Origin of the sequence: Burkholderia sp. MSMB1498 (assembly GCF_001526245.1) — a bacterium.
In the GTDB taxonomy this organism is placed as follows: Bacteria; Pseudomonadota; Gammaproteobacteria; order Burkholderiales; family Burkholderiaceae; genus Burkholderia; species Burkholderia savannae.
In genome coordinates this window covers 226,417-283,800 of the sequence record NZ_LOYJ01000067.1, presented here as the reverse complement: position 1 = coordinate 283,800, position 57,384 = coordinate 226,417, and the positions used below count along the sequence as shown (strand labels likewise).

The window sequence follows — 57,384 nt, the reverse complement described above, 5'->3', positions numbered from 1 at the left end:
TCGCCTCCGCGCGCGAGGTCACGTTCGAGACGCAGCTTGCCGACTACGGCGGCGACGGCGCGTACGTCGTCCTGTACGTCACCGATCGCGCGGGCCGCTACCAGGGCGCGCTGTGGATGGCCGGCCGCCAGACGAAGTACTACCGGCATCTACGCGACTGGTATCGCGCGACGGGCGGCTCGCAGCGGCTCGACGGCATCACGGGCGCGAGCGTCGGCGCGGGCAAGACGCTGCGCGCGACGCTCGACGTGGCCGACGCGCTGCTCGACGCCGGCTGCGAAATCCACATCGACACCGCGGTCGAGGACATGAACGAGAACCCGTCGGAAGTCGTCGTGCCGCTGACCGCGGCGAGCGCCGGCAAGGCGGTCAAGGGCCGCGGCTACGTGAAGTCGTTCCGCTATTCGCTTTAACACGAGGACAAGAGGCGTTCCATGCTGCGCAAGCTTCATTCGATTCCCGGACTGATCGCCGCCGTGCTGGTGATCGTCGTCACGCTGACGGGCGCGGCGCTGTCGATCCAGCCCGCGCTCGAGCGCGCGACAGTCGCCGGCACGCCGCACGCGCCGCTCGACGTCGCGACGCTCGCCGGCCGCGTGCGCGCGCAAGTGCCCGGCGTCGAAAAGCTCGTGCGGCGGCCGTCGGGCCAGATCGTCGCCTACTACGCGGCCGCCGACGAGCCGCGCGCGTCGATCGTCGATCCCTCGACGGGCCGGCCGGTCGCCGACTTTCGGCCGTCGCCCGCAGTGCGCTGGCTGACGAATTTGCACCGCAAGCTCTTTCTCGGCGACGCGGGCCGGATCGCGACGGGCGCGACCGCCGCCGCGATGCTGTTCGTCGCGCTGTCCGGGCTCGCGCTGCTCGCGCGCCGGATGGGCGGCTGGCGGCGACTGTTCGGCCGGATCGGCGGCGACGGGCTGCAGCGGCTGCACAACGAGACTGCGCGCGTCGCGCTCGCCGGACTCACGCTGTCGGCGCTCACGGGGCTCGCGCTGTCGCTGACGACGTTCGGCGTGATTCCCGAGCGCGGCGCGTCGGCCTCGGCGTTCGATGCGCAAGCGAGCGTGGCGGCGCCGATGCCCGTCGAGCAAATGCCCGCGCTGCGCGCGATCGACACGTCGACGCTGCGCCAACTGACGTTCCCCGCGCCGGACGAGCCGGGCGGCGGCGTGATCGAGCTGAAGACGACGAACGGCGCCGGCGTCGTCGATCCGTCGACGGGCGCTTCGCTCGCCTACCGCGCCGCCGACCGCTGGCAGCGCCTGCATGCCGCCGTGAAAATGCTGCACACGGGCGAAGGATTGTGGTGGCTCGGCCTGGCGCTGGGCGCGGCGTCGCTGTCGGCGCCGCTCCTCGCGGTGACGGGCGTCATGCTGTGGGCGCGCCGGCGACGCGCGCGGCCGAGGCTCGCGGGCAACGCGTCGGCGCGCGACGCGGACACCGTGCTGCTCGTCGGCAGCGAAGGCAACAGCACGTGGGGCAACGCATCCGCGCTGCACGCGGCGCTCACGCAAGCAGGCCTGCGCGTGCATGTCGCGCCGATGAACGACGTCGCCCGCGACTATCGCCGGGCCCGGCGCTTCATCGTGCTGACCGCGACCTACGGCGACGGCGACGCGCCGGACGGCGCGCGACAGTTCCTGTCGAAGCTCGCGCGGCTGCCGCTGACGCAAGACGTGTCGTTCGCGGTGCTCGGCTTCGGCAACCGCCAGTTTCCGCGGTTTTGCGGCTACGCGCGAAGCGTCCACGACGCGCTCGTCGCGAAAGGCCTGATGCCGTTGCTCGATCTCGGAACCGTCGATCGGCAGTCCGAGCACGAATTCCGCGCGTGGTGCGCGCGGCTCGGCGAAGAGGCGCTCGGGCTTGCGCTCGACATCCGCTACACGCCGACGCCGCCGCGCACGATGCCGCTCACGCTCGTCGCGCGCGACGACTACGGCTCGGACCCGCAGGCCGTGACGTCAGTGTTGCGCTTCGCCCCCGCCGAACGCACCGCGCGCACGACCGCGCCATGGGCCGCGTTCGCAACACGGCGGCTGCCGCCGTTCGAGACCGGCGATCTCCTCGGCGTCGTGCCGCCGGGCGGCGCGTCGCCGCGCTACTACTCGCTCGCGAGCGCATCGTCGGACGGCGTCGTCGAGATCTGCGTGCGCCGCCATCCGAACGGCGCGTGCTCGACCTACCTGACCGCCCTGCGCCCGGGCGACACGATCGACGCGTTCATCCGCGCACACGCGCGCTTCCGGCCGGCCACGGGAGACGCGCCCGTGATCCTGATCGGCGCGGGCACCGGCATCGGCCCGCTGATCGGCTTCATTCGGCACAATGCGGCGCGCCGCCCAATGCATCTGTATTTCGGCGCGCGCAACGCGGGCGACGGCTTTCTCTATCGCGACGAACTCGCCAGCCTCGTGCGCGACCGCCGGCTGCACGCGCTGACGACCGCGTTCTCGCGCGCGGAGCGCCGGGCCTACGTGCAGGACCGGCTTGTCGCCGACGCGCGCACGTTGCGCGATCTCGTCGCGCACGGCGCGCAAATCATGGTGTGCGGCGGCCGCTCGATGGCCGACGGCGTCGCGCACGCGTGGGAACGCATCCTGTCGGGCTCGGGCTTGTCCGTCGCGCAATTGAGAATGCAGGGGCGCTATGTCGAAGACGTCTATTGAATGGTCGCCCGGCGCGCGGCTGAATCGCTGCCGCGCGAGCGGCGCGACGATGGGCACGCGCTACGACGCGCAGTTCTATGCGCCGCCGCCGGCCGACGCGAAGGCGATCGCCGCCGAACTCGACGCGGCGGTGCGCGCGGTCGACGAACAGATGTCGAACTGGAAAGCCGACTCCGATCTGTCGCGGCTCAATCGCGCGGCGCCCGGATGCTGGATGCCGGTTTCCGCGAACCTCGCCGCGGTGCTCGCGCGCGCGCAGGAAATCGGTCGCGAGACGGGCGACGCGTTCAATATCGGCGTCGGCTCGCTCGTCGACGCGTGGGGATTCGGGCCGGGAGCGCCGGCGGGCGAGCGGTGTGCGGATTTGGCCGATGCGACGCGTGGGCCTGATGGGCCTGATGGGCCTGATGGGCTTGACGGGCCTAATAGCCCTAACCGGCCTAACGTGCCTAATGTGCCTAACGCGCTCGATGCTCTCGATACGCTCAACGCGCTCGACGCGCCCGATACGCGACGCGCATCGAGCGCGCGCCGCGCGTCGCCGTGCCGCCCGATCGACGAACTGCTCGAAGTCGACGTCGCACGCCGCCGCGCACGCAGGCTCGCGAACGCCGCATTCGACCTGTGCGGGATCGCGAAGGGCTTCGGCGTCGACGAACTCGCGCGAGTGCTCGACCGCCACGGCATCGGCGCGTGGCTCGTCGGCATCGACGGCGAGTTGCGCGCGCGCGGACGCAAGCCGGACGGCTCGCCGTGGTCGATCGCGCTCGAAGCGCCCGACTACGCGCGACGCGGCGCGATGGGCGTGATCGAGCTCGCCGACGCGGCCGTCGCGACATCGGGCGACTACCGGCATTGGGCCGACGTCGGCGGCGCGCGCATCTCGCATACGATGGACCCGCGCACCGGCGCGCCGCTGCGCAGCGGCATCGCTTCAGTGACGGTGATCGCCGCGACCTGTGCCGACGCGGACGCGTACGCGACCGCGCTGATGGTGCTCGGCGAACGAGCGGGATACGCGCACGCCGAACGCCACGGGCTCGACGCACTCTTCGTCGTGCGCGCCGGCGACGCGCTGCGCACGATCGGCTGCGGCGCTTTCGCGAACGCGCAGCCGGCCAGTTGACCGTGCGCGCGCCGCCAACGGCGCGCCCCGCTTACACGTCGAACTTCACGCCCTGCGCGAGCGGCAATTCGCGGCTGTAGTTGATCGTGTTCGTCGCGCGGCGCATGTAGCTCTTCCACGCGTCGGAGCCCGATTCGCGGCCGCCGCCCGTCTCCTTCTCGCCGCCGAACGCGCCGCCGATCTCCGCGCCGCTCGTGCCGATGTTCACGTTCACGATCCCGCAATCGCTGCCCGCCGCCGACATGAACTGCTCGGCCTCGCGCATGTCGTTCGTGAAGATCGCCGACGACAGCCCTTGCGGCACGCCGTTGTGGATCGCGAGCGCATCGTCGAAATCGTCGTAGACGAGCACGTAGAGAATCGGCGCGAACGTCTCGCGCGCGACGACGGCCGCCTGCCCGGGCATCCGCACGAGCGCCGGGCGCACGTAGTACGCGTCATCACGGCCGAGATCAACTCGCTCGCCGCCCTTCACTTCGCCGCCCTGCTCGCGCGCGTCGGCAAGCGCCTTTTGCATCGCGTCGAACGCCGCGCGGTCGATCAGCGGGCCGACCAGCGTGCCCGTCTCGAGCGGATCGCCGACCCTCACCGACGCGAACGCCTTCTCGAGACGCGGCAGCAGCCGGTCGGCGACGTCGCGATGCACGATCAGCCGGCGCAGCGTCGTGCAGCGCTGGCCCGCGGTGCCGACCGCGGCGAACGTGACCGCGCGCACGACCAGATCGAGATCCGCGCTCGGCGCGACGATCATCCCGTTGTTGCCGCCGAGCTCGAGGATGCTGCGCGCGAGACGCCGGCTCAGCACCTGCGCGACTTCGGTTCCCATCCGCACGCTGCCCGTCGCGGACACGAGCGGCACCATCGGCGAGGCGGCCAGCACCTCGCCGACGTCGCGGCCGCCGAGCACGAGCTGATGCAACCCGTCGGGCACGACGCCCGGATGCGTCTTGCCGAATTCGCGCACCGCCTTCGCGAACAGCGTGTGGCACGCGATCGCGGTGAGCGGCGTCTTCTCGGACGGCTTCCAGACGACCGGATCGCCGCAAACGAACGCGAGCGCCGCGTTCCACGACCACACGGCGACCGGGAAATTGAACGCGGAAATCACGCCGCACACGCCGAGCGGATGCCACGTCTCCATCATCCGGTGGCCGGGACGCTCGGACGCGATCGTCAGGCCGTAGAGCTGCCGCGACAAGCCAACCGCGAAATCGCAGATGTCGATCATCTCCTGCACTTCGCCCAGGCCCTCGGACGCGATCTTGCCCGCCTCGAGCGTGACGAGCCGGCCGAGCGCCGCCTTGTGCTCGCGCAGCACGTTGCCGAACACGCGCACGAGCTCGCCGCGCACGGGCGCGGGCACCGTGCGCCACTTGAGGAACGCTTGATGCGCGGCGTCGATCTTGCGCTCGGTTTCGGCCGGGCTGTCGGCGGCGAGCGTCGCGAGCGTCGCGCCGTCCACGGGCGACCGGGCGGTCAGCGCATTGCCCTGCCAGCGGGCCAGATCGACGTCGAGCGCGGCGAGAATGTCGTTGAATTGCATCGCTTCCTCTTTAGAACAGAATCAGGTTGATCGGTGCGGCGTCGCCGCCGTGAATGAATCGATTGGACCGCGTTCGCGCGCCGCATGCAAGCGGGCCGGCCGTTCGGTCGAGGGCCTGTTCACGCTAACACCGGCCCGCCGCGAGCGCCGCGCGCAGCCGGCGCACACCCTCGAAGATCTCCGCCTCGCCCGGCGCGGCGAACGACAGCCGCAGGCTGCTCGCATCCGCGTCGCGCGCGTAGAACGCCGCGCCCGGCACGTACATCACGTTGTGCTCGAGCGCGCGCTTGAGCAGCTCCGCCGCGTCGCGGCCGCGCGCGAGGCGCGCCCACACGAACATGCCGCCCGACGGCTCGCGCCATTCGATGTCGTCCGGCACGAATTGGGCGAGCGCGCTGACGAGCGCGCGGCAACGGCTGCCGTAAGTCTGCGCGATCGTGCGCAAATGCGCCGCGAGCCGGCCGCTCTCCAGATAGCGCCGGATCGCCTCCTGCGCGATCGGTGCGGTGCACAAGTCGCTCGTCTGCTTCGCGACCGTCATCCGGCGCGCGATCGCGGCGGGCGCGACCGCCCAGCCGATCCGCAGGCCCGGCGCGACGATCTTCGACAGGCTGCCGAGATAGACGGTCCAGTCCTTCGCGCCGTCGTGCACGAGCACCGGCTTCACCGGCTCGCCGGAGAAACGCAGGTCCGCGTACGGATCGTCCTCGACGAGCACGAGCCGCGCGCCGGCCGCGATCTCGGCGAGCCGCGCGCGGCGTGCGGGCGGCAGCGTCGCGCCGGTCGGGTTCGCGAACGTCGGCACCGTATACAGCAGCTTCGGGCGGCGCTCGTTCGCCGGCCACGCGGCGAGTTGCGCGGCGAGCGCGTCGGGATCGACGCCGTCGGCGTCGGTGCGCACCGGCGCGAGCTTCGCGCCCGCGAGCCGCAGCGCCTGCAGCGCGGCCGGATACGCGGGCGCCTCGACGAGCGCGACGTCGCCCGGCTCGATCAGCGTGCGCACGAGCAGATCGAAGCCCTGCTGCGAGCCCGTCGTGACGAGCACCTGCGCGGCATCGCACGGAACGCCGCGCGCGCTCGCCATCCAGTTGGCGAGCGCGCGGCGCAGGCCCGGCTGGCCCGCCGTGTCGCCGTACTGCAGGCATGCGAGCGGATCGTCGCGGGCCGCCTGCGCAAGCGCCGCCGCGATGCCTTCGCGGTCGAACAGATCGGCGGACGGATAGCCGCCCGCGAACGAGATCATCCCCGGCTTGCCGACGTGCTTGAACAGCTCGCGGATCGGCGAGCCCTGCGGGTCGGCGAACGGCGCGGCGAACGGATAGTCGACGGCGGCGTCAGCGAGCGTCATGGCGGCTCCGGTGCGGTGGAAGTCGAGCGAAAGGCAAATCGGGTGCAGAACGCGTCAGGCGGCGGCCGTCATCTTGAAGATGCCGGTCGCGTTGCCCGCGTCGAAGCTCAGGTCGAGCGCGCGGCGGCCGGTCTCGGTGTCGGCGAGCGCGTCGCGCGTGATGAATTCGTAGAACGAGCCCGGCACCTCGCGCTCGACGAGCGCGCCCGACGCGTCGACGAACGCGCGCGTCACCGGGTCCGCGCGGAACGCCGTCTGCCGCACGCGGCCCGAGCGCGACACCTCGACGGCCGGCTTGATCGGCCGCCCGAGCGCGCGTTGCGCGTCGGCGAGCGCATCGACGTCGGGCACGCGGTCGGTCGCGTGGTTGAACGCGTTGCCCTCGGTCGCGATCCACGCCATCTCCGCCGATTCGGCGAGCAGCGTTTCGTAGTCGGCGAGCGCCGGCGTCGCGTGCTGGCGATCGAAGCAGCGCACGAGCACCGGCATGAGCGCCTGCGCGTCGGCGAGCGGCAGCGACGCGTCGCGCTCGAGCTCGCCGAGCGTCGCTGCGGCCTGCGGCGTCAGCGGGTCGGCCGATGTGTCGAGCACGTTCGTCGCGGCCGCCTGGAACGCGGCGCTGAAACGCTCCGGATGCAGCTCGCTCACGAAGAACTGCGCGATCTGGTCGGGCGCGTCGAGATGCGCGTACGAGCGGCCCGTCATCTTCAGGCGCTCGAGCGGATACGTGCCGTTCAGCCGATAGCCGAGCGGCCGCAGGATGCGCGTGAACGCCGCCTCGCCGGGCGGCAGCGCGCCGCACGACGGCCAGCGCACGGTGCGCAGCGCGCCGTGATCGAACGTCACGCGGCCGCCGTCGCGCGCGACGTCGCGCGTGTAAGCGCGGCCCGTCGGCACCCGTTCGAGCAGATCCGCGAAGAGCGCCATGTTGAGCGCCTGCGCGAGCTCGGCGCGCCTGACGACGCCCGGCTCGCAGCGCTCGAGGCAAGCCGGCACATGCATCAGGCGCATCAACTCGCCGATGGTCGGCTGATCGGCAACGGTGGCGAGCAAGGCGGCGAGGTTCGCGTTCATCGGGTTCTTCCGTGGGTTTGCGTCGTGGCGGGGCGGGCGGGCCGCGCATCGGGCGGCCCGCGGTAATGATCGGGGTCGATTTTCGGTGCGCGAAATTCGCTCGGCAATTGATATAAACTCACCAGTTCATTCTCAAAACTCACCAACTCGCGATTTCCCGATCGTTCGACCGTCGATGCGAAAAGGCATTCCGAACCTCGCGGCGCTGCAGGTCTTCGAAGCGGCGGCCCGCCACGAAAGCTTCACCCGCGCGGCCGACGAGCTCGCGCTCACGCAAAGCGCGGTCAGCCGCCAAATCACGTCGCTGGAGGAGCGGCTCGGCGTCGCATTGTTCCTGCGGATCAAGAAACGGGTCGTGCTAACGCCGCACGGCCGGCACTACGCGGGGCTCGTGCGCCGCAACCTCGAGCGGATCGAGCGCGACACGCTCGAGCTGATGGCGCAGCGCGGGATCGGCGCGACGCTCGAGCTCGCGGTCGTGCCGACGTTCGCGAGCCAGTGGCTGATCCCCCGCCTGCCCCAGTTTCGCGCGCTGCGGCCCGACATCACGGTGAACCTGTCGGTGCGCACCGAGCCGTTCCTGTTCAGCGATTCGGCGTTCGACGCGGCGATCTACTTCGGCCACGCGCTGTGGCCCGGCACGCAAGGGCGGCTGCTGTTCCGCGAAGGCGACATGCTGCCCGTCTGCAGTCCGGCGCTGCTGCCGGCGAACGGCTCGATCACCCGCGACGCGCTGCTCGATTTGCCGCTCCTGCACCTGTCGACGCGCGCGGATGCGTGGCGCGACTGGTTTCGCGCGCACGGTCTCGACAATGACCTGCGCGCGGTGCGCGGGCCGCGCTACGAGCTGTTCACGATGCTGACGGCGGCCGCGCACGCGGGAATGGGCGTCGCGCTGATGCCGGCGCTGCTCGTCGCCGACGAGCTCGCATCGGGGCGCCTCTGCGCGCCGCTCGACCTGCGGCTGCCGAGCGACGCCGGCTACTACCTCGTCGCGCCCGATGCCGCCGCGAACAGCGAACCGTTCGTCGCGTTGGCCGAATGGCTGGGTTCCGTCGCGCCGGCGCGGCCGATAAGCTGACGCGACCATCCTGTTCATCCGTTCATCGGCCGGCGGCGGGCCGGCCACGCGAGATCGACCATGACCATACGCATCGGCGACATCGTGCCGCTGTCCATCGCCCGCGCCCGCTTCTCCGAGCTGGCGGACGAGGTGCGGGACGGCGGCGAGAAGATCATCACGAAGAACGGCGCGGCGTACGTCGCGCTGATCGACGCAAGACGGCTCGATCACTATCATCGGCTCGAGCGCGATCGGGCGGAGCGCGACGATGCGAAACGCGTCGAAGCGGGACGCGGTGACGCGGGACGCGGCGATGCGGGACGGATATGCGGCGGAAACGGAAGCGACGCGTGCGATGACGCGTGCGATGACGCGGGCGGCGGCGCGGGCGGCGGCGCGGGCGGCGGCGCGGGCGGCGGAGACGTGAGCGTTGCGGCGGCATGCGCGTCGGCCAATGCGGACGGCCGCACGATCGTCGAGGCGCGGGACGGCCGCGGCGGCGCGTCGTTCGCCGCAAGCCGCACCGACACGTCACGCGATGCGGACGATTCGCGCGCCGACCGCGGCATGCGCCCGATGTGCGCCGCACAACGCCCGCTCGCCGCGGACGACGGCTGAAAACAAGCTCGGAACGGGTTCGCCGCCGGCGGCCGGCGACTGCTCCTCGCAATCGATCGGCGACGCTCGGCTGTCGGGTTTGGACGGACGGTGGACGGCATCGGCATCGGCATCGGCATCGGCATCGGCAGCGGCATCGGCAGCGGCAGCGGCAGCGGCAGCGGCAGCGGCACTGACGATAACGTTGACATGACATGCGCATCGACGTCGGCGATTGGCAATTTGTGACTGGCGAAGGACGGTCGGCGGCCAGCAGCCACGGTCAATGGTCAGCGGTCAGCGATCGGGCAGTAGGCAGTAGGCAGTAGGCAGTAGGCAGTAGGCAAACCTTGAAACAGCCGACCGAGTTCCGACGCGCAATGCGGTACGCCAAGCGCGGAACCCTCCCGGAATGGCGACATCGAATCCGTCGCGCACCGGGGCGTCTGCGGCGCGCGCCGCCGTCCATCCGTGCAGACTCTGCTTCATCGCACGCAACACAACCGATACGATAGTCAGACGATTCGCCCTCGCCCCTCCACCACGCACGATAAACGCATGCAGAACTATTACGAAGCCACCGCGACGCGCACGCCCTACCCCGCGCTCGCCGAACGCATCGACGTCGACGTCTGCATCGTAGGCGGCGGCCTCGCCGGCCTGTCGACGGCGCTCGGGCTCGTCGAGCGCGGCGCGCGCGACATTGCGGTGCTCGATGCGCAGACGGTCGGCTACGGCGCGTCGGGCCGCAACGGCGGCTTCGTGTTCGGCGGCTACAGCCTCGACAACGCGGACCTCCTGCGCACGCTCGGCCCCGCGTCCGCACGCGCGCTCTATCGCTTGACGCTCGACGCGGTCGACCTGATCCGCGCGCGCGCCGCGCGCTACGGCATCGACTGCGAGCTCGTCGACGGCGGCGTGATCCTCGCCAACTGGTTCGACGATCCGGCGCGCCTGTCCGCGCCGCGCAAGCTGATGAAGGAAGCGTTCGGCATCGACTGGGAGCCGCTCGACGCATGCGAGCTGCGCACGCGACTGAAGACCGACCGCTATCACGGCGGCCTCTTCGAGCGCAACGCGTTCCACTTCCATCCGCTCAAGTACGTGCTCGGCGTCGCGGCGGCGGTCGCGCGAAGCGGCGCGCGAATCCACGAACATTCGGCCGCGCGCGCGATCCGCCGCGACGGCGCGGGCTTCGTCGTCGAGACCGACGGCGGCGCGGTGCACGCGCGACGCGTCGTGTTCGCGGGCGGCGGCTACGCGCGCGGCGTGTATCCGCGCATCGAGCGCGCGGTGCTGCCGATCGCGACCTACGTGATCGCGACCGAGCCACTCGGCGCGCGGCTCGCCGGCGCGATCGCGTGCGAATCGGCCGTCTACGACACCCGTTTCGCGTTCGACTACTACCGGCCGCTCGCCGACACCCGCATCCTGTGGGGCGGCCGCATCTCGGTGCTCGAACGCGGGCCGGAAGCGATCGCGCGGCTGCTCAAGCGCGATCTCGCGCGCGTCTATCCGCAATTGCGCGACGTCGCCGTGCAGTTCGCATGGGGCGGCCTCATGAGCTACGCGCGCCACAAGATGCCGCAGATCGGCCGCGACGCGGACGGCGTGTGGCACGCGGTCGGTTTCGGCGGACACGGGATGGCGCCGACGACGGTCGCGGGCGAAGTGCTCGCGGCGGCGCTCGCGCAAGGGCATCCCGTACCGGACGGCTTCGCGCGGTTCGGCCTCGCGCGCACGTTCGGCCTCGCCGGGCTAGCCGCCGCGCAGCTCACGTACAGCGCGTACGAAGCGCGCGACGCGCTCGCCGCGCGACGCGGCTCACGCTCCCGCAAGCCCGTCTTTTAGAGCCGGGAATCGGGCAAAAGCCCATCGGGGTGCGTGCTAGAATGCGCCGACCATGCCGCCGCCCGATCACGCCAAAATGAAACAAGGAAGCAAGGCCGCAGCGCCCGACGCCGATGCACGGAGCGATGAGGCGCGCCGCAAATACGATCCCGAGCAGACGAAGCGCAACATCCTCGACGTCGCCACGCAGGAGTTCTCCGCGATGGGGCTGTCGGGCGCGCGCGTCGACGCGATCGCCGAGCGCACGAACACGACGAAGCGGATGCTCTATTACTACTTCGACAGCAAGGAAGGGCTGTACGAAGCGGTGCTGGAGAAAGTCTACGGCGACATCCGCGCGCTCGAGCTCGAGCTGCATGTCGGCGAACTGGAGCCGCACGAAGGGCTGCGCCGGCTCGTCGAATTCACGTTCGACTATCACGACAAGCACCGCGATTTCGTGCGCCTCGTGACGATCGAGAACATTCATGGCGCGAAGTATCTCGAGCAACTGAAGTCGTTCAAGAACCGCAACGTCAGCATCATCAAGACGCTCGAGGAACTGCTCGCGCGCGGCGTCGAGAGCGGCGTTTTCCGCGGCGACGTCGATCCGTTCGATCTGCACTTGCTGATCAGCTCGTTCTGCTTTCATCGCGTCGCGAACCGCTATACGTTCGGCACCGCGTTCGGCCGCGACCCGTCGTCGCCGCGGCTGCGCGCGCGGCATCGCGCGATGATCGCCGAGACGGTGCTGCGTTACGTCGCGCGCTGATCGCCGCACGTCGCCGAGCCGAGCGGCCGCTGCATCGTCGACCGCGCGGTCGCGGGCCGATCGCGGCCGCATGACAACATGCGTCGCGCGAAGCGCGATCCGCGCCGCGGCCTTCCTGCCGATCCCCCAGCCGGCGACCACCGGCTTTGCGCACCGCGTTGCGACGGCGCTCGCCGCACGAGCCGGCGTCGACGCACGGGCTGACCGCACGTGTCCAGCGCCGCCGGCCCGCCAAGAAAATCCTTGTGCGCCTGCGCGCCAAACCGGCCGGAATGCAATCGCCGTCGCGATAGAACGCGCGCGACGCCGACGCGATCCGTGAAATACAAGCGCAGCGCCCCGCCGCCCGTCAGCGCGCGGTAGCCGGCGACGCCAACGCGATCCGCGCCTTCTCCTCGGGGCTGCCCGCGACGAAATACTTTTTCGCCCACCGCGAATCGGGCTGCAACGCGAGCTTGCCGCGCGCGCCCGCATCCGCCCCCGCACCCGCTCCCGAGCCCGAGCCCGAGCCCGATTCGCCGCGCGAAGCAATCGCCAGCGCGCGCGCACGATAGTGCTCGTACAGTCGCAGAAATTCCGCGAGGTAGATCGCCGCGACGCGCGCATCGCGAATCTCGAGCAGGTTCTCGTCGTTGTAGTGCTCGGAGTTCGCGCTCATGTTCGCCGAGCCGCTGTAGACGATCGGATTGGCCCCCTCCGCATCGATCACGATGAACTTGTGGTGAACGACGACGGGCGGATAGGCGGGCGGCGCCTCGCCCGGAAAGAGCCGCAGCTCCGGCTCGAAGCCGTCCGGCACCGTCGCGGGCGAGAAGTACGCGGCGTCGATCACGTCGCGATTCGACCGGCTGCGGTGATACAGCTCGAGGTTCGCGAGGCGCGCCGCATCGAGTGTCTTGCCGTCGCGCTGGTCCGCGTCCGCCTGCTGCGCGCCGCGCGCGCTGATCGCGTTGACGAGCCCGAACATCATCAGCCCGCGGTCGCCCGCCGCAAAGCACGCGTCGCGCAGCGCGGCGTCGGTCGGCATGAAAAGGCAGAACGCGACCGAATGCTGCGCGCCGCGAATCGCGTCGACGATCGTGTCGATCTGCGTGCGCGCGCCGCGCGGCTCCGGCGAGAACGACACGCGCACGCGCGCCGAGCCGACTGCGACCGGCTCCGACCAGCCGGGCGCGAGCCGGGCCGTCTCGGCAATGCCCGGATTCGACGCGAGCGCATGCGCGCGGGCGTCGTACAGCTCGGCGAGCGCCGCCGATTCGAACGTGTGCAGCACGTTCGCCTGCTCGGTGATGCCTTCCGTCGTGAAGTTCGCCGAACCGGTCAGCACGCGCGCGGGCCCGGATTCGTCGCCCGCGACGATGAATTTGTCGTGCATGATCCGCGTCTTGTCGCGCGGCACGAGCATCGCGAGGCCCGTCAACTGCTCGACGGCCGGCTGGTTCGGCGAAGGCAGCGGCGCCTCGCCGCGGCCGCGCTTCGTCTCGTGCGCGTCGTAGACGATCGCGAGCGCATCCGCGCCGTGCGCGCGGCCGAACGCGTCGAATGCGGGAATCGCCCACAACGGATCGGTCAGGTGATAGACGGCCGACACGGCGCGCCGCGCAGCGCCGCCGAGCATCAGGCCGAAGGTTTCCTGCAGATCGTTCGCGAGCCACGTGCGCAAACGCCGCGCCGCGTCGGGCGACGGTGCGCCGCCGGCCGCGAGATCGAGCGCGCGGACCTGCCTCGCGAACGCCTGCGAGCTCACCACCGCGCGGTTGAACCACGTGCCGACGCCGTCCTCGACGTGCGCGGGCAGCGTGACGCTGCACACGCCCGCTTCGGCTTCGAGCACGCGCAGCGACGCGGGCGTGCCGACGACCGGATAGACGTCGTAGCGAAACGTCAGGCCGCGATCCGGCGGATCGATCCGCGCGTCCCACCACATGAATTTCTGGATCGGCGCCTGGTCGGTCGGCGCGTCGCCTTGCGTGTCGGCCGCGGGGCCGTCGAACGTCAGCCGGTTCGGCAGCCAGCTCGTCGCGGCGCGCGTCTTGCCGTCCGCCGTCCAGAAGCCGGGCGTGCGTTTGATCGCGAAGCCGAGAAAATCGTCGCGACGCCGCGCGTCGGGCCAGTCGAAGGCCAGCAGGACCAACGTCGGGGAAAGATAGCTGCGCACGCTGACGGACATCGCCGCCCTCCTCGGCTCATCGCCTTTCAAAGTCGAAGCGATGAGTGTTCAGCGCGCGCTTGCCGTGCGTGTGACGTTCCGATGAAGTTTCCGTGTCGTTTTGGCTTTGGCTTTGGCTTTGGCTTTGGCTTTGACGCGGCGGACGGCCGCGCGGCGAGCGTGGTAGGCGGCGGGCGGACGAAATCGGGCGATCGAGACGGAGCGACGCGAGGCGCAACGGCGTCCCGCAGCGCGCGATTTACGAAACAAGGTATGCGTCGCATGGTCGAGACGCTCGCCCGACGCACCGGCGCTCGCCCGCGAACGACAAAATCGAACATCCTCTGCACCCGCTCACGCTGCATCGCGTTGCCGCGCTTCGATGGATTGAGAGAAACTCAGCGCACGTCGTGCCGGAACCTCGCACGCTCGCGACACTCCCTCGATACCCCCGCGCTCATCCGCACGCGACGAAAACCGATCGTCCTCGGCACCCGCCCACGCTGCATCGCGTTGCCGCGCTTCGATGGACTGAGAGAAGTTCGGCGCACGTCGCGCCGGAATCTCGCACGCTCGCGACGCTCGCTCGACACCCCGGCGCTCAACCGCAGACGACGAGCTCGATCCCCCGCGACGTCAACGCCCGCCGCGTCGCCTTGTCCGGCGCGCGCTCGGTCACGAGAAAGCGCGCGGCGTCCGAGCCGTTGATCCGCACGGGCGTCACGCGCCCGAACTTCGAGTGATCGGCCACCACGATCGGCGCGGCCGCCGCCGCGAGCATCCGCCCGCGCACCTCGGCCACGACGCGCGAGTAATCGGTGAGCGTGCCGTCGGGCGTGATTCCGCCCGCGCCGACGAACGCGAAGTCGACGTGGTATTGCGCGAGCTGCTGGATCGTGTCGAGGCCGAACGTCGCGTCCTCGTCGTCGGACAGCTCGCCGCCGAGGAGCGTCACGCGGTTGCCGTTGCGGCGGCCGAGCACGCCGACGATTCGCCAGTCGTTCGTGTAGATGGCCAGCCGGTGGCGGTCGACGAGCGCGAGCGCGACCGCGTAGACCGTGCTGCCCGAGTCGAGCAGCACCGACGCGCCGTCGGGCACGAATTCGGCCGCGCGCCGGCCGATCGCACGCTTCGCGTCCGCGTGCGACGCGTCGCGCTCGGACACGCTCGGCTCATGCCGATCGGCCGCGAGCGCGCCGCCGTGCGTCGTGATCACGAGGCCGCGCGCGGCGAGCGCGTTCAGGTCGCGGCGGATCGTCTCGCGCGACACGGCGAGCGCGTTCACGAGCTGCGCGACCGACACCGCGCCCGTGCGGCCGAGTTCGGACAGGATGTAGCGATGACGTTGTTCTGCAAGCATGGCGCGCGGCGCGGCCGGGCCGCGGTCGGATCGAGGATGGCGAATGGCGGGCTATTGTAGTACGGCGCGATGAAGTCGCGCCGATCGCCTGCCGGTCCGGCCCTGCCCGCGCCACGCGTGTCATGTGCCCTCTGCCCTCTGCCCTCTGCCCTCTGCCCTCTGCCCTCTGCCCTCTGCCCTCTGCCGTCTGCCGTCTGCCGTCTGCCGTCTGCCGTCTGCCGCCAGCATGAATCGAATGCCAGCGGACCACGGACCGCGCGCCGCAAACCACAAACCACAAACCACCCTTACAGAATCGGACTTTCGCGCAACACGCGCGCGTCGCACGGACGGTTGCGCAGGAAGAGCGCGGACAGCACCGCGCCGACCAGCGCGATAGCGCCGGCGAGCACGAACGCGGACGCGAACGAGCCGCTGCGCTCGACGATGAACCCGGTGACGGCCGGCCCGACGACGCCCGACAGGCTCCCCATGCAATGCAGGCAGCCGCTGACCGCGCCGACGCGCTCGGGCGCGACGACGTCCTGCACGATCGCCCAGTAGATCGCCCCCGTCACGTAGAGGAAGAAGAGCGACACGGACATCAGCGCGATCGCGCCCTGCGTCGAGCGCACCGCGCCCGCGATCGCGACGCAGATCCCCGCGCCGAGCAGGCAGGTGACGAGCACGATCCGGCGCGACAGCATCGCGTTGCCGGTGAGCTTGTAGATCACATCCGAAACGAAGCCGCCGCACGCAAGGCCGACGGTGCCGACAAGCCACGGCACGACCGTCGCCACGCTCATCTCGCGGATATTCAGGTGATGCGCCTGCACGAGATAGCTCGGAAACCAGCTCAGGAAGAAAAACAGCACGTAGTTGTAGCCGAAGAACGCGACGCCCGTCGCGAGGATGCGCGGCTGCTTCAGATAATGCCGAAGCAACGGCGCATCGACGCCGCCCGCGGCCGCACGCGGCGCGGCCGCGGATACTGCACCGCCGGCGCCGGCAAGCCCCGCCGCGGACGAAGCCGAACCCGCCGCGGGCCGGTCCGACGTGGTCGCGACCCACACGAGCACCCACGCGAGGCCGATCACGCAGACGATCCAGAACGCCGGCCGCCAGCCGAACTGCACGGCGAGCATGCCGACGATCGGCCCGGCGATCGCGCCGCCGAGCGGCGAGCCCGCGCTCAACAGCCCCATCGCGGTGGCCGCCGATTCGCGCGGCAGCCAGTTGTTGACCATCTTGTTCGCGGCGGAGCAGAGCGGCCCCTCCGCCATGCCGAACAGCAGGCGCACGATCAGCAGGCTGACGAAGCCGACCGTGATCGCCGTCATCCCGCAAAAGATCGACCAGAGGCCGACGGCCAGCACGTAGACGAGCTTCGGCCCGAGCCGGTCGGACGCGAGGCCGCCGACGAAATTGAACAGCGCATAGCCGACGAAGAACGTGCTGAAGACGATGCCCATCTGCGCGGCGTCGATCCCGAGATCCTTCTGCACCATCGGCGCGACGATCGACAGCGCGACGCGATCGAGATAGTTGATGCCGTATACGATGAACAGCAGCAATACCGTGATCCACCCCATCGTTCTCTGATTCATGCCTGTCTCCTTCATGCCGACGCTGCCGGCGTTCCTATGATTTGTCGCTGCCGCTGGCGGCGGCGGTCGCGGGTCGAATGCGGACCGAATGCGGACCGAATGCGGACCGATCGCGGACCGGTTCGCGCGGCGCGCCGCCGGACAACCCGGCGCTCGGGCGGCTCGGGCGGCTCGCCACCCGTTGCCCCGCGCCACCGCCCTCTGTTCCTCTGCGTCGTCGTTGCCGCGGCCGGCCTCGCGCGCGGTCCGTCTCGCGCGAAACGCGAAACATGAAACGCAAGAGGCGGCGCACGGCGGACTGACGCGACCGACGGCATCGAGCGCCGCGCTCGCCTCGCCCGCGCTCAAGCGTCGAGCAACGGCCTCAGCAGCGCGTCCGTGCCGCGCTCGCGCAACGTCTCCAGATGCGAGCCGACGCGCGCCGTCAGCACATCGGGCCATCGCGCCGCGCCGCGCGACGCGAGCCGATCCAGCGCCGCGCGCACCGCGTCGGTCGCGCTGCACGCCGCATGCAGGGTTCGCGCGAGCGCGTCGGCGCCCGGATCGTCGAGCGCGAGCGGCTTGCCGGCCTCGTCGTGCGGGGCTTCCACGTAATGCAGCCACGCGGCGAGCGCACGCTCGAGATACGGCCGCTCGACGCCCGCCGCCGCGCTCTGCTCGAGCGCCGGCAGCCAGCGCAGCGGCACCTTCTGCGTGCCGTCCGTCGCGATCTGCGCGGTGCGATGCGCGAGCGCCGGGTTGCGAAAGCGCTCGATCAGCGACGCGCAATACGCGTGCACGTCGTAGCCGGCCGGCACGTCGACGGTCGCGAGCAGGTCGCGCGTCATCACGCCGCGCACGAACGCGTCGATCAGCGGATCGGCCATCGCATCGGACACCGTGCGCCGCGCGCGCAATTGGCCGACGTACGCGATCGCCGAATGCGAGCCGTTCAGCAGGCGCAGCTTCATCTTCTCGTACGGGCGCACGTCGGTCGCGACGAGCGCGCCCGCCTCTTCCCAGCGCGGCCGCGCGCCGGCGAAGCTGTCCTCGAACACCCACTGCGCGAACGGCTCGCAGACGATCGCCGCCTCGTCGCGCACGCCGATCCGCGCTTGGGCCCAGTCGAGCGATTCGGGCGTCGCGGCGGGCACGATCCGGTCGACCATCGTGTTCGGGAACGCGATGTCGTCGCGGATGCGCCGCGCGAGCGCGCCGTCGACCTGCTCCGCGTATTGCGCGAGCAGCGTGCGCAGCGTGTCGCCGTTCGACGGCATGTTGTCGCAGCAAACGACCGACAGCGGCGCGCCCGCCGGACGCCGCCGGATGCCGGCCGCGAGCACGCCGAGCGTCGTCCACGGCGCATCCGGCTGCTGCAGGTCGCGGCGGATCGCGGGATCGTCGGCGTCGAGCTCAGCGCCGCCCGCCTTGCGGTAATAGCCCTTCTCGGTGACGGTCAGGCTGACGATCGGCACGGCCGGATCGGCGATCAGGCCGAGGAGCGGCGCGAGCGCCTGCGGCGCGAACAGCGCGCGATGGACCGCGCCGACGATGCGGGTGCGCGCGGCGTCGCCGTCGCGCTCGGTGACCGAATAGAGATGATCCTGCGCGGCGAGCCGCTCGACGGTGTGCGGTCGCCGCAGCTCGACGCCCGCGATGCCCCAGCGCATGTCGCCGCGCTCGACGAGCGTCTCCGTGTAGCACGCCTGATGCGCGCGATGGAACGCGCCGAGGCCGAGGTGCACGATGCCCGTGCGCAGCGCGCGCCTGTCGTAGCGGGGATAGGACACCTCGGCCGGCAAATTGCGGCATTGATCGGACGAAAGAAGCGGCATGACGATTGAATTGGCGGTTTGTACCATGGTAGATATGTGACTTCCGGCAGAGTATTCCGAGTACACTCTCGGTTTTATTGGTGTATACGCTAAGTCGGCTTCCTTCCTCGCCAGATGTACCATGGTAGAAAGATGAAATGAACTGTGCCTCGCCCTTGATGAAGAACCCGTTGATGAGCGACAAGGAATCCACTGAAGACATCGTCGTCGCGGCGCTGCACGGCTTCGCGCTCGACGCCGACGCGTCGTACACGCAACAGGTGCACGCGCTGCTGCGCAACGCGATCGTGCGCGGCGCGCTGCCGCCGCGCACCGCGCTGTCGGAGGCGGTGATCTCGGCCACGATCGACGTGAGCCGCACGCCCGTGCGCGAGGCGCTCGCGCAACTCGCCGACGAACGGCTCGTGCAGATCTACCGCAAGGTCGGCACGCTCGTCGCGCCGATCTCGGTGTCGATGCTCGAAGAAGGACGCTTTGCGCGCAGCACGCTCGAATGCGCGAACCACGTCGATCTCGCGCAAAAGATCACGCCGGCGCAGCTCGAGGAACTCGCGCGCCTCGTCGGCGCGCAGCGCGACGCGGTGGCCGCGCGCGACGTCGACACCTTCTTCGCGCTCGACGAAACGATGCACGGCCGCATGTTCGAGTTCGCCGGCCGGCCGCACGTGTGGGAGATGCTGCAGCCGATGAAGCGGCAGTTCGACCGCGTGCGCTGGCTGCTGCTCGATCGCGTCGAGGACCACGCGCGCCGCGCGCTGCACGAACACGAGCAGATCCTCGCGCACATCGCGGCGCGCAACATGGCGCTGCTCGGCGCGTCGGTCGCGGTGCACGTCGACCGCGTGAGCTCCCATCTGCCCGAGGTGCGCGACCGCGCGCCGCACTACTTTGTCGACTGAACCACTCATCGGAGAAGCCGCGTGAAAATCGAACGGCTGAACATCATCGTCACCTGCCCCGGCCGGAATTTCGTGACGGTCAAGATCGTCACCAACGAAGGCGTCTACGGCCTCGGCGACGCGACGCTCAACGGGCGCGAGCTCGCCGTGCGCGCGTATCTCGAGGATCACGTGTTTCCGTGCCTCGTCGGGCGCGACCCGCGCAATATCGAGGACATCTGGCAATACCTGTACCGCGGCGCGTACTGGCGGCGCGGGCCCGTCACGATGACGGCGATCGCCGCGATCGACATGGCGCTGTGGGACATCCTGGGCAAGCTCGCCGGCATGCCCGTCTATCGGCTGCTCGGCGGCCGCAGCCGCGACGGGCTGATGGTGTACGGCCACGCGACCGGGCGCGACCACGAGGAAGCGATCGACGCCGTGCATCGGCACATCGAGGCGGGCTACCGCGCGATCCGCGTGCAGTCGGGCGTGCCGGGGCTGTCGAAGGTGTACGGCGTCGGCAAGACCGCGGGCGCGTACGAGCCCGCCGAAAAGGGCCTGCCGCCCGAGGAGCCGTGGGACACCGCGCTCTATCTGCGCCACACGCCGGAGCTCTTCCGCAAGGTGCGCGACGCGGTCGGCGACGCGCCGCATCTGCTGCACGACGCGCATCACCGGCTCACGCCGATCGAGGCCGCGCGCCTCGGCCGCGATCTCGAGCCGTACCGGCTGTTCTGGCTCGAAGACGCGACGCCCGCCGAAAACCAGGACGCGTTCCGATTGATCCGCAGCCACACGACGACGCCGCTCGCGGTGGGCGAGGTCTTCAATTCGATTTGGGACTGCAAGGATCTGATCCGCGACCAGCTGATCGACTACATCCGCGCGACGATCGTCCACGCGGGCGGCATCACGCACGTGCGCCGCATCGCCGACTACGCGGCGATGTACCAGGTCCGCACGGGCTTCCACGGCGCGACCGACCTGTCGCCCGTGTGCATGGCGGCCGCCGTAAACTTCGGCCTGTGGGCGCCGAACTTCGGCATTCAGGAGCTGATGCCGCACAACGCGCTGACCGACGAAGTCTTTCCGCACAGCTATCGCTTCGAGGACGGCCATCTCGTGATGGACGACGTGCCGGGCCTCGGCGTCGACATCGACGAGGCGCTCGCCGCGAAATATCCGTACGAGCGCGCCTACCTGCCCGTCGCCCGCCTGCGCGACGGCTCGATGTGGAACTGGTGAGCGGGTGAGCGCGTGCGCGCACGAACTACACGAAACGAAACACGAAGGAGAATCAGGACATGCTGAGCGTCGTCGTCGACCGGCCCAATAGCATGGGCGTGCGTGAATTGCCGACGCCCGCGCCCGCCGCGGGCGAAGTGCGCGTGCGCGTGCGTTATGCGGGCATTTGCGGTTCCGATCTGCACATCTTCCACGGCAAGAACCCGTTCGTCTCGTATCCGCGGATCATCGGCCACGAGTTCGTCGGGCGCATCGAATCGGTCGGCGCGGGCGTCGACGCGTCGCGCGTCGGCGAGATCGTCGCGGTCGATCCGGTCATCAGCTGCGGGCACTGCCATGCGTGCGCGATCGGGCGGCGCAACGTGTGCCGCAACCTGAGCGTGCTCGGCGTGCATCGCGACGGCGGCTTCAGCGAGTACGCCTGCGTGCCCGCGGCGAACGCGTACCGGATTCCGCCCGAGATCGCCGACACGTGCGCGGCGATCGTCGAGCCGTTCGCGGTCGCGGCGAACGCGACCGCGCGCACCGGCGTGCTGCCGTCCGACGTCGCGCTGATCTACGGCGCGGGCACGGTGGGCCTCACGCTGCTGCAGGTGCTCAAGCACGTCTACGGCATCCGCGCGTTCATCACCGATCGCCTCGACGAGCGCCTGGAACTGGCGCGCCGGTGCGGCGCTTCGGCCGACGAGGTGATCAACGCGGCGGCCGAAGCGCTGCCCGACGCACTGCTGCGGCGCGGCGTCGACGGCGGCCCGACGCTGATCTTCGACGCCGTCTGCCATCCGTCGATCCTCGAGGAAGCGGTGCGGCTCGCGGCGCCCGCCGGGCGGATCGGCGTGCTCGGCTTCTCGTCGGAGCCGTCGTCGATCGTGCAGGCCGAGCTGACGAAGAAAGAACTGACGCTGTGCGCGTCGCGGCTCAATTGCGCGATGTTCGCGCCGGTCATCGAATGGATCGCCAAGGGGCTCGTGCATCCGGAGCACATCGTCACGCACAAGGTCGATTTTCGCGACGTCGCGCATGCGTTCGATCTCGCGGAGCGCAATCCGCGCGAAAGCTGCAAGATCCTGCTGGATTTCGCGGCGGAGCCGGAGTGAAACGCACGAGACCGAGCGGAGCCTGACGCGGCTCGTCGGGCACGGTTGCGGCGGCGCGCAAAGCGTGACGCGGCGCGCGGGCGGCGGCGCACATCCGCACATCCGCACATCCGCACATCCGCGCAAATGCGCAAATACGCATTTGCGCGTTCGCCAACCGGCAAGGCCGCTCGGTCGCGCCGCGCGCGGTCGACAGCCAGCCGTGCGACGCGGGGATTCGTGCGGCGCCACACGCAGTTCGACACGCGCGGCGCACGGCGATTTCGGACGGGACGCACGCGCACGGGACGCACGCGCGATGCGCCGGGAACGCCATGCTCAGGCGCGCGTCGCGCGGCCGCCCGCAGCCCCATGGCTTCGCGATCGATACGGGAACGACGCGCAGCGAACCCGCGCCGAGCTCAAGCGCAATCGCGATCGATCGGGGCGACGCGCCGAATCAAGCGCTACCCGCACTCCACTCCGGCAACCTCCCTTCGCAGCCGACGCGCGCCTTCGAGACGGACGAACAGAACGGACGAACCAAACGAAGCCCCCAAAACGGAGGACCCGAACCGGCGGCCCACACGAACGAGCAATTCAGTATTTCGCGTCGCGCGGCAATCGCCTTCGCCGCACGTTGCTAAACTCGCGGGCTCGACCACCAGCCAACCGACAGGGGTGCACCGATGTACCGCAAAGGCATCGTCCTCGAAATCCAGTTCCCGCCTGAACGGCTCAACGACACCGCCGGCGATCCGTACTGGATCGATCTCACGCTCGACGAAGCGCGCCGGCTGCATCAGCAGTTGAACGCGCGCTTCGCGACCGAAGCGAGCGCGAACCAGCCGCTCGATACGTTCTCGATCGACTGACGCCGGGCCGCGATCGCGCGCAGCCGCCGGCTGTGCAGAATCCGACAAGACGGCCGCGCCCGGGTGCGCGATACTCGGCGGCTTCCACGTCATGCCGGCTTCGTCCGGTCCGCTTCGCATGCCGGTTTCCGCTTCTCTCGCCGCCGCGGCGTTCGTCGCGCTGTGGTCCACGGGCTTCATCGTCGCCCGCGCGATCAAGCCTTACGCCGATCCGAACCTGTATCTGCTCGCGCGCTTCTCGGGCACCGCGCTCCTCTATGCGTGCGTCGCGCTCGCCGTCCGCGCGCCGTGGCCCGCGCGGCGCGATTGGGGACGCCATCTGTTCGCAGGGGCGCTGCTGCAAGGCGTCTATCTGAGCGCGAGCTACTGGGCCGTCGCGCAAGGGCTCAACGCCGGCGTGATGGCGCTCCTCGGCGCGCTGCAACCGCTCGCGACCGCCGCGCTCGCCGCGCCGCTCTTCGGCGAGCGGCTGTCCGCGCGGGGCTGGCTCGGCATGGCGCTCGGCGTGGCGGGCGTCGCGCTCGTGCTCGCGCCGAAGCTCGACGCCGCCCCCGCGACGGCGGGCGGCGCGCCCGCATGGGTCGTCGTCGCGATCGCGGTCGCGGCCGTCGCGTCGATCACGGCCGGCTCGCTCTATCAGAAAACCTCGCTCGCGCAGACCGACTTGCGCACCGCGGTTGCGTTGCAGAACTTCGGCGCCGCGCTCGTCGCCGGCGCCGCCGCCGTCGTGCTCGGCGAAACCCGCTGGCACGGCACGCCCGCGCTGTGGGTTTCGCTCGCATGGGGCGTCGGAATGCTGTCCGGCGTCGCGGTGATGCTGCTGATGGCGATGTTGCGGCGGGGCGAGGCGGCGCGCGCGACATCGCTGCTGTTCCTCGCGCCGCCCCTCGCCGCGCTGCAGGGCTACGCATTCTTCGGCGAAACGCTCGTGCCGCTGCAGATCGCCGGCTTCGCGGCCGCGCTCGCCGGCGTCACGCTCGCGCGCCGCCGTTGACGGCCGGCGTGCGCGCGCGAATCCGCCTATGATCGAACCTTCGATTCCGTCGCCGAGGAGCGCGCCGATGTCCCGCCCCGATCACGCCGCCCGCCAGCAGGCGATCGCAGCCGAGCTGCACGTTTCGCCGTCGTTCGACGCGCACGACGAAGCCGAGCGCCGGATCGCGTTCCTCGCCGACTACCTGCGCGCGGCCGGATTGCGCGCCTACGTGCTAGGCATCAGCGGCGGCGTCGATTCGTCGACGGCGGGCCGGCTCGCGCAACTGGCCGTCGAGCGGCTGCGCGCGTCGGGCTACGACGCGCGCTTCGTGGCGATGCGGCTGCCGTACGGCGCGCAGCATGACGAAGCGGACGCACAGCGCGCGCTCGCGTTCGTGCGCGCGGACGAAACGCTCACGGTCAACGTGAAGCCCGCCGCCGACGCGATGCTCGCCGTGCTCGCCGCGGGCGGCCTCGCGTATCTCGACCACGCGCACCAGGACTTCGTGCTCGGCAACATCAAGGCGCGCGAGCGGATGATCGCGCAATACGCGGCCGCGGGCGCGCGGCGCGGCGTCGTGATCGGCACCGATCACGCGGCGGAATCGGTGATGGGCTTCTTCACGAAATTCGGCGACGGCGGCGCGGACGTGCTGCCGCTCGCGGGCCTGACCAAGCGCCGCGTGCGCGAGGTCGCGCGCACGCTCGGCGCGGACGAGCGGCTCGTGACGAAGACGCCGACCGCCGATCTGGAAACGTTGCGCCCGCAACTGCCCGACGAGCACGCATACGGCGTCACTTACGAGCAGATCGACGACTTCCTCGAAGGCAAGCCGGCCGACGAAGCGGTGAGCGAGACGGTGCTGCGGTTCTACGACGCGACACGCCACAAACGCGCGCTGCCTTATACGATGTTCGATTGGCCGGGCCGCGCGACGTAAGCGCGCAGACGATGTCGATTCGGTATCGTTTTTTCGATGCGCCGTGCGGCCGGCTTTCGCGTCGACGGCGGCTTTCGCATCGCGCGGCGCAATCCGATGCGGTCTCGTCGGCGCGGGCACGCATTCGCGTTCGCGACGACGGTGGCGTGCGGCTCCGGGCTCCCGTTTCTTGGCCTTTCGCTTCCGAATTCCGGCCTCTGGCACTGCGCTTCCGGCTTGTTGCCGCTGACTCCCGATTTGCAGTGCCTGCCTCGCGCCTCGCGCCAGTTGCTGCATTGACGGCTCGCCATTCAGCCATCGCGCTCGCCGCCGCCCGGAGCCGGCGATCCGGAAGCCGGCGATGCGCGCGTGCCGTCCTCGACGCGCGGGCCGCCCGGGCCGCCGGTTTCGTGCGCGCGATCCGCACCGCCCGGCGCAGCGCCGCCGCTCGCCGCGGCCGTGTCGTCCGCGGCACGGGCACCGCCGGCCGGCTCGATCGCCCTCGCCGCATCCGCATCCGCGCCCGCCGCGGGCTCGACGCCGCGCCGCGCACCCGCGCCGTCACCGACCGCGCCGACGCTGCGCGCCGAACCCGCATCGCGCCCCCCGGCCCCCACACCACCCGCCCCGGCGCCGGCGTTCGCGCCTGCATCGCTCGCAGCCTCGGCACGCCCGGCCGGAACGGCGCCGCTCGCGGCCGAATCCGCGCCGCCCGTCTCTGCGAGCGTCGCCCGCACGAGCGCCGCGCTCATCCATTTGACGACGGTCATGAACTGCTGGAAGTCGAGCCCCCAGATGTCCTTCAGCACGACCATCGCCTCGGTGCCGTAGAGCAGCGACAGCGCCTGCGCGAGCCGCGCGGCCGCGGCCGGATCGACGCCCGCCTGCACCATCGGCTCGACCGCGAGCGTCAGCAGCCGGCGGCGATTGCCGCGCCGGTACTTCGGCTCGTCCTGCGCGCGCCGCGCGCGCTCGTTCGCCCATTGATGCAGCGCGACCTGCAGCGCGGCACGCAATGCGCCCTCGTGCTGCTCCATCCGCGGATACGCGAAGTCGAGCAACTCGTTGACGCGCGCCTCGACCGACGTCGACGTCGGCCGCCATTGCAGCACCGGCCCGAGGCTTTCGTCGACGACGGTGCTCACGAGCGCCGCCTGGGAGGGGAAATAACGGTAAGCGGTCGCGCGCGACACGCCGGATGCGTTCGCGAGCTCGGTGATCGACGGAAACCAGCCTTGCTCGAGCATCGACAGCGCGGTTTGCAGCAGCAGCTCGCGGGTCTGCGCGCGAGTCTCGGACAGCGGTTCCGGTGCGGATTCGGTAGTTGGCATGTGTTTTGTGAGGACGACCGCTGAGACGGCCGTCTCATCTGTGTTAAAGTGATCGCGGAATCGAATCGCGGTGACATCGTGCGACAAACGAACGATTGGCGAAGGAGACCAAATGGTACCCCACCGTAAACAGATCTACGTTGCGGCAACCGTTGATACAAAAGGCGCGGAAGCGCATTTCGTCAAGGACCGGATCGTCGAATCGGGGCTTTCGGCGGTCGTCGTCGACCTATCGACCCGCACGCCGGGCCTCGCGGCCGACATCGGCGCGGACATCGTCGCCGCGCACCATCCGGACGGCGCGTCCGCCGTATTCTGCGACGATCGCGGCCGCGCGATCGCCGCGATGGCGGTCGCGTTCGAGCGCTACCTCGCGAGCCGCGACGACGTCGCCGCGCTGATCGGCATCGGCGGCTCGGGCGGCACGGCGCTCGTCACGCCGGCGATGCAGGCGCTGCCCGTCGGCGTGCCGAAGCTGATGATCTCGACGATGGCGTCGGGCAACGTGTCCGCGTACGTCGGCTCGTCGGACATCGCGATGCTCTATTCGGTGACGGACGTCGCCGGCCTGAACCGGATCTCGCGCCAGGTGCTCGCGAACGGCGCGCACATGATCGCGGGCGCGGTGCGCGACATGCAGCCGTTGCCCGGCGACCTGAAGCCCGCGCTCGGCCTGACGATGTTCGGCGTGACGACGCCGTGCATCCAGGCGGTCACGTCGCGGCTCGAAGCGCGCTTCGACTGCATCGTGTTCCACGCGACCGGCAACGGCGGCCATGCGATGGAGAAGCTCGCGGACAGCGGCCTGCTCGACGGCGTGCTCGATCTCACCACCACCGAAGTCTGCGACCTGCTGATGGGCGGCGTGCTCGCGTGCGGCGAGGATCGCTTCGACGCGATCGCGCGCAGCAAGACGCCGTACGTCGGCTCGTGCGGCGCGCTCGACATGGTGAACTTCGGCCACATCGACACGGTGCCGCCCCGCTACGCCGGCCGCCTGCTGTACAAGCACAATCCGCAAGTCACGCTGATGCGCACGACGCCGGCCGAGAACCGCCTGATCGGCGAGTGGATCGGCGCGAAGCTGAACGCGTGCGACGGCCCCGTGCGGTTCCTGATTCCCGAAGGCGGCGTGTCGGCGCTCGACGCGCCGGGCCAGGCGTTCTGGAGCCCGGAAGCCGACGCGGCGCTGTTCGACGCGCTCGAGGCGACGGTCGTCCAGACAGAGCGCCGCCGCCTCGTGCGCGTGCCCGCGCACATCAACGATCCACGGTTCGCCGACGTCGCCGTCGAACACTTCTTATCGCTTCTCGCAGCACACCGGAATTGAAGATGAAGAGACTTTCACGCGCCGAGATCCTCGAGAAACTGCGCGCGGCCATTGCGCGCGGCGAGCCGATCATAGGCGGCGGCGCGGGGACGGGCCTGTCCGCGAAATGCGAGGAAGCGGGCGGCATCGACCTCATCGTGATCTACAACTCGGGCCGCTACCGGATGGCCGGGCGCGGCTCGCTCGCGGGCCTGCTCGCGTACGGCAACGCGAACGAGATCGTCGTCGACATGGCGCGCGAGGTGCTGCCCGTCGTCAAGTCGACGCCCGTGCTCGCCGGCGTGAACGGCACCGATCCGTTCTGCAACTTCGACGCGTTTCTCGACGAGCTGATCCGGCTCGGATTTTCCGGCGTGCAGAACTTCCCGACCGTCGGCCTCATCGACGGCAACTTCCGCGCGAATCTCGAGGAGACCGGGATGGGCTACGCGCTCGAAGTCGACATGATCCGCCTCGCGCACGGCAAGGGCCTGCTGACGACGCCTTACGTGTTCAGCGAAGCCGACGCGATCGCGATGGCCGAAGCCGGCGCGGACATCGTCGTCGCGCATCTCGGCCTCACGACGGGCGGCACGATCGGCGCGAACACCGCGCGCACGCTCGCCGATTGCGTGCCGCTCGTGCGCAACTGGGCCGATGCGGCAAAATCCGTGCGCGACGACGTGATCGTGCTCTGCCACGGCGGCCCGATCGCGTCGCCCGAGGACGCCGCGTACATCCTGCGCGCGTGTCCGCAGTGCCACGGTTTCTACGGCGCGAGCTCGATGGAGCGCCTGCCCGCCGAAACCGCATTGACCGACATGACGCGGCGCTTCAAGGAGATCGACAGGCGCATCGCGTCATGACCCGCGCGCGAAGCGCGCGCCTTGCACGAGAAACCGAACGACGATGAACCACACCTCCTTCGCCAGCAGTGTCATCGACGCGCCGATTGAGCGCGTCTGGGCGTTCTTCCGCGATTTCGACGGCCTCGCCGCGTTCCATCCGGCGATCGTCGAGAGCCGGCTCGAGCCCGGCCCGGACGCTTACACGGTGGGCGCGATCCGCCATCTGACGCTGTCGGACGGCTACGTCCGCGAAAAACTGCTGAAGCTCGACGAGCCGAATCACGCGCTCGAGTATTCGATCATCGAGACGTCGATGCCGGTGCGCGACTATGTCGCAGGCGTGGAGCTCTTCCCCGTCACCGATTCGGGCAAGACGTTCGCGCAATGGTGGGCGAACTTCACGACGCAAGGCGTCGAGTTGCAGCCGGTCGCGGCGTCGATCAGCGAGCACGTGTTCGCGGCCGGGTTCCGCTCGCTCGCGGACAGGTTGCGCGCGCGCTGACTTGCGTGCGCGCTGACGTGTCGCACGCAGCCGTGCCGTTTCGTCGCGCCGCCGCCCATCGCGGGCATCGCGCGCGGCTTGCCGGCGAGCTTCGCCGCCGCCTTGCCGCACCGCCCATGCGCGGCGCGGCGGCACGGCGACGCAGCGCCGCCGGCCGTTTCTCGGGTTCTGGCAATGGCCCTCGGATAAAGCCGGAACCTTTTTGGCCGACCGTGACCGGTCGGCCACTTTCTATCCGCAAGCGCGCCGCGCACGACGGCGCATCCCCACGCAGCAGACGAACGGATCGCGCGTAACGCGCGATCCGTTCGCACACCGCAATACCTGCGACAAGCGGGCGCAGCCGCTTCTCCAGAAATTCATCTGGATTAAGTTATTCGCCGCCCCGCGCCTGCCCACAAAGATGCATTTGCTGCGCATCAATACTCGCCTGCCTCGCGATCGATAGCTTGGAGGAAACGAAGCCAGCGAGGGGCTAATCATGAAAGAAGACCTGCAATCGATCCGTGGCCAACTGCGCGCCACGTTCCTGTCCGTCCTGTTCGGCGCCGTCGTCGCGACGAGCGCGCATGCCGCAACGGCGAGCGCATCCGGCAAGATTCCCGGCGACTTCGGCCCGCCGCAAGGCGAGCCGATCCACGCGACGCTCGTGAGCCCGCCGAACGTGCCGCCGCCCATCGCTCGCCGCTATCCGGCGAAAGTCATCGTCGATCTCGAAGTGATCGAGAAAGTGATGCCGATCGCGGACGGCGTGAACTACACGTTCTGGACCTTCGGCGGCGCGGTGCCCGGCAACTTCATCCGCGTGCGGCAAGGCGACACGGTCGAGTTCCATCTCAAGAACCGTCCGGACAGCAAAATGCCGCACAACATCGATCTGCACGCGGTGACGGGGCCGGGCGGCGGCGCGACGTCGAGCTTCACCGCGCCCGGCCACGAATCGCGCTTCACGTTCAAGGCGCTGAACGAAGGGCTCTTCGTGTATCACTGCGCGACCGCGCCCGTCGGCATGCATGTCGCGAACGGGATGTACGGCCTGATTCTCGTCGAGCCGCCCGAAGGGCTGCCGAAGGTCGACCACGAGTACTACGTGATGCAGGGCGATTTCTACACGAACGGCAAATATCGCGAGAAGGGGCTGCAATCGTTCGACATGGACAAGGCGATCGACGAGCGCCCGACCTACGTCGTCTTCAACGGCGCCGAAGGCGCGCTGACGGGCGACAAGGCGATGCGCGCGCGCACCGACGAGACGGTGCGCCTCTTCATCGGCAACGGCGGGCCGAATCTCGTGTCGAGCTTCCACGTGATCGGCGCGGTGTTCGACAAAGTGCGCGCGGACGGCTCCAGCGTCACGCAGAACGACGTGCAGACGACGCTGATTCCGGCGGGCGGCGCGGCGACGATCGAATTCCATACGCGCGTGCCGGGCAACTATACGTTCGTCGATCACTCGATCTTCCGCGCGTTCAACAAAGGCGCGCTCGCGATCCTGAAAGTCGACGGTCCGGACAACAAAGCAATTTATTCGGGCAAGGAGCTCGATACGCTCTATAGCGGCGACAGCGTCAACGCCGCGGCGGGATCGGGTTCAACGGGATCGCCGGCGGCGGCCGCCGGCACGAAAGACGGCACGAAAGGCGGCGCCTCGCTCGTCAAAACGAGCGGCGCGCCGCTGTCGCTGCCGGCGCAAGTGAAAGCGGGCGGCGCGGTGTTCGCGAGCACTTGCGCCGTGTGCCATCAGAGCAGCGGCACCGGCTTGCCGGGCGTGTTCCCGCCGCTTGCCGGCTCCGATTTCCTGGCGGCGAATCCGCAGCGCGCGATCGGCATCCTGCTGCACGGGCTGAACGGCAAGGTGACGGTCAACGGCCGCGACTACGACTCGGCGATGCCGCCGATGGCGCAGCTGACCGACGACGAGGTCGCGAACGTGCTGACGTACGTGCTCAACAGCTGGAACAATCCGGGCGGCCGGATCGGCGCGGACGAAGTCGCGAAGGCGCGCGCGAAGACGCCCGCCGTCGCCGAGGCGTCGCACTGACCGCCGACATCGGGGAGAACCGCCATGCGCGCCTCGAAACCGTCGTCCATGTGTTGCGCCGCGAGCGCGGCCCGGCTGGCCGGCATCGCGATCGCCGCGGCGCTTGCCCTCGCCGCGGGCGGCGCGCACGCCGCGCGCTTCGTGCGGCTGCCGGGCGGCGACTTCGAAAGCGCGCTGCCGCAGGACGTCCCAGGCCGCTCGGCGCCCGTTCGCATCGACGCGTTCGAACTGCAGGACACGCCCGTGACCGTCCGCGCGTTCTCGGCATTCGTGAGCGCGCATCCCGAATGGCGGCGCGACCGCGTCGCGCGCGTGTTCGCCGGGCCCGCGTATCTCGCCGACTGGGCCGATCCGTTGCATGCGGCGCCGCAAACGCCGCCCGACGCGCCCGTCACGGGCGTCAGCTGGTTCGCCGCGCGTGCGTACTGCGCCAGCGAACGCGCGCGGCTGCCGACGTGGCTCGAATGGGAATACGCGGCGGCGGCCGACGCGACGCGCCCCGACGCGCGCAACGATCCGCTGTGGCGCCGGCAGATTCTGTCGTGGTACGAACAGCCCGCCGCGCGCGTGCTGCCGCCCGTCGGCGGCGTGCCGAACGTCTACGGCGCACGCAACCTGCACGGGCTGATCTGGGAATGGGTCGACGATTTCAATGCGCTCTTCATCAGCGGCGACAGCCGCACGCAAGGCGACCCGGACCAGCAACGATTCTGCGGCGCCGGCGCGATCAGCATCGTGCGCCGCGACAGCTACGCGGTGCTGATGCGCGTCGCGCTGCTGTCTTCCCTCACCGGCGCGGATTCGACCGGAAGCCTCGGCTTTCGCTGCGCCCGTTCGATTTCAGGAGATCAACGATGAAACCAGGACATCGCATCCGGCGCGGCGCGCTCGCGCTGTGCGTCGCAGCATGCGTCGCGACGACCGCTCGAGGCGCGGGCGTCGCCACATCGGCCGCGGCCACCGCGGCCGCCACCTCGGCGGCGACGGATTCGCTCTATCAGACGAGCACGCTGCTGACCGATCAGGATGGCAAAACATTTCGTCTCGCCGATTTGCGCGGAACGCCGACGCTCGTCAGCATGTTCTATACGTCGTGCAAGATGGTGTGCCCGATGCTGTTCGAGACGATCGGCCTCACGCTCGACGCGGGCGGCGAAGCGGCGCGCAAGCGAATCAAGGTCGTCGCGGTGACGATCGATCCCGATCGCGATTCGGTCGCGGTGCTGCGCAAGACGGCGAACGCGCACGGCCTCGACGCGCGCTGGCGGCTCGCGCGCACCGACCGCGACAACACGCGGACGGTCGCCGCGCTGTTCGGCGTTCAGTACCGGAAGCTCGCGAGCGGCGAGTTCAATCATTCGAGCACGATCGTGCTGCTCGACGCCGACGGCCGCATCGTCGCGCGTACGAACACGCTCGGCGAGACGGACCCGGCGTTCGTCGACGCGATGCGCAGGCAGCTCGCCGCGCAATGAGGCGAAGCGCAGTGCGCGGTGCGCGGTGCGCGGTGCGCGGTGTGCGGTGTGCGGTGTGCGGTGCGCGGCGCGGCGCGGCGTAGAGCGTGCGCGCTTCGGCCAGCGCGCACGCGTCGAAATAAAAAAGCGATCGCCAATCACGGCGATCGCGAAAGCCGCCTGTTCCGAGGCAGATCGGAAGGGCTGACAGGCGGTGGCCTAACTCATCGCGCGATCACGGCTTGCCTTCTTTGCGGCCGCTTTCACGCGGATCGATCATCGGATGCCGGACGAATCAGGCGCGCCGACACAGCCGGGCGCGAACAAGCGGCGCGTGGCGTGATGAAAATGGACGAACGCCGTGCGCGCGTGCCCGCATGAAAATGCTTGCGCGCGCAACACGCTGCCCGGGCCGAGCGATCGGCGCTCGTCACGCATGTCACGGCGGCTGCCGCCGATGCGAGCATGCAGCGCCGCCATCGTTGCCGTGAAGCTCGGCCAGCGATCGTGCGCTCTCACGCGCATCCGTCAGTCAAATCCGGAGCAACGTCCGCACATCGGCCTAGGGCCTGTTCCCGCTAATAACGGGCTTGCGCTGGCCGCCAGAAGGGCCGAGCGCAAGGATTGCGACGAAGCGAATACTCGACGTATTCGCGAGGAGCATGACGCAGCGATCGGCCCTTCTGGCGGCCAGCCCCTCGACGGATTTTTTCGATCACGGGAACGTGCCTTTGCGCCCGCATGGCGGCGTCGTTCGTCGTTGCAATAGCGACGGCTATTGCGCCTCCTCTCTCCTTGCCATGCGGGCGCAAAGGCACGTTCGCAAGCCCGTTATTAGCGGGAACAGGCCCTAGCCGGTTTATCTCGTCGTCGCCTTCTTAAGCGAGGCTCACTGAATCCCCGCAGCCTCCGCCACGCCGCCCGGCGGCCACGCATACAGGCAGCACCCCACGAATTGCCCGTTCCTTCCACCCGGCGCGAGCATCGATTCAACTGATCGATTGATCCCCGCCGCATCCCGATCTTGTCCGTCTACCGGGCCGCATCGACCTATCGCATTGCCTCGACCTGAACCCTTTCGGCGCTCCTCCAGCATTTCGACTGACCGATTTCCCTGTCAATGACGATTCCGCTCAGCGATCGGAACCTGGGATTTCATCGACACATCGAATCGCGTCCGCGATCTGAGCATTTTTTCGCTGGCTTCGTCATTCGACAGACGGATTACAAGCACGATCTGCAACTTCTTTTTTTAAGAACCCAGACAGCTACTGCGCCAAGCCTATTTCCATATTGCAAAAACAATAATTATCTTAACGGAGATAATATGGATGAATTGGCAACCCATCGAAACTCGTAGATCTAACAGGTACTCCCTCCGTAACCGACCGAGCGGCACCACACTCGGCACAAGCCATGTGCACGCGCCCACAACCATTCATGTCCAACATGCACAAATGGATAATCGAACATATATTATTTATATCTTTAATTCATTTCCACAAACTTTACGCCCTCCGCCAAAACACAAAACAATCGAAACCATCCCGATCAAAAAAACGAATGAATCGGCCTTCCGGATTGACCGCACAATCTCTCGCAGATCCCGTTTTACCCGCCGATTAACAACGGAACCATCGGGTATCATGCCGAAGCTCGTCGAATGAACAAGGTTCTTCCGTCCACGCGCCTGAACGACCGAATTTGGTTGATCGAGAATCGAAATACCGAAACCAGGAATCCAAAAAACATGAATTCATCGCCGAACCGAGGCGCCATGGAGCTTGGCAAGCAATCCAAGTACGAATCCACGTACAACCCGGAGAAGCTTTTCGCGATTCCGCGCACGATCAAGCGCGAGGAAATCGGCATCACGGGCCCGTTGCCGTTCTTCGGCGTCGACGTGTGGAACCACTACGAGCTCTCGTGGTTGACGCCGCGCGGCGTGCCGCGCGTCGCGATCGCGACGATCGTCGTGCCGTGCGCATCGCCGAACGTGATCGAGTCGAAATCGATGAAGCTGTATTTCAACACCTTCAACAACACGTCGTTCGAGACTCCGGCTGACGTCGAGCGCATCGCCGCGCAAGACCTGTCGCGCTGCGCGGGCGCGCCCGTTTCCGTCACGCTCGAGCCGCTGGAGCGCGCCGCCGCGCGCCACATCGGCACGCCGGCCGGCACGTCGATCGACGAGCAGGACATCGCGATCGACGCATTCGACGTGGACCGGCGGCTCCTCGCGACGCATGACGAACAGGTCCGCGAAACGCTCTATTCGAACCTGCTGAAATCGAACTGCCTCGTGACGGGACAGCCCGACTGGGGTACGGTCTCGATCGCCTACGAAGGCCGGCGCATCGATCGCGAGGCGCTGCTCAGGTACGTCGTGTCGTTTCGCAATCACGAGGAATTCCACGAGCAATGCGTCGAGCGGATTTTCAAGGACATTCAGCAACGATGCGCGCCCGCACGGCTGACCGTCGCGGCCCGCTACACGCGCCGCGGCGGCATCGACATCAACCCGGTTCGCAGCAGCGAGCCGCTGCACGACGTGCCGAATCCGCGCTTGATCCGACAATAGCCCGCCTCGCAGGCCGATCATGGAATACGCTTCTCATGAAATCGCAGACGTCATCGAGCCGTCGCTCGACAACGATGCGTTGCTCGTCCTGGTGCGCGTGTGCGATTCCGGCGCCACCTTCAAGATGTCGCCGCGCGAGCTGAACACGAAATCGTGGCTCGGCAAGTTCTCGCGCGAGGACGTCGCGCACATCGGCTTTCTCAACGCCGCCACTTACACGGACGGGCTCGTCCCGCTGTCGTACTTCCCTACGCGCAAGCATCGACTGACGCCCGCCGTCTTGCTGCTCGCGCTCGTCTATGTCGGCTTCCTGATGCTGTCGAACGTGACGGGCGCGCGCGTCATCGAGCTCAGGATCGATGGGCTGCCGCTTCTCGGCGCCGTCAGCTTCGGCATTCCGGCGGCGCTGATCGCGTTTCCGATGACCTACGCGTTCAGCACGATCATCACCGAGGTCTACGGATATCGCGTCAGCCGCCTGGTGATCTGGGGCGGGCTGGCGGTGAACCTGATGTTCATCATCGGCACCTGGCTGCTGTCGCTACCGCCCGCGTTGCCCAGCTGGGAGGCGCGAAACCCGACGCTCGCCGCCGCATACCCGGCGCTCGCGCTCGAATTCGCCCGAACGTTCGTCGCGTCGACCATCGCGTATTTCTGCGGCGAGTTCATCAACACGACGTTTCTCGCGAAACTCAAGATCGCGACGGCCGGCCGCCATCTGTGGGCGCGCATCGTGTCGAGCACCGGCGTCGCGATCGTGATCGACAGCACGCTGTTCTGCGCGATCCTCTTCTGGGGGCGGCTGCCGCGGGACGTCGTGCTGACGATGATCGGCATCCAGATAGCCTTCAAGCTGATCTACGAGCTCGTGCTGCTGCCCGTCGTCACGACCGTGTCGAAGCGCCTCAAGCGCGTGGATCAGATCGACTACTACGACTATCACACGAGCTTCAATCCATTCTCGTTCAAGGATTGATGAGGCGCGACTCGGTCACGACGCCGAGCACCGCAACGCCCCGGCCGAAAGCGTCGACCGTCTGCGCGTGCGGCGCGCCGACGCTTTTGAGCCGGACGGCCTCGCCGTCCTCGATCACGCGGCGCAGCGCCGGCTCGCCGCCGTCGATCGCGGCGACGACCATCTGAGCGTCGCGAAACGCGAGGCCCGGCTCCACGATCACGACCGACCCTTCGCGAAACCGCGGCGCCATCGACGGTTTCGTACGCGCCGCAAACGCGCCGGGGCCGCGCGGCGTATCGACCGTCACCCATCGCGTGTTGCGGGCGGCGTTGTCATGGCCGCGCGAGAAATCGAGCATCTCGTCCCATTCGAGAATCGGAATCGGGTAGACGCGCTCGCTATGCAGCAGATACCCGACGGTCGAAGCGAGCGCATCGGCGATCGCCAATACGGTGCTGATGCGCGGATCTTCGGTCGACATCGACAGCACGCGGCTCAAGGTCGCCGGCGAGATGCCGGTCTGACGCGCCTGCGGCGCGCGTCGATGCGGCGCAGAGACCCGCCTTCGCCCGGGCTTCGCCATGCCGCGCCCGGCGGATTCATGCGCGACACACGCGCCGTGCTCGCACTTGAGCGAATCCGAATTTCCACGATTCAGGATTCGATCGAACCACGCGTGCACGCTCCGACTGGCAACATCGTTCGCCAGCGCCGAGGAATTCGGATGCGCCGCGCCGCTGACGCGGCTACCAGCCGAATTTCAATTCCGCGCCCAGATAATCCGCGTTTCGACCGCCCGCGGCGCGGATCGCGTCGCCGATCTGAAAATGCACGATTTCGAGCGCCGCCGCCAGATTCGCCGTCACCGCCCAATCGGCGCGCAACTGCGTGTAGAAACCGGTCCACTTGCCGCCGCGCCCCGCCGTGCCCGGCACGGGCGACGCGCCCTGCGCATAGACCGCGTCCGCCGTCGTCGCGCGCCACTGAAGCCCGACCGCCGCGAGCAGCGTGAGCGCGTTGCTCGGCTTCAACGTGACCGACGGCTTCACGTGAATCAAATTCGTATAGCCGGTGTAGCCGGCGAGCGCGAAGTAGTAGCCGTTCGGGAACAGCGGATTGAACGTCTCGATGCGGCCGTCGTGCGGGTGCCGGTCGCCCGACGCGGCGTCGACCTGCAAGCCGACGCGCGGCGTCCAGCGCACGTTGGCGAACGTATAGCCCGCGAGCGAGCCCACCGCCCACGCGTCGATGCGCTGCGCGCCGACGTGCCCCGACTGGAGCATGCCTTCGACGTCCCAATCGACGTTGCGCTGCCTGCCCGCGTACCGGACATCGAACACGTCGCGATGCTCCGCACCCGAGCCGTCCAGAAACCGGGCCTGCGCCCGGTTGTACCGCGAGTAATAAGCGGACAGATCGCCGGGCCCCACGCCCTGACGTTCGATGCGCACGCCGCTGAACGTGAGATTGCGGTTCGACACGTCGTCGAATGCGTGATCGTCGCGATACTGGACGGGCTGCGTCGCATAGCCGATGAAGCGCCACGGGCCCTCTTCCCAGTCGGCCCAGATTCCGTCGAACGCCTGGCGCACGTTCGGGCCGTCGCGCACCGACACGAAGCGCTGCAAGTCGAACGCCATCTCCTGGCGGCCGATTCGCGCCTTGAAGACGCCGGGCCCGATCGCGCCGGCATAGGTCACGAACGCCTGGCGCAGATCCACGCGATTGCGATCGACGGAGCCGACGTCGTCCTTGCCGAACGTGCGCGCGTCCTCGAGCTGCACGAACACCTGCACGTGCCCGGCGATTCGCAGGTCGGCATGCACCTGTGCGCGCTGCAGCACGTAGGTGTCGTCGTGCGCGCGGCCGAGGCCGAACAGCGGCGCGTCGTTCATCTCGAGCCGCTCGCGCAGCACCGCGCCGAGCGACAGATACGTGTCGCTGCGGCCGAGCAGCGGCAGGTATTTCAGCGCATCGAGCGGCCTGCGCGGCACGCACGGGTCCGCGAGCGCCGACCAATCCTCCTGCCAGCGATTGAACAAGATCGCCGGACGCGCCTTCGTGCAGGATGATGCGTCCGGCGATGCGGGTGACGTGGGTGACGTGGGTGACGTGGGCGACGTGGGCGACGTGGGCGACGTGGGCGACGCTGGTGACGTGGGCGACGTCGGCGACGCTGGCGACGCTGGCGACGCGGGTGACATGGGCGACGCATCCGCCGCATGCGCGCGCACCGCCGCGAACAGCGACATCAGCGCCCAGCAACCGAGCGCGGAAACGCGGCGCATCGTCATTGCGCGTCGTGCACTTCCGCGATATAGCCGCCGGGGAACGCGAGCATCGCGGTGCGCCCGGCCTGCGTGCGATAGGGCTGCGCCAGAACCTTGACGCCCGCCGCCTGCGCGTTCTCGAGCGTCGCATCGAGGTCGGCGACCGCGTAGCCGGTCGTTTCGCGGCCGTACGGATACGGCAGCTTGCCGTCGGTCACGAACGCGGCGACGCGTCCGAAAGTCGATTCGATCACGATCTTGCGCACCTCGGCGCCCGGCCGGCCGATTGCGCCGCCGTCTTCGCGACGGTTGTCGGAGACGATCTTGCCGTGCGAAAACCGGACCCAGCTCTTGACGAAGCGATCCGCCTCGTACGGCGACAGATAGACGCGATTGTCCGGAACCGTCGCGAGCGGCGCGTAAGACGGCGCCTTCCGGTGCCAATACAGCTGCATCATCACGCCGCCCGGCCAGCGAACGACGGCGTCGCGGCCGATCGGGTCGTCGAACGAATCGACGACGATGTCCGCGCCGGCGGCCCGCGCGGCCTTCACCGCGTCGTCGAGATCCGTCACGAGATAGCCCGTGCGCTCGGCGCCGAACGGATAGGGAATCGGCGTCTTGAACCCGAATACCGACAGCATTCCCACCGGCGTCTGCACGTATTGCGACAGCGTTTCGCTCGGCGTCGGCGTGACGGTGAGCGTCACGCGCGGCGACGCCTTCCCGCCGAACGTCGCGACGAAGCTGTCGACGAACGCGTCCAGATCGGGAACCGCGACGTAGACATGCGTCGTGTCGTATTGCGGCCCGACGGCGACCGGCGGCGCCGATGCGATCGCGCGCGCGGATTCGGCGGCGGCGCCCGCATCCGCATCCGCGAAAGCGGCGGGCATCTGCGCGAAGCCGAACATCAGGGCGGCCAGCAAGGCCGAACGTATTCCCGAGCGTCGTATTTGCATGCTTGTTTCCCAAAGTGGTGAAGTCATCGACATGCCGCGCCGGCGCCTGCTGCGCGCCCGCGCGGCGTTTGGTCCGGCCAGCCGGCCCCGGGGACGAGTCCGCCGAGAATCGCGAGGCAATCGTCGAGGCGGCGGTGCACGCCTTCCAGGCCGAGCGTCGCCGCGCGCGCGGCCGCCGGTTCGATCGCGAGCGGGATGCCGTCGAGACGGCGGCAGATCTCGCCGGCGAAACGTATTTCGGCGGACTGCGCGCCGGGCGTGCGCGGCCGCTGCCGCGCGTTCGCGCGCGCGAAGAACAGCTGGACGGCCGAATGCGCTGGAATGTCCGCGTCGCTCCCGCCGACGCTTCGTCGCGCGACGCGACCAAGCGCGTCACCGGAATGCGACGAGACAGCGACGCGCGGCACGCGCGCCCGAGCGCGCTCACACCGCCCAGCACGAGCAGCCGAGCGCGCCCCAGAAGCTCTTCAGATCGTCGACCGGCAGCTTGCTGCTCCACGCGCTCGCATGCCGATGCGCATGAATGCCGCAACGGTTCGCGCACGCGCACGCCTGCGCCGCCTGCCGGACCACCTGCTGCAGCGACGCGCCGCCTTCCTTGTCGCCCCACGCCGCATAGCCGCCGAACACGCGGGCGGGCGACCAGTCCGGCATCGCGGGCGGCGGCGCGCCTTCGTCGATGTCGGCGAACGGCCCCGCGCCGTAGACGACCTTGCCGCCGACGACGGTCAAGAGCGACGTCGTATCCGCGATGTCGGATTCCGGGCATGCGAAGAAATCGCGGTCGGGCACGATCAGATCCGCGAGCTGCCCGACCTGAATCCGGCCCTTCTTGCCGACTTCGTTCGAGAACCACGTGACGTTCTCGGTCCACATCCGCAGCGCGGTTTCGCGATCGACGCAATTCGCGCGCGGATAAAGCTGCGCGCCGCCGACCGTCTTGCCGGTGACGAGCCAAGCGAGCGACACCCACGGGTTGTACGACGCGACGCGCGTCGCATCGGTGCCGGCCGACACGTTGACGCCCTTGTCGAGCATCCGCCTGACAGGCGGCGTCGCTTCCGCCGCGGCCTGGCCGTAGCGCTCGACGAAGTATTCGCCCTGGTACGCCATCCGGTGCTGAACCGCGATCCCGCCGCCCAGCGCGGCGATCCGGTCGATCGATTCGTCGGAAATCGTCTCCGCGTGATCGAAGAACCAGTTCAGCCCGTCGAGCGGAATGTCGCGGTTCACGCGCTCGAACACGTCGAGCGCGCGGCTGATCGTTTCGTCGTAGGTCGCATGCAAGCGCCACGGCCAGCGATTCTGCGCGAGCACGCGCACGACCGCTTCGAGCTCGCCTTCCATGTCGGGCGAAAGATCGGGGCGCGGCTCGCGGAAATCCTCGAAGTCCGCCGCCGAGAACACCAGCATCTCGCCCGCGCCGTTGTGGCGAAAATAGTCGGTGCCGTCGTGGTATTTCGATGTCGCGGTCCAGTTCAGGAAGTCCTGCTTCTCTTCCTTCGGCTTCTGCGTGAACAGGTTGTACGCGAGCCGGATCGTCAGTTGATCGTCCTTCGCCAACTGCTCGATCACCGCGTAATCGTCCGGATAGTTCTGGAAGCCGCCGCCGGCGTCGATCGCGCCCGTCACGCCGAGCCGGTTCAGCTCGCGCATGAAGTGCCGCGTCGAATTCAGTTGATATTCGAACGGCAGCTTCGGCCCCTTCGCGAGCGTCGCGTAGAGAATCGCCGCATTCGGCCGCGCGAGCAGCAGCCCGGTCGGATTGCCCGCCGCGTCGCGCGCGATCCGGCCGCCCGGCGGCTCCGGCGTGTCCTTCGTATAGCCGACCGCGCGCAGCGCCGCGCCGTTGAGCAGCGCGCGATCGTACAGATGCAGGATGAAGACCGGCGTATCGGGCGCGACGGCGTTCAGCTCGTCGATCGTCGGCAAACGCTTCTCGGCGAACTGATGCTCGGTGAAGCCGCCGACCACGCGCACCCATTGCGGCGCGGGCGTGACGGCCACCTGGCGGCGCAGCATCGCCATCGCGTCGGCGAGGCTGCGCACGCCGTCCCAGCGCAACTCCATGTTGAAGTTCAGGCCGCCGCGAATGATGTGCAGATGGTTGTCGATCAGGCCCGGCAACACGCCCTTGCCTTGCAGGTCGACGATCCGCGTGTTCGCGCCCGCCGACGCGAGCAGTTCGTCGCCGCCGACGGCGACGAACCGGCCGCTCTTGATCGCGACCGCGCTCGCGGCCGGATTCGAACGGTCGAGCGTCGTGAAGCGACCGCGGTGCAGGATCAGATCGGGGGTGGCGTGTGCGGCGTGGTCAGCCATGGCGTTGCTCTCCGGATGACGAATCGGGGTGACGGGCGGCCGCGACCTGCGCCGGCGCGTCCGGCGCCTTCGGGCAAGTCGGCAATTGGCCGAACATGTGCGGCTTGACCTGGTGCTGATACCAGGAAGTCGACGTCTCGGCGTTGCTCAGCAGCCGCTTGACGAGCGGCGGCACCTGCTCGCCCGCGAGGATGCCGAGCAGGCCGACGAGTGCGATCACGGGCGGCGCCGGCGAGCGCACGTTGGAGACGCCGTAGATGATGCCCACGAGCAGCCCCATGGCGAGCGACAAGACATAAGCTTTCATGATGGGTAGTCCGGATGTAGTGGTCGTGTGCGTCGTCGGAACGTCGAGCTGGCGCGCGAGCGGTGAACCTGCGATCCGTTCGCGGGCGTCTCGATCGGTCGCGGCTGACTATCGCATTTGCGGGCGCTCGCGTATTGAACGTTTGTCGCCAGTTTTGAACGATAGCGACGCGACGCGTTCGCACGCGCACGCGACATCGAATGGCGCGAAGCGGCGATGCGGCGATGCGGCGATGCGGCGATGCGGCGATGCGGCGATGCGGCGGCATCATCGTCGACGGCGAGCAGTTCGCACGCAAGCCGACGCGCAACGTTCACCGGACTCCTCGCCAAGTTTGCGCACTATTGTTCAAGACGGCCGGACATCCACGCTCTAGCATCCATCCCGCAGCAGATCGTTCGAGTCGGCGCGCCCGCGTTTCGACTCGGCCGCCCGGCCTGAACGCGGCGCGCGGCGTCGGCGGCGTGCCGCGTTCGCATTCGATCCAGAAACGATGTGCGCGATCGCAGCGATCACAGCGATCGCCGCGCATCGAATGTCTTTGTTCACTCCCGCCCTGAACGGCGTCACCCCGGAGATTGTCATGTCCGACCCGAAGCTCGAAGTCCTCACTCCGCACAACTGCCAGATGATCTTCATCGATCAGCAGCCGCAAATGGCGTTCGGCGTTCAGTCGATCGATCGCCAGACGTTGAAGAACAACGTCGTCGGCCTCGCGAAGGCCGCGAAGATCTTCAACATCCCGACGACGATCACGACGGTCGAATCGGAATCGTTCTCCGGCTTCACGTACCCGGAGCTGCTCGACGTGTTCCCCGATCACAAGCTGCTCGAGCGCTCGTCGATGAACTCGTGGGACGACCGGAAAGTGCGCGACGCGCTGAAGGCGAACGGCCGCAAGAAAGTCGTCGTGTCCGGACTGTGGACCGAAGTCTGCAACCTGACGTTCGCGCTGTGCGCGATGGCCGAGGGCGGCTACGAGATCTACATGGTCGCCGACGCGTCGGGCGGCACCAGCAAGGAAGCGCACGACTACGCGATGCAGCGGATGATCCAGGCGGGCGTCGTGCCGGTCACGTGGCAGCAGGTGCTGCTCGAATGGCAGCGCGACTGGGCGCACCGCGAGACGTACGACGCCGTGATGACGCTCGTGAAGGAGCATTCGGGCGCTTACGGCATGGGCGTCGATTACGCATACACGATGGTCCACAAGGCTGCGCAGCGCACCGCGAGCGCGCACGAAGTGCTGGCGCCCGTTCCGGCTCGCTGAACCGGATCGGCCGGCGCGCCCGCCATGCGAGCGGACGCGCCGGCCGAATCCGATTGCCGATCGCCGATTGTCGATTGCCGATTGCCGATTGCCGATTGTCGATTGTCGATTGTCGATTGCCGATTGTCGATTGCCGATTTCGCTCGTTTCTCCGCAATCCGGCCGCGAGCAAGCGCGCGGCCGCTTCATGCATGCCGGCGCACGACGCTTCCGATCAACGCGTGCGCGATGGCTCGCGGCCCGATTCGAGCCGCCGCATTTGAGCAGCTCCATTCGAGCGGCCTCATTCAAGCGGCCCAATTCGATCGGCCCCATTCAAGCGACCGGAAAGATCGGCACGCCAGTCGATAGCCGCCACACGCCGGCGATCCGTCGCGCCGCAACCAGCTCGTCCCGGACACGGTCGCCCCGGCCATCGCCGACGCCCGACGCGCAAGCCCGGGCGCGATCCGTCAGCGGTCGAGCGCCTGCGGCATGCGTTCGGCGAGAAACGCGATGAACGTCTGCACCTTTCGCGAATGTCGCCGATTCGGCAGATACGCCCCATAGACTTGCGCGTCGCCGCCCGGCGGCGTCATGCGCCACGCCTCGAACAGCGGCAGCACGCGGCCCGCGACGACGTCGTCGTGCACGCGCCAGGTCGGCGCGAGCGCGACGCCCTGCCCGTCGAGCACGCCTTCACGCAGGATGTCGAGACTGTTCGCGGTCAGCCTGCCGCGAACCTCGACCTTCTCCGCCCCGCCATCGCGGCTGAACGTCCAGCTCTGCCGCCCTTGCCGATACGGAAAACGCAGACACCGGTGCGACGCGAGATCGCCCGGCGCGGCGGGCACGCCCATCTCGTCGAGACAACCGTGGCTCGCGACGACGATGCGCCGATTCTCCGTCAGCTTGCGCGCGACGACCGGCAAGACGCCGCATCAATGGCTGATCGAACGGCGCATCGACACCGCGAAGCATCTGCTCGCGCATGGCGACTGGCCCCTTGCGCGCATCGCGGCGCATTGCGGCTTTTCGAGCCAGAGCCATTTCAAGCAGGCGTTCGCGAAAATCGTCGGCGCGCCGCCCGGCGGATGGCGGCGGCGCGCACGCGCATGATCACGCGCGCGCCGCGCCTGGCCGGCGCGCTTCGACGAAACCCCGCTATTTCCGGTTCACACGACGCCACGCGGCGGGCGGCGTGCCAATCATGCTGGTGAAGACGCGCGTCAGATGCGCCTGATCCGAGAAGCCGCACTGGTGCGCGATGTCGGCGATCGGTTCGGAGTTCGAAAGCAGGCAGTGCTTCACGCGTTCGATCTTGTGCTCGAGCAGCCACCGGTGCGGCGTCGTGCCGACCGTTTGCCGAAACGCCTTGATGAAGTAGCTGCGCGACAAGCCGCACGCCGACGCGACCTGCGAGATCGGCACCTCGCCGGCGGCGTTCTCCTCGAGGATCGCCTTCGCGCGCTCCAGTTGCCAGTTCGCCAGCCCGCCCTTCGCGGGCGCGTTCGGCGCGGCCACGCCATATGTCTGCACGATGTGGATCTGCATCGCGCGCGCCACATGACCGGCGAGCAGCGGGCTGCGCGGCGAAGCGCCGGACGCCGCCGTCAGCAGCGCCCCGACGAGACACTGCAGCACCGCGTCGTGGCTGTCGTCCGGACATGCGAGCTCGCGAACGCCGCCCATTTGCATGTCGGCCGTCAGCTCGGCCAGCGTGCGCCGCGGCGGCACGTGGAACAGCATGTCGAACGGCCTTTGCAGATCGGCGCGAAACGGCTCGCCCTCCTGTCGGATTCGCAAGGCGATGCGCGCATCCCGACCCGGCGCGTCGTCGGCGCCCGGCGTCGCGCATGGCGTGCGCGCCGGCAGCGCCACGCCGATCAAGCAGCAATCGGCGGGCGGCAGGAACTCGACGACGCCGAAACCGCACTCCGCATGCCGCACGCGCGTCAGCACGACGGGCGCGTGTGCGTCGGCGCGCGTCTCGATCGTCTCGATCGCCGCGCCGCGAAACGCCTCGTGCGGCTCCATCGGGGCAAGATCAGTGCTGCTCATCGTCAGGCTCGGCAGTGTGCTCGCTTCGGTATCGGCAGATCGCCCCATGGCGGCTACTCCTTCGATCGGGTTAAGGATAATGGCCGATTGCATCCTTCGATAGAACAAAGGTGTCTTTTTTACAGAAACGTCGACGACGCTCGGTCCTCACCAGTTGTCATTCGCGCGCCATGCGCGCATCATCTTCGCACTTCGCGCCGCCGCCTCGCGCCGGCGGCCGTCGGGAGAAACGTCCCGCGATCTATACTTGAACAATCCGTCAGGACGGCAGGTGTCAGGCCGAGGCAACGCTTGCGCAAGCGCAGATCCGATGCCTCGCGCTCCTGGCGACGCGCACTCTTCGATGAATCACCTCCGAAATCTACTGGGGCATCTGAAGCATACCGACGACTTCGCCGCGTACCGGTTGCCGCACGACCTGGTCGAACGCGCGTCCCGCTACGGCTGCGTCGTCGAAGTCGATGCCGGCGCGACGCTGTGCGCGAGCGGCACGCGCAGCGACTATCTGTACATCGTGCTCGACGGCACGACCCGATGCGCGCCGCCCGCGCATCCGGCCACGCCGTGCGGCGTCGATCACGGCCCCGGCACCTTCACCGGCGAGCTCGACCTGCTGAACGACATCGCCTGCGAAACCACGGTGGTCGCGTCGTCCGCTTGCCGCCTCGTGCGAATCCATCGCGCCACGCTTGGGGTTCTGCTGGAGCGCGAGCCGGATCTGCGCGACTTGCTCGTGCGTCTTTTCCTGCTTCGCCGCATCGGCCTGCTCGCCTCCGGGCCTTCCGCCGCACCTGCCGCACGCGGCGCCCCGCGCGCCGGCCATCGCGATCCCGGGCGCGATCCCGGGCGCGACTTCGATGTGGCGATCGTCGGCAGCGGGCCGAGCGGCATGATCGCCGCCGCGCACGCCGCATCGAGGCGCCTGAACACGATCGTCGTCGAAGGTCGCCTGCCGTTCGGGATCGACGACGAATTCGCACGGGCCGACACGGCCGAGCTTCAGCGATTCGGTCCACGCCTGACGATCGGCAGCCGCACCGTGCGCCTCGACTGCGACGCCTACCCGTTCGGCCTCGTCGCCCGCGACGGCGAACGCATCGGCGCGCACGCGCTCGTCATCGCATCGTCGCTGCGCCCCGAGTACGACCCGCGGCTCGCGCGCGTCACGCTGCGCGCGAACACCGAATGGCTCGGCGGCGCCGTCGACGTGGACGACCGCGGATTCGTCCGCACCGGCCGCGCGGCGTCCGGCACGACCTTCGCCGCCGCATTCGAAACTTCGCAGCCGGGCATGTTCGCGATCGGCGAGGTGCGCGCCGGCCCGCGGCGCTCGGCCGTCGCCAACCTGTCGGAAGGCGCGGTCGCCGTCGAGGCAGTTCGCCGCTTCATCCGCGCGTACCCGGCCTGAGCCCGATCCGCTTCGGGCCTCGCGGCGGCTCGCGCAGCCGCTCACAACGCCTTCTCCATCGCCTTTTCTTCGTCGACGAGCAGCGCCGCCCCGATCAGCACCGGCGGCAACGCAAACGCCCATGCGCCGCCGATCAGATAAAGTCCCGCCGCCGCGCCGCATCCGAGTGCGAACGTCGCGACGGTCCACGCCATGTTCGCGAGCCGCGACGGCCCGCCTGCGCGCGGCACGTCGTCGCCGGCGAGGCGGTTCGACAGATGCAGCATCAGTTGCGTGACGGTGCCCGTCATCAGCGTCGTCGGCAACGCGTCCGGCAGATGCAGCCGATGCACCGCGTTCTGGATCGCCATCGCCATCACGAGGATCATTCCGGTCATGATCGCCGGCCACGCATCGCCGTCCGTGAAAGGACCGAGGCGGATCGCAAGCGCCGCGCCGATCGCGAGCAGCAGCCATTGTGCACCCAGCAGGATCTTCAGCGCCGGCGCGCGCGCACGCATCATCGAGCGCCGCGCGACGCCCGCCGCAAGCACGACGAGACAGAAGACAGGCAGCGCCAACAGCTTTGCGACGGCGCCCGTGCTGCCGGAGACGAGCGTCGCGCCGAGCGTGACGAAGTTGCCCGTCACGTGCGCGGTGAAGAGGCCCTGCAGCGCGAGAAAGCCGGCCGTATCGACGAAGCCGCCGTTGAACGTGAGCAGCGATGGAAGGTTCAGTTTCATTGCATCGGGTTCCTGAAGAAAGCAACGGATGCCGGCCGGCAGGCGATCCGCGCGAAATCGCTGCGCGCTTTAATCGCCGCGAACGGCCCGCGGCCGAACCGCGCGCGCGGGATGGCCCGCGCCGCGGCCGTCCGCGCACGGGCCGCCCCTGCGCGACGTCGTCACGCCCATTCCGCGGTGACTTCGATCGGCCGCAAATCGAACAGCAAGACCTCCGCCTGCCTGCCGTTCTCGATTTGCAGCGCCTGCTCGTCGCGAATCCGCGCGCCGTCGCCCTCTTGCAGCGCGACGCCGTTCACCGTCACCGATCCGCGCGCGACGTGCACGTACGCGAAACGCTGCGGCGGCAGCACGAACCGCTCGCTCGCATCGCCGTCGAACAGGCCCGCGTACACCCGCGCGTCCTGGCGAATTTTCAGCGAGCCGTCCTGCCCTTCCGGCGACACGATGAGGCGCAGCTTCCCGCGCTTGTCGCCGTCGCTCACGCTCGTCTGCTGGTAGCGCGGCTCGACGCCGCGCACCGCCGGCCCGATCCAGATCTGCAGGAAATGCACGGGCTGCGCCGACGAATGGTTGAATTCGCTGTGCGCGATGCCCTTGCCCGCGCTCATCAGCTGCACGTCGCCCGGCACGATCACGGAGCCCGTGCCCATCGTGTCGCGATGTTCGAGCGCGCCTTCGAGCACGTACGACAGGATTTCCATGTCGCGGTGCGGATGCATGCCGAAGCCGCGGCCGGGCGCGACGCGATCGTCGTTGATCACGAGCAGGTCCGAGAACCCGACTTGCGCCGGATCGTAGTATTCGGCGAACGAGAACGTATGGCGCGAGCTGAGCCAGCCGTGCTCGGCGCGGCCGCGTTGATGTGCTGCCCTGACTTCAATCATGATGACCTCCGTTTCATCGCGGGCGCTGCGGGTTGCGCGCCTCGTCGATCGATGCCTGCAGCTTACGTCAACTATTTTGATACATATATAAACAGAGAGATAATTACTGTCTCATATTGGTGGACAATCATGCAATTCGACGACCTCCGGATATTCGTCGCGACAGTCGAAGCGGGAAGCTTCACGGGCGCGGCCGACAAGCTCCTGCTGTCCAAGCAGTTCGTCAGCCGGCGCGTGATGGCGCTCGAGGCGTCGCTCGGCGTCCGGCTGCTCGTGCGCAACACGCGCAAGCTCGCGGTGACGGAGCTCGGCCAGGAGTTCCATGCGCGCGCGACGCGCATCCTCGCCGAGATCGCGGAAACGGAAGAAGCGATGTCCGCGCGCCGCGGCGACCTGCGCGGAACGCTGAAGATCAGCGCGCCGATGTCGTTCGGCATCACGCGCTTGTCGCCGCTGATCGCCGAGTTCCTCGTCCAGCACCCGGCCGTGCGGCTGCACGTCGAGCTGAGCGACCGCCACGTCGACCTGATCGGCGAAGGATTCGATCTCGCGCTGCGCATCGGCGCGCTGCCCGATTCGACGCTGATCGCACGCCGTCTCGGCGCGCTGCGGATGGTCGCGTGCTGCAGTCCGGCCTATCGGCGCAAGCGAGGCGCGCCGGCGACGCCCGCCGATCTGCACGCGCACGTCTGCCTGCTGTACGGCCAGGAAGGCCGAACCGGCTGGGAGTTCGCGATCGACGGCGCGCGCCGCACATTCGAAGTGCAAGGCGCGCTGCTCGCGAACAACGGCGACGTGATCCGCGACGCGGCTGTCGCGGGGCTCGGCATCGCGCTGCTGCCGCACTTCATCGTCGAGCCCGCGCTGGACGCGGGCCAGCTCGTGGCGGTGCTCGAGCCGTTCGCGCAGGCGCCGCTGCCCGTCAACGCCGTGTATCCGCAGCATCGGCAAGACATGTCGGCCTGCCGGGTGTTTCTCGGATTCATCGAGGAGCGGCTGCGCGAGCGCTTTTCCCGGTGAGCGGCGGCGACTCGGGCGGTTGGGCGGTTGGGTGGTTGGGTGGTTGGGTGGTTGGGTGGTTGGGCCGTTGGGCCGTTGGGCCGTTGGGCCGTTGGGCCGTTGGGCCGTTGGGCAGTCGGGCAGTCGGGCAGTCGGGCAGTCGGGCAGTCGGGCAGTCGGGCAGTCGGGCAGTCGGGCAGTCGGGCAATCAAGCAGTCAAGCGGTCGGGCGGTTGATTGGGAAGCCGGGCCATTCGGCCGTTGTGTGGCGCTTCCCCGCCTCCCGATTCCATCGCATCGACCGAGATGTCCGGGACGACACGGGAAGGTCATGCTCCGCGCCGCTCCCACCATTCCCGCCACCGGCGCGCTTCGTGAATGCGGCCCGAGCGTGCGCTCTCGACCATCAGGCATCGCGCAACGAATCTGCCGATAGTTTCGCTCTGCTGCTGAACGAGCGGCGCGAAGCGGCCTCCATCGCCCAAGCGACGGGCATGTTCGCGCGCTGACCGCGCCGCATCGAGAATCGAGAATCGAGACGAACGCGTCCCCGCATGCGGTTTCAGATCATCGAAACCATCCGACCAAGCCCGCCGACGAATCCCGGGACCAGCGTCGGCGCGGCGGCGCTCGACCGCAGCCAGCACGGCGAGCGCCCGACAAAGCCCTGAAACCCAGGCATTTCGGGCGCTCGTCGCATCGCCGGAATCACGCCCCGCGCGTCTTCTCCTGCAACGCGCGAATCCGCATCACGGCCGCGGTGTCGTGCACCGCCGATTCGTACAGCTGCGCGAGATCGTGCTTGAGCGCGGCGCGCGAACCGCCGTCGAGATACACCATGTGTCCCGACGGATAGAACCGCGCAGACAGGTTCCGCCGCACCGTCGCATCCTCGAGCGGCATCTGCTGAAGATCGAGCACCGTCTGATAGAACGGCGTGACGAAATCGTAGAAGCCGTTCGCCGACAGCACCTTCAGATCGACGTTCAGCGCCATCGTCGCCGCGAGATCGCCCGCCGTGTAGAGGATCACGTTGCCCTTCGCGTCGACGCCCTGCTGCGCGCCCGTCGGATCGATGTGGCCGAAGTCCCAGAACTTGAACGCCTGATCGTTCAGGTCGGCGAACGACGAGTTCGACGTGTACTTCAGCTGCTCGTTCAGATACGAGTTCCACATCGCCGTGTAGACGCCCGACACGGCCGTCATCGTCGGATCGTTGCCGCCCGAGTTCGGATCGATCTTGCCCGCGATCCCCGATTCGATCCCCGTCACGCGGCCGTCGTATGCGCCGAGCGCGAGGCCGCTCGCCTTCAGGAGCGTCGTCAGGAAGAGCGCGTTGCCGCGCGTGTCGTAGCTCGCGACGTCGAGGCTCCACGACAGGAGCGTCGTCGTGTCGATGCCGGTGTAGCCGGACAGCTTCTTGACCACCGCCTCGTCGGGCTGCGGGAACTTGCGCAGCGCGTCGAGATAGCCGGTGCGCGCGAACTGCGCGACCTCCTCGACGAACGCGCCGAGATCGGCCGGCGCCGGCGCGACGCCGAGCCGCTTGTGATACCACGCGTCGGCCGCGGCGGTCGGCAGCGCGCCCACCGGATTGCCCGCCTGCTTGTAGTCGAGGATCGACGATTGCAGCGTGATCCCGTTCAGGTCGACGCCGTCCTCGTGCAGCTTGTAGGCGAGCACGCAGCTGCGCGCGGTGCCGTACGATTCGCCGAACAGGAATTTCGGCGAATTCCAGCGGTTGTTCTTCGTCAGAAAGCGCTTGATGAACTGCTTGATCGAGTTCGCGTCCTGGTCGACGCCCCAGAAATCGCGGTTCTTGTGCGGCGCGACCGCCGCCGAGTAGCCGGTGCCGACCGGATTGATGAACACGAGGTCGCTCTTGTCGATCAGGCTGTCCGGATTGTCCTCCATCCGGTACGGCGCGGGCGGCGTGAAGCTCGGCATCGACGTCCTGATCCGCCGCGGCGCGAACGAGCCGAGCAGCACGAACACCGCCGACGAGCCCGGCCCGCCGTTGTAGAAGAACGTGACCGGCCGCGTTTGCTCCTGCTGGCCGTCCTGCGTGAACGCGACGTAGAAGATCTTCGCGTTCGGCTGCGAACTGCTCGCGTCGACGGTCACGAGATGGCCCGCCGTCGCCGTGTACGCGATCGTGCGGCCGTCGATCTGGATCGTGTGATGCGTGATCGCGGCGGCCTCGGTCGTGTCCGTCACCGAATCGTCGGGGCCATTGCCGTACGCGACCGGATCGAAGAACGGCTGGTCGCCGTCGCGCTTCGGCGCCGCGACGATCGGCGGCGGCGCGTGAACCGAAGCGGAAGCGCCATGATGGAGCGGCTGCGTGCCGCCCGAAGAAGTCGAATCGATGCTCATCGTGCTGCTCCTTCTGGTTCTATTGGAGGGTGCATGAACGAATCGTCAATCGTGCCAAACCGTTTGCCGCCGATCGCGGCCGCGCGCGCATCGCGAACGGCCGGTCACGTCGAGCCGGCCCCGGGGCCGGCTTCGCGCAATGCGCGGCCGCCGCCTTTGCCGTCGCCGCCTCGCCGCAACGGCGAAGCGGCGAAGCACAGCCGTGATGCCGGAATGCCGTGATGCCGGAATGCCGGCGTCACCGCACGGCGAGCCGGAAAGCCCCGACATCGCCGCCGCGTCGGCCGTGCGACATCGCGGCCCGCCGCGTCGTCGCCGCGGCGACGAACGGCCCGCCGGCATGATCGATGCGCCGCGCGCCGACGCCGCCGGAGCGCCGCGACCGGAACCGCCTCTACCGATCCCGCGCCGCCAATCTCGAATGGCGCCGCGCGCGCGTCAAGCGCCGCGACGCCGCAGCCTGCGAACCGCCGCGCCGGATGCGGCGGCGCGGCGGCCCGCGACGCACCGCCAGCCGTCGCATCGGCCCGCGATCACCCCGTGGCGCCGCTCTTGAGCGCCGCCACGACCTTCGCGCCGTCCGGGCTGCCGAGCCCCGTGCATGCGTCCCAGCCGGGCGTCGCCGCGTACGCGCCGTTGTCGCCGACCGTGACGTCGCGCAGCGCGCCCGCGTTCCGGTACAGCTTCGGGTTGATCCAGCCCGCGGAACTGCCCACCGCCGCGTTGATCCGCGCGACGAGCGCGGCCCAGAGCGGCGCGACGGCGCTCGTGCCGCCCATCACCGCCGACGTGCCGCCGACGAGCACCTCGTAGCCCGTCGCAGGCGACGCGTCGCCCGCGACGTCGGGCACGCCGCGCTTCGCGAGCGGCGACGCGGCGCCGCCCCGCGCGAGCGTCGCGCTCAGCCCCTTCTGCCAGTCCGGCAAATCGAACACGTCGCTCACGCCGCCGCCCGTCGAACCGCCGCCCGCCGCGTCGTCGTTCCATACGACCTCGCTGCGGATGCCCTGCCCCGGCAGCGCATCGAGCCGCGTGCCGCCGCACGCGAGCACGTACGGGCTCGACGCCGGAAAGTCGACGTGGTTCGCGCCGTCCTGCACGCCGTCGGCCGAGCCGGCGTCGCCGGACGCCGCGCACACGGTCACGCCGAGCGCCGCGGCCGACTGCAGCACGCGGTTGAACGCCTGCAGCGATTGCGACGTCCACGCGGCCTCCGGGCCGCCCCAACTGATCGACACGACCGACGGCCGGTTCGTCGTGTCGTGCACCGCCTGGTTGACCGCCTGAATGAAGCCCGCGTCGCTGTTCTGCGCGAAATAGACGGCGAGCGTCGCGCCGGGCGCGATCGCGCCCGCGACCTCGAGATCGAGCGCGACTTCGCCGTCCGGCCCGCTCGGGTCGCCCGTCGGCGCATTGCGGCCGGCGCCGACGTTCACATCGACGAGCTTCGGCTGCCGAGCGAGCCCGAGGCCGCTGAAATACTGCTGGATCTCGGCCGGCCGATACCCGCCGCCGAGCTCGACGATCGCGATGCACTCGCCCGCGCCGTCGCCGGGCGGAAAACCATAAAGGGATGCGAGCTGCGGCGGCGTGTAGGTGACGGCCGCGCCGCCGCGCGCCGGCTGGAAGGTCGGCCGCAGCCGGAAATGCGGCCGGGCCTGCGGACGGTTGTCGAGCCCGAGCACCGCGGTGACGACGTCGTGCAACTCGTCAGGCAGCGCGATATCGCCCGTGCGGCCGCGATACTGGCCGATCGTCCGGTGCTCGAAGCGCTGCAGTTTCACGCCGAACGCCGCCTCGAACTGCGCGATCGTGCCCGACAGCACGACGAGGCTCTCGACCGGATCGACGCGCGCGACCGTCAGGCCGTGCTGCTTCGCGAACGCCTCGACTTTGCCGACATCGTCGGGGTGCGCGCAGAAACGCTGCGCGAACGCTTCGCGCGAAACCGGCTTCGCGTCGGGATCGCCGCTCGCGAGGCCTTGCAACAGCGAATCGAGGTGCTGCTCTTCCTGCCGCCGCAACATCACCACCACACGGATCGTCTCGGCCGGATCGCACGGACCGATGCACGTGGATTCGGCGACGATCGGCGGTTCGTTGCCGGCGTGAAGATGCCTTGCCATATTCGAGTCCTCCAGAAGCCGTGATAACGGGTTGCCAGGATTCGGACACGGTCGCGCGATCGCAGTTCCGGGCGGTATGTCGGACGGCGCACACACGCCGTCGACAGGACCGTGCGACAGTACGGCAGAGCAAGTGTAAAGCACGCGCGGCGATCCTGTATCGGCCTCTCGAGCGTTCGCGAAGGCGTGCGCCGGCGCATTCGCGAAGTTCGGCGCGGCGCGGCGTGCGTGTGCGTGTGCGTGTGTGCGTGCGGCGCGCGCGTGTGGCGCAACGCGCGCGCGGCGCGCGGATGCCGGCATTTCGCGGTTAGTTGCTTCGCACGCGCGGGCGGCTTCGCGCGTCGCCGCCGGAGCCGATGCCGGCGCTCGCGCGCGGCAGGTCAGTCGATCGACAGTCGCAGCGCAAAACCGAGCAGCACGGCCGAAAACGTCCAGCGCTGCGCGGTCTGCGCAAGCGGATGCGCGCGCAACCATCCCGCGATGCGCGCCGCGCCGGCGACGCACGCGAGATCGAAGCACAGGCCCGCGAGCACGAGCACGGCACCGAGCGTCGCCATTTGCACGATCACCGGCGCGCCGCCCCGTTGGACGAACTGCGGCAGCAGCACCGAGCAGAACAGCAGCGCCTTCGGATTCAGCAGGTTGGTGAGCAGGCTTTTGACGAACGTATGGCGCAGCCGCGCGGCGGGCTCGGCCGCGCCGTCGTCGGACAGCGCGAACGCCGGCGAGCGGAAGATCTGCACCGCGACGTACGCGAGGTACAGCGCGCCGCCGTAGCGCACGGTCTCGTAGAGCCACGGCGCGCTCTTGAGGAGCGCGGCGACGCCGCACGCGGACAGCGTCACGTGCACGGCGCGCGCGAGCCCGAGCCCCGCGGCGGCGGCCGCGCCGTGCCGCGCGCCGCGGCCGATGCCCGTTTGCAGCACGAACGCCATGTCCGGCCCGGGCACCGCGTAGACGGCGACGACGGCGGCGATGTAGACGAGCAGCAAATGAGCGGAAAACATGGTCAAGCCCGGATTCGGAAAGGGTTCCATGTTGCCCCTGCTCAACGAGGGTTATTTGGCTAATTTAGCCTTCAAGCACGACGGAATTATTGGAATACACTACTAGAAACCGATTTTTTAGAGCATCCCCACACCATGATCGATCTCGACAAAACCGACCGCGCCATCCTCGCCGCAGTGCAGCTCGACGGACGCATTCCGGTCGCCCGCCTCGCCGACTCGGTGGGGCTGAGCGAAACGCCGTGCGCGCGCCGCCTGAAGCGCCTCGAAAGCGACGGCTACATCGAGCGCTATCGCGCGCAGATCTCGCGCAACGCGCTCGGCTTCGGCGTCATCGCGTTCGTGCTGCTGCGCTGCGCGGTTCACGATCGCGGCGTCGCCAACCGCTTCGAGCGCGAGGTGCTCGGCATTCCGCGCATCCTGTCGTGCCACAACGTGTCGGGCTCCGCCGACTATCTGCTGCAAGTCGTCGCGCACGATCTCGACGATTACGGGACGTTCCTGCGCGAGACGCTGCGCGTGCTGCCGGGCGTCACGTCGATCGAGTCGGCGCTGTCGCTGCGCGAGGTGAAGCGCGAGGCCGAACTGCCGATTCCATGAGCGCCGGCGAAGCGCGCGGCCACCGCCGGGCGCGGCACGGCGCCAACGCGCGCGGCCGAGCGGCGCGCATGCCGGCTATGACGCCGCGGGCGCGGCATCCACTATCATGCGTATTCCCCGAAACGCCGCCGAACCCGCCCCAATGAACGAAGCCGCCCCGATCCGCCTCGAACGATTCGTCGCCCGCCCGCCTGCGCAAGTCTGGGCGGCGCTCACCGAGCCTGCGGCGCTCGCGCGCTGGTGGGCGGCGGGCGACGTGAGCCCCGCGCACGGCCACCGGTTCACGCTCGACATGGGCCCGTGGGGCAAGCAGCCATGCGAAGTGACCACGGTCGAGCCGGAGCGCCGGTTCGCGATCCTGTTCGCGCAGGGCACGCTCGACACGACGATCACCTGGCGGCTCGCGCCCGAGGACGGCGGCACGCGCGTGTTCTTCGAGCATGCGGGCTTCGATCTGGACGCGCCGCAGGCGCGGATCGCGTACGAAGGCATGGCGCGCGGCTGGCCGTCCGTGCTCGCGCGGATCGAACAGGCGATCGGAGGCTGACCTCGCGCCGCCCTGCGTCCGCCCGTCGCGCCGCCGGAGAATCGCGCCCCCTTTGAGCGCTGTCATCAAACTGCCTGATCGCGGGCGCTAGGATCGAACGGTCAGTCATATCAAGGGCCGTCATGAACCACCCTCTGTCCGCCGCGACCAGCGAAGAGCTCGGCCGCACCCGGCATCTGGGCATCGCGCTTCTCGTCACCCTCGTCGCGGCCGGCGCCGCCTACGTGCTCGTCCACCTGTTCGCGGATCTCGCGCCCGTCGGCGAGCACACGGCTCTCCCCTACCTGCTGCTCGGCGTCGCGCTCGCGATCGCGCTCGGCTTCGAATTCGTCAACGGCTTTCACGACACCGCGAACGCGGTTGCGACCGTCATCTACACGCATTCGCTGACGCCGAACGTCGCCGTCATCTGGTCGGGCATCTGGAATTTTCTCGGCGTGATGGCGTCGACTGGCGCAGTCGCGTTCGGCATCCTGCAGTTGCTGCCCGTCGAACTGATCCTGCAAGTCGGCCACGGCGCGGGCTTCGCGATGGTGTTCGCGCTGCTGATCGCGGCGATCGCGTGGAATCTCGCAACCTGGTATTTCGGCCTGCCTTCGTCGAGCTCGCACACGCTGATCGGCTCGATCATCGGCGTCGGACTCGCGAACCAGTTGATGCACGGCTCGTCCGGCACGAGCGGCGTCGACTGGGCGCAGGCGGCGGGCGTCGGCAAATCGCTGCTGTTCTCGCCGATCGTCGGCTTCCTGTGCGCGGGCCTGCTGCTCGCCGTGCTGAAGGCGCTCGTGCGCGTGCCCGCGCTCTATCGCGAGCCGCGGACGAACGAGCCGCCGCCGCTCTGGGTTCGCGGCCTGCTGATCCTGACCTGCACGGGCGTGTCGTTCGCGCACGGCTCGAACGACGGACAGAAAGGCATGGGGCTCATCATGCTGATCCTGATCGGCACCGTGCCGACCGCGTATGCGCTCAACAAGGCGGTCACGCCCGGCGAGACGCAGACGTTCATCGCCGTCGCGCATCGGGCGTCCGAGGCGCTTGCGCGCTACGCGGGCGACGCGCCGCCGTCGCCGAACCCGCGCGCCGACGTCGAGGCATACGTGCAGTCGCGCCGCCTGAGCGGCACGACGCTGCCGGCGGTCCGGCAGTTGTCGGACGCGCTCGCGGCCGAGGTCGGCGCAACGGGCTCGATCGCGACAGTCCCCGAGGGCCAGGCGGACAACGTGCGCAACACGATGTATCTGGTGTCCGAAGCCGTGCGCCTGATGGAGAAGACCGGACAGCCGGCGTTCGCGCCGCAGGACCGCCGCGCGCTCGACGACTATCGCAAGCAGCTCGATCACGCAACGAAGTTCATTCCGACCTGGGTCAAGGTCGCGGTCGCGATCGCACTCGGTCTCGGCACGATGGTCGGGTGGCGGCGCATCGTCGTGACCGTCGGCGAGAAGATCGGCAAGCAGCATCTGACCTACGGGCAAGGCGCCTCGGCGGAAGTCGTCGCGATGCTGACGATCGGCGCGGCGGACGCGTACGGGCTGCCGGTATCGACGACGCACGTGCTCTCGTCGGGCGTCGCCGGCACGATGGCCGCGAACGGCTCGGGGCTGCAATGGAGCAC

General features: G+C 69.0%; 47 protein-coding genes and 2 pseudogenes (2 of these 49 cut by a window edge). 29 read left to right on the top strand and 20 right to left on the bottom strand.

The window, feature by feature from the left end; genetic code table 11:
* The 3 genes in view from WS91_RS15095 to WS91_RS15085 are tightly spaced (at most 21 nt apart) and all read left to right on the top strand, a layout consistent with a single transcriptional unit that may run on beyond the window.
* Window positions 1-413 carry the 3' portion of a DUF2271 domain-containing protein gene (locus WS91_RS15095; RefSeq protein ID WP_059575954.1) on the top strand. 55 nt of this gene lie to the left of the window's left edge, so the window shows 413 of its 468 coding nt (coding positions 56-468); its start codon lies off the left edge, out of view; the stop codon is at window positions 411-413.
* A gap of 21 nt (window positions 414-434) precedes the next feature.
* Window positions 435-2,666, top strand: coding sequence for a PepSY domain-containing protein (locus WS91_RS15090; RefSeq protein ID WP_059670513.1), 2,232 nt, complete (start codon window positions 435-437; stop codon window positions 2,664-2,666).
* Window positions 2,647-3,792, top strand: coding sequence for an FAD:protein FMN transferase (locus WS91_RS15085; RefSeq protein WP_059670512.1), 1,146 nt, complete (start codon window positions 2,647-2,649; stop codon window positions 3,790-3,792). Before WS91_RS15090 ends, WS91_RS15085 begins: the two co-directional genes overlap by 20 nt.
* Before the next feature lie 31 nt (window positions 3,793-3,823).
* On the opposite strand, the gene amaB is transcribed toward WS91_RS15085, so the two are convergent.
* From amaB to WS91_RS15070, 3 genes are all read right to left on the bottom strand, one after another.
* Window positions 3,824-5,335 carry an L-piperidine-6-carboxylate dehydrogenase gene (gene amaB, locus WS91_RS15080; protein WP_059670511.1) on the bottom strand — a complete coding sequence of 504 codons (1,512 nt, stop codon included), beginning with the start codon at window positions 5,333-5,335 and terminating at the stop codon, window positions 3,824-3,826.
* A gap of 124 nt (window positions 5,336-5,459) precedes the next feature.
* Window positions 5,460-6,683, bottom strand: a complete 1,224-nt coding sequence (locus WS91_RS15075) for an aminotransferase-like domain-containing protein (protein WP_059647462.1) — start codon at window positions 6,681-6,683, stop codon at window positions 5,460-5,462.
* 54 nt (window positions 6,684-6,737) lie between these two features.
* Window positions 6,738-7,757: a DUF1338 domain-containing protein gene (locus WS91_RS15070; RefSeq protein WP_059670510.1), complete on the bottom strand. Its 1,020-nt coding sequence runs from the start codon at window positions 7,755-7,757 to the stop codon at window positions 6,738-6,740.
* Between the two features lie 175 nt (window positions 7,758-7,932).
* Between WS91_RS15070 and WS91_RS15065 the strand changes: the two genes are divergently transcribed.
* The 5 genes from WS91_RS15065 (at window position 7,933) to WS91_RS15050 (ending at window position 12,019) form a co-directional block, all read left to right on the top strand.
* Entirely contained in the window at window positions 7,933-8,838 is a 906-nt protein-coding gene (locus WS91_RS15065) for a LysR substrate-binding domain-containing protein (RefSeq protein ID WP_038752777.1), read from the top strand.
* A 60-nt stretch (window positions 8,839-8,898) separates the two neighbouring features.
* Entirely contained in the window at window positions 8,899-9,438 is a 540-nt protein-coding gene (locus WS91_RS37760) for a type II toxin-antitoxin system Phd/YefM family antitoxin (RefSeq protein ID WP_059670509.1), read from the top strand.
* Between the two features lie 90 nt (window positions 9,439-9,528).
* Window positions 9,529-9,666, top strand: a complete 138-nt coding sequence (locus tag WS91_RS35890; protein WP_156432369.1) for a hypothetical protein — start codon at window positions 9,529-9,531, stop codon at window positions 9,664-9,666.
* A 309-nt stretch (window positions 9,667-9,975) separates the two neighbouring features.
* Window positions 9,976-11,268 carry an NAD(P)/FAD-dependent oxidoreductase gene (locus WS91_RS15055; protein WP_059670508.1) on the top strand — a complete coding sequence of 431 codons (1,293 nt, stop codon included), beginning with the start codon at window positions 9,976-9,978 and terminating at the stop codon, window positions 11,266-11,268.
* 52 nt (window positions 11,269-11,320) lie between these two features.
* The gene (locus WS91_RS15050) at window positions 11,321-12,019 is read left to right on the top strand and encodes a TetR/AcrR family transcriptional regulator (RefSeq protein WP_038753939.1); all 699 of its coding nucleotides are present in this window, start codon (window positions 11,321-11,323) and stop codon (window positions 12,017-12,019) included.
* Window positions 12,020-12,368: 349 nt separating this feature from the next.
* On the opposite strand, the gene WS91_RS15045 is transcribed toward WS91_RS15050, so the two are convergent.
* The 4 genes from WS91_RS15045 to WS91_RS15030 all read right to left on the bottom strand — a co-directional run bounded on the left by WS91_RS15045 (window position 12,369) and on the right by WS91_RS15030 (window position 18,928).
* Window positions 12,369-14,189: a phospholipase D-like domain-containing protein gene (locus WS91_RS15045; RefSeq protein ID WP_059670507.1), complete on the bottom strand. Its 1,821-nt coding sequence runs from the start codon at window positions 14,187-14,189 to the stop codon at window positions 12,369-12,371.
* A gap of 580 nt (window positions 14,190-14,769) precedes the next feature.
* Window positions 14,770-15,528, bottom strand: coding sequence for a DeoR/GlpR family DNA-binding transcription regulator (locus tag WS91_RS15040; RefSeq protein ID WP_038753945.1), 759 nt, complete (start codon window positions 15,526-15,528; stop codon window positions 14,770-14,772).
* 287 nt (window positions 15,529-15,815) lie between these two features.
* Window positions 15,816-17,114 (bottom strand): MFS transporter, encoded by a 1,299-nt coding sequence (locus WS91_RS15035; RefSeq protein WP_038753987.1) that lies wholly within the window; start codon window positions 17,112-17,114, stop codon window positions 15,816-15,818.
* 344 nt (window positions 17,115-17,458) lie between these two features.
* Window positions 17,459-18,928, bottom strand: coding sequence for a mannitol dehydrogenase family protein (locus tag WS91_RS15030; RefSeq protein ID WP_059670506.1), 1,470 nt, complete (start codon window positions 18,926-18,928; stop codon window positions 17,459-17,461).
* Window positions 18,929-19,101: 173 nt separating this feature from the next.
* On the opposite strand from WS91_RS15030, the gene WS91_RS15025 reads away from it, so the two are divergent.
* The 6 genes from WS91_RS15025 (at window position 19,102) to nadE (ending at window position 24,924) form a co-directional block, all read left to right on the top strand.
* Window positions 19,102-19,827: a GntR family transcriptional regulator gene (locus tag WS91_RS15025; RefSeq protein ID WP_059670536.1), complete on the top strand. Its 726-nt coding sequence runs from the start codon at window positions 19,102-19,104 to the stop codon at window positions 19,825-19,827.
* 21 nt (window positions 19,828-19,848) lie between these two features.
* On the top strand, window positions 19,849-21,057 hold the full coding sequence (gene manD, locus WS91_RS15020) for a D-mannonate dehydratase ManD (protein WP_038753951.1): 1,209 nt from the start codon (window positions 19,849-19,851) through the stop codon (window positions 21,055-21,057).
* A gap of 59 nt (window positions 21,058-21,116) precedes the next feature.
* On the top strand, window positions 21,117-22,154 hold the full coding sequence (locus tag WS91_RS15015) for a Zn-dependent oxidoreductase (RefSeq protein WP_038753954.1): 1,038 nt from the start codon (window positions 21,117-21,119) through the stop codon (window positions 22,152-22,154).
* 668 nt (window positions 22,155-22,822) lie between these two features.
* Entirely contained in the window at window positions 22,823-23,008 is a 186-nt protein-coding gene (locus tag WS91_RS15010) for a hypothetical protein (RefSeq protein WP_059670505.1), read from the top strand.
* A 91-nt stretch (window positions 23,009-23,099) separates the two neighbouring features.
* Window positions 23,100-24,002 (top strand): DMT family transporter, encoded by a 903-nt coding sequence (locus WS91_RS15005; protein WP_052145194.1) that lies wholly within the window; start codon window positions 23,100-23,102, stop codon window positions 24,000-24,002.
* A 67-nt stretch (window positions 24,003-24,069) separates the two neighbouring features.
* Window positions 24,070-24,924 (top strand): ammonia-dependent NAD(+) synthetase, encoded by an 855-nt coding sequence (nadE, locus tag WS91_RS15000; RefSeq protein WP_059670535.1) that lies wholly within the window; start codon window positions 24,070-24,072, stop codon window positions 24,922-24,924.
* Between the two features lie 290 nt (window positions 24,925-25,214).
* Here the strand turns inward: nadE and WS91_RS14990 are convergent, their stop codons facing one another.
* On the bottom strand, window positions 25,215-26,234 hold the full coding sequence (locus WS91_RS14990; protein WP_052145195.1) for a TetR/AcrR family transcriptional regulator: 1,020 nt from the start codon (window positions 26,232-26,234) through the stop codon (window positions 25,215-25,217).
* Window positions 26,235-26,346: 112 nt separating this feature from the next.
* Between WS91_RS14990 and WS91_RS14985 the strand changes: the two genes are divergently transcribed.
* The 8 genes from WS91_RS14985 (at window position 26,347) to WS91_RS14945 (ending at window position 35,945) form a co-directional block, all read left to right on the top strand.
* Window positions 26,347-27,564 (top strand): Tm-1-like ATP-binding domain-containing protein, encoded by a 1,218-nt coding sequence (locus WS91_RS14985; RefSeq protein WP_038753968.1) that lies wholly within the window; start codon window positions 26,347-26,349, stop codon window positions 27,562-27,564.
* Window positions 27,565-27,566: 2 nt separating this feature from the next.
* On the top strand, window positions 27,567-28,409 hold the full coding sequence (locus WS91_RS14980; RefSeq protein ID WP_059647481.1) for a phosphoenolpyruvate hydrolase family protein: 843 nt from the start codon (window positions 27,567-27,569) through the stop codon (window positions 28,407-28,409).
* Window positions 28,410-28,452: 43 nt separating this feature from the next.
* Window positions 28,453-28,893: an SRPBCC family protein gene (locus WS91_RS14975; protein WP_059647483.1), complete on the top strand. Its 441-nt coding sequence runs from the start codon at window positions 28,453-28,455 to the stop codon at window positions 28,891-28,893.
* Window positions 28,894-29,374: 481 nt separating this feature from the next.
* Window positions 29,375-30,934: a copper-containing nitrite reductase gene (nirK, locus tag WS91_RS14970; protein ID WP_059670504.1), complete on the top strand. Its 1,560-nt coding sequence runs from the start codon at window positions 29,375-29,377 to the stop codon at window positions 30,932-30,934.
* Window positions 30,935-30,958: 24 nt separating this feature from the next.
* On the top strand, window positions 30,959-31,792 hold the full coding sequence (locus WS91_RS14965; RefSeq protein WP_059670503.1) for a formylglycine-generating enzyme family protein: 834 nt from the start codon (window positions 30,959-30,961) through the stop codon (window positions 31,790-31,792).
* Window positions 31,789-32,409, top strand: a complete 621-nt coding sequence (locus WS91_RS14960) for an SCO family protein (protein WP_059670502.1) — start codon at window positions 31,789-31,791, stop codon at window positions 32,407-32,409. Before WS91_RS14965 ends, WS91_RS14960 begins: the two co-directional genes overlap by 4 nt.
* A 1,756-nt stretch (window positions 32,410-34,165) precedes the next feature.
* Entirely contained in the window at window positions 34,166-34,969 is an 804-nt protein-coding gene (gene queF / locus WS91_RS14950) for an NADPH-dependent 7-cyano-7-deazaguanine reductase QueF (protein ID WP_231752029.1), read from the top strand.
* Window positions 34,970-34,988: 19 nt separating this feature from the next.
* Window positions 34,989-35,945 carry a queuosine precursor transporter gene (locus WS91_RS14945; RefSeq protein WP_059670499.1) on the top strand — a complete coding sequence of 319 codons (957 nt, stop codon included), beginning with the start codon at window positions 34,989-34,991 and terminating at the stop codon, window positions 35,943-35,945.
* Here the strand turns inward: WS91_RS14945 and WS91_RS14940 are convergent.
* From WS91_RS14940 to WS91_RS14915, 5 genes are all read right to left on the bottom strand, one after another.
* Entirely contained in the window at window positions 35,935-36,510 is a 576-nt protein-coding gene (locus WS91_RS14940; protein ID WP_059670534.1) for a S24 family peptidase, read from the bottom strand. The two genes, WS91_RS14945 and WS91_RS14940, sit on opposite strands and share 11 nt — an antisense overlap.
* A gap of 163 nt (window positions 36,511-36,673) precedes the next feature.
* Complete coding sequence (locus tag WS91_RS14935) at window positions 36,674-38,221, bottom strand: alginate export family protein (protein WP_059670498.1); 1,548 nt, start codon at window positions 38,219-38,221, stop codon at window positions 36,674-36,676.
* On the bottom strand, window positions 38,218-39,111 hold the full coding sequence (locus WS91_RS14930) for a VOC family protein (RefSeq protein WP_038743828.1): 894 nt from the start codon (window positions 39,109-39,111) through the stop codon (window positions 38,218-38,220). Before WS91_RS14930 ends, WS91_RS14935 begins: the two co-directional genes overlap by 4 nt.
* A 471-nt stretch (window positions 39,112-39,582) precedes the next feature.
* Window positions 39,583-41,481 (bottom strand): amidohydrolase, encoded by a 1,899-nt coding sequence (locus WS91_RS14920; protein WP_059670497.1) that lies wholly within the window; start codon window positions 41,479-41,481, stop codon window positions 39,583-39,585.
* Window positions 41,474-41,788, bottom strand: a complete 315-nt coding sequence (locus tag WS91_RS14915; protein ID WP_038743822.1) for a XapX domain-containing protein — start codon at window positions 41,786-41,788, stop codon at window positions 41,474-41,476. Before WS91_RS14915 ends, WS91_RS14920 begins: the two co-directional genes overlap by 8 nt.
* A 583-nt stretch (window positions 41,789-42,371) precedes the next feature.
* On the opposite strand from WS91_RS14915, the gene WS91_RS14910 reads away from it, so the two are divergent.
* On the top strand, window positions 42,372-43,058 hold the full coding sequence (locus WS91_RS14910; RefSeq protein WP_038743905.1) for a hydrolase: 687 nt from the start codon (window positions 42,372-42,374) through the stop codon (window positions 43,056-43,058).
* A 452-nt stretch (window positions 43,059-43,510) separates the two neighbouring features.
* Here WS91_RS14910 and WS91_RS14905 read toward each other — a convergent pair.
* A pseudogene (locus WS91_RS14905) lies at window positions 43,511-43,963 on the bottom strand (substrate binding domain-containing protein); the annotation flags it as partial.
* On the opposite strand from WS91_RS14905, the pseudogene WS91_RS14900 reads away from it, so the two are divergent.
* Window positions 43,953-44,156: pseudogene (locus WS91_RS14900) on the top strand (helix-turn-helix domain-containing protein); the annotation flags it as partial. The pseudogenes WS91_RS14905 and WS91_RS14900 overlap by 11 nt on opposite strands.
* 45 nt (window positions 44,157-44,201) lie before the next feature.
* Here the strand turns inward: WS91_RS14900 and WS91_RS14895 are convergent.
* Window positions 44,202-45,098 carry a helix-turn-helix domain-containing protein gene (locus tag WS91_RS14895; protein ID WP_059670533.1) on the bottom strand — a complete coding sequence of 299 codons (897 nt, stop codon included), beginning with the start codon at window positions 45,096-45,098 and terminating at the stop codon, window positions 44,202-44,204.
* Between the two features lie 343 nt (window positions 45,099-45,441).
* Here WS91_RS14895 and WS91_RS14890 point away from each other — a divergent pair, with 343 nt between their 5' ends.
* Window positions 45,442-46,506 (top strand): cyclic nucleotide-binding domain-containing protein, encoded by a 1,065-nt coding sequence (locus WS91_RS14890; RefSeq protein ID WP_059670495.1) that lies wholly within the window; start codon window positions 45,442-45,444, stop codon window positions 46,504-46,506.
* A gap of 41 nt (window positions 46,507-46,547) precedes the next feature.
* Here the strand turns inward: WS91_RS14890 and WS91_RS14885 are convergent, their stop codons facing one another.
* A complete protein-coding gene (locus WS91_RS14885; RefSeq protein WP_059576021.1) occupies window positions 46,548-47,228 on the bottom strand; it encodes a YoaK family protein in 681 nt (226 codons plus the stop codon).
* 161 nt (window positions 47,229-47,389) lie between these two features.
* A complete protein-coding gene (locus WS91_RS14880; protein WP_038743814.1) occupies window positions 47,390-48,115 on the bottom strand; it encodes a pirin family protein in 726 nt (241 codons plus the stop codon).
* 129 nt (window positions 48,116-48,244) lie between these two features.
* Between WS91_RS14880 and WS91_RS14875 the strand changes: the two genes are divergently transcribed.
* Window positions 48,245-49,135 (top strand): LysR family transcriptional regulator, encoded by an 891-nt coding sequence (locus tag WS91_RS14875; RefSeq protein ID WP_038743812.1) that lies wholly within the window; start codon window positions 48,245-48,247, stop codon window positions 49,133-49,135.
* Window positions 49,136-49,821: 686 nt separating this feature from the next.
* Here WS91_RS14875 and WS91_RS14870 read toward each other — a convergent pair.
* From WS91_RS14870 to WS91_RS14850, 3 genes are all read right to left on the bottom strand, one after another.
* Window positions 49,822-51,489: a S10 family peptidase gene (locus WS91_RS14870; protein WP_059576027.1), complete on the bottom strand. Its 1,668-nt coding sequence runs from the start codon at window positions 51,487-51,489 to the stop codon at window positions 49,822-49,824.
* Window positions 51,490-52,022: 533 nt separating this feature from the next.
* The gene (locus WS91_RS14855) at window positions 52,023-53,615 is read right to left on the bottom strand and encodes a S53 family peptidase (RefSeq protein ID WP_059576033.1); all 1,593 of its coding nucleotides are present in this window, start codon (window positions 53,613-53,615) and stop codon (window positions 52,023-52,025) included.
* Window positions 53,616-53,995: 380 nt separating this feature from the next.
* A complete protein-coding gene (locus tag WS91_RS14850) occupies window positions 53,996-54,622 on the bottom strand; it encodes a LysE family translocator (protein WP_059670532.1) in 627 nt (208 codons plus the stop codon).
* 135 nt (window positions 54,623-54,757) lie between these two features.
* Here WS91_RS14850 and WS91_RS14845 point away from each other — a divergent pair, with 135 nt between their 5' ends.
* The 3 genes from WS91_RS14845 to WS91_RS14835 all read left to right on the top strand — a co-directional run.
* Window positions 54,758-55,222 carry an Lrp/AsnC family transcriptional regulator gene (locus WS91_RS14845; protein ID WP_038743804.1) on the top strand — a complete coding sequence of 155 codons (465 nt, stop codon included), beginning with the start codon at window positions 54,758-54,760 and terminating at the stop codon, window positions 55,220-55,222.
* Between the two features lie 142 nt (window positions 55,223-55,364).
* Entirely contained in the window at window positions 55,365-55,769 is a 405-nt protein-coding gene (locus WS91_RS14840; protein ID WP_038743802.1) for an SRPBCC family protein, read from the top strand.
* A gap of 122 nt (window positions 55,770-55,891) precedes the next feature.
* Window positions 55,892-57,384, top strand: the 5' portion of a protein-coding gene (locus tag WS91_RS14835) for an inorganic phosphate transporter (protein WP_059647511.1). 94 nt of this gene lie beyond the right edge of the window; only the first 1,493 of its 1,587 coding nucleotides appear in the window; the start codon lies at window positions 55,892-55,894; its stop codon lies off the right edge, out of view.

What these genes read in the sequence shown, in the direction of transcription:
- WS91_RS15040 (WP_038753945.1), bottom strand. Translation starts at nt 15,528, where the DNA reads ATGCTTGCAGAACAACGTCATCGCTACATCCTGTCCGAACTCGGCCGC.
- WS91_RS14915 (WP_038743822.1), bottom strand. Translation starts at nt 41,788, where the DNA reads ATGAAAGCTTATGTCTTGTCGCTCGCCATGGGGCTGCTCGTGGGCATC.
- WS91_RS15030 (WP_059670506.1), bottom strand. Translation starts at nt 18,928, where the DNA reads ATGCCGCTTCTTTCGTCCGATCAATGCCGCAATTTGCCGGCCGAGGTG.
- WS91_RS14935 (WP_059670498.1), bottom strand. Translation starts at nt 38,221, where the DNA reads ATGACGATGCGCCGCGTTTCCGCGCTCGGTTGCTGGGCGCTGATGTCG.
- WS91_RS15005 (WP_052145194.1), top strand. Translation starts at nt 23,100, where the DNA reads ATGCCGGCTTCGTCCGGTCCGCTTCGCATGCCGGTTTCCGCTTCTCTC.
- WS91_RS14855 (WP_059576033.1), bottom strand. Translation starts at nt 53,615, where the DNA reads ATGGCAAGGCATCTTCACGCCGGCAACGAACCGCCGATCGTCGCCGAA.
- WS91_RS14940 (WP_059670534.1), bottom strand. Translation starts at nt 36,510, where the DNA reads ATGGCGAAGCCCGGGCGAAGGCGGGTCTCTGCGCCGCATCGACGCGCG.
- amaB (WP_059670511.1), bottom strand. Translation starts at nt 5,335, where the DNA reads ATGCAATTCAACGACATTCTCGCCGCGCTCGACGTCGATCTGGCCCGC.
- WS91_RS15025 (WP_059670536.1), top strand. Translation starts at nt 19,102, where the DNA reads ATGAGCGACAAGGAATCCACTGAAGACATCGTCGTCGCGGCGCTGCAC.
- WS91_RS14945 (WP_059670499.1), top strand. Translation starts at nt 34,989, where the DNA reads ATGGAATACGCTTCTCATGAAATCGCAGACGTCATCGAGCCGTCGCTC.
- WS91_RS15015 (WP_038753954.1), top strand. Translation starts at nt 21,117, where the DNA reads ATGCTGAGCGTCGTCGTCGACCGGCCCAATAGCATGGGCGTGCGTGAA.
- WS91_RS14965 (WP_059670503.1), top strand. Translation starts at nt 30,959, where the DNA reads ATGCGCGCCTCGAAACCGTCGTCCATGTGTTGCGCCGCGAGCGCGGCC.
- WS91_RS14885 (WP_059576021.1), bottom strand. Translation starts at nt 47,228, where the DNA reads ATGAAACTGAACCTTCCATCGCTGCTCACGTTCAACGGCGGCTTCGTC.
- WS91_RS14980 (WP_059647481.1), top strand. Translation starts at nt 27,567, where the DNA reads ATGAAGAGACTTTCACGCGCCGAGATCCTCGAGAAACTGCGCGCGGCC.
- WS91_RS14845 (WP_038743804.1), top strand. Translation starts at nt 54,758, where the DNA reads ATGATCGATCTCGACAAAACCGACCGCGCCATCCTCGCCGCAGTGCAG.
- WS91_RS15010 (WP_059670505.1), top strand. Translation starts at nt 22,823, where the DNA reads ATGTACCGCAAAGGCATCGTCCTCGAAATCCAGTTCCCGCCTGAACGG.
- WS91_RS15090 (WP_059670513.1), top strand. Translation starts at nt 435, where the DNA reads ATGCTGCGCAAGCTTCATTCGATTCCCGGACTGATCGCCGCCGTGCTG.
- nirK (WP_059670504.1), top strand. Translation starts at nt 29,375, where the DNA reads ATGAAAGAAGACCTGCAATCGATCCGTGGCCAACTGCGCGCCACGTTC.
- WS91_RS14985 (WP_038753968.1), top strand. Translation starts at nt 26,347, where the DNA reads ATGGTACCCCACCGTAAACAGATCTACGTTGCGGCAACCGTTGATACA.
- WS91_RS14975 (WP_059647483.1), top strand. Translation starts at nt 28,453, where the DNA reads ATGAACCACACCTCCTTCGCCAGCAGTGTCATCGACGCGCCGATTGAG.
- WS91_RS14890 (WP_059670495.1), top strand. Translation starts at nt 45,442, where the DNA reads ATGAATCACCTCCGAAATCTACTGGGGCATCTGAAGCATACCGACGAC.
- WS91_RS15065 (WP_038752777.1), top strand. Translation starts at nt 7,933, where the DNA reads ATGCGAAAAGGCATTCCGAACCTCGCGGCGCTGCAGGTCTTCGAAGCG.
- WS91_RS15035 (WP_038753987.1), bottom strand. Translation starts at nt 17,114, where the DNA reads ATGAATCAGAGAACGATGGGGTGGATCACGGTATTGCTGCTGTTCATC.
- WS91_RS14910 (WP_038743905.1), top strand. Translation starts at nt 42,372, where the DNA reads ATGTCCGACCCGAAGCTCGAAGTCCTCACTCCGCACAACTGCCAGATG.
- WS91_RS14930 (WP_038743828.1), bottom strand. Translation starts at nt 39,111, where the DNA reads ATGTTCGGCTTCGCGCAGATGCCCGCCGCTTTCGCGGATGCGGATGCG.
- WS91_RS14990 (WP_052145195.1), bottom strand. Translation starts at nt 26,234, where the DNA reads ATGCCAACTACCGAATCCGCACCGGAACCGCTGTCCGAGACTCGCGCG.
- queF (WP_231752029.1), top strand. Translation starts at nt 34,166, where the DNA reads ATGGAGCTTGGCAAGCAATCCAAGTACGAATCCACGTACAACCCGGAG.
- WS91_RS37760 (WP_059670509.1), top strand. Translation starts at nt 8,899, where the DNA reads ATGACCATACGCATCGGCGACATCGTGCCGCTGTCCATCGCCCGCGCC.
- WS91_RS15050 (WP_038753939.1), top strand. Translation starts at nt 11,321, where the DNA reads ATGCCGCCGCCCGATCACGCCAAAATGAAACAAGGAAGCAAGGCCGCA.
- WS91_RS15070 (WP_059670510.1), bottom strand. Translation starts at nt 7,757, where the DNA reads ATGAACGCGAACCTCGCCGCCTTGCTCGCCACCGTTGCCGATCAGCCG.
- WS91_RS14870 (WP_059576027.1), bottom strand. Translation starts at nt 51,489, where the DNA reads ATGAGCATCGATTCGACTTCTTCGGGCGGCACGCAGCCGCTCCATCAT.
- WS91_RS14875 (WP_038743812.1), top strand. Translation starts at nt 48,245, where the DNA reads ATGCAATTCGACGACCTCCGGATATTCGTCGCGACAGTCGAAGCGGGA.
- WS91_RS14960 (WP_059670502.1), top strand. Translation starts at nt 31,789, where the DNA reads ATGAAACCAGGACATCGCATCCGGCGCGGCGCGCTCGCGCTGTGCGTC.
- WS91_RS15055 (WP_059670508.1), top strand. Translation starts at nt 9,976, where the DNA reads ATGCAGAACTATTACGAAGCCACCGCGACGCGCACGCCCTACCCCGCG.
- WS91_RS14840 (WP_038743802.1), top strand. Translation starts at nt 55,365, where the DNA reads ATGAACGAAGCCGCCCCGATCCGCCTCGAACGATTCGTCGCCCGCCCG.
- WS91_RS14920 (WP_059670497.1), bottom strand. Translation starts at nt 41,481, where the DNA reads ATGGCTGACCACGCCGCACACGCCACCCCCGATCTGATCCTGCACCGC.
- WS91_RS15085 (WP_059670512.1), top strand. Translation starts at nt 2,647, where the DNA reads ATGTCGAAGACGTCTATTGAATGGTCGCCCGGCGCGCGGCTGAATCGC.
- WS91_RS15075 (WP_059647462.1), bottom strand. Translation starts at nt 6,683, where the DNA reads ATGACGCTCGCTGACGCCGCCGTCGACTATCCGTTCGCCGCGCCGTTC.
- nadE (WP_059670535.1), top strand. Translation starts at nt 24,070, where the DNA reads ATGTCCCGCCCCGATCACGCCGCCCGCCAGCAGGCGATCGCAGCCGAG.
- WS91_RS15045 (WP_059670507.1), bottom strand. Translation starts at nt 14,189, where the DNA reads ATGTCCGTCAGCGTGCGCAGCTATCTTTCCCCGACGTTGGTCCTGCTG.
- WS91_RS14850 (WP_059670532.1), bottom strand. Translation starts at nt 54,622, where the DNA reads ATGTTTTCCGCTCATTTGCTGCTCGTCTACATCGCCGCCGTCGTCGCC.
- WS91_RS14880 (WP_038743814.1), bottom strand. Translation starts at nt 48,115, where the DNA reads ATGATTGAAGTCAGGGCAGCACATCAACGCGGCCGCGCCGAGCACGGC.
- WS91_RS14895 (WP_059670533.1), bottom strand. Translation starts at nt 45,098, where the DNA reads ATGAGCAGCACTGATCTTGCCCCGATGGAGCCGCACGAGGCGTTTCGC.